This window comes from Myxococcales bacterium (genome assembly GCA_016717005.1).
Classification (GTDB): Bacteria; Myxococcota_A; Polyangia; order Haliangiales; family Haliangiaceae; genus UBA2376.
In genome coordinates, this window is record JADJUF010000028.1 from 1 (window position 1) to 57,671 (window position 57,671).

Consider the following 57,671-nt stretch of genomic DNA (forward strand, 5'->3'; position numbering starts at 1 on the left):
GGCGGCCAGCAAGCACCAGGAGTGTACGAGCTGCCACCAGCAGCACGAGGCGGCCAAGCCCACGGCGTGCACCAGCTGCCACCGCGAGCAGGTCGCGCACCCGCCGCCGAGCCGCGACGGCACCTGCGTCGGCTGCCACCCACCGCACGCGCGCGGCCTGACCGGCCTCGCGGTCGCGTGCTCGACCTGCCACGATCAGGTAGCGCGCCACGGCGGCGCCGAGTGCCGCGACTGCCACCAGCCCCACGCGGCCAAGCCGACGCTGGCGCCCGAGCTGTGCGCCCGCTGCCACGCCGACCAGGCCCGTACCACCGCCAGCACCGGCCACGCCGCCTGCCTGGGCTGTCACACCAGCGCCGCCCACCAGCCGGCCGCGCCGGTCGCGACCTGCGGCGCGTGCCACCGGACGATCACGACGACGGCCCGGCCGGGTCACAGCGCGTGCGCCAGCTGCCACACCGACGCGCGCCACGCGCCCGGCAAGCCGCCGCCGGCGTGCGCGACGTGCCACGAGGCCGAGCACGCGAGCGCGCCGAGCGGGCACCGCGACTGTCGCCAGTGCCACGATCAGCACACCGGCGCGCTGGTGCCCAAGGCGACGACGTGCGCGGGCTGCCACGCCACCCAGGCCGCGACCGGCCACGGCAAGCTCGGCCCCGCGACCTGCCAGAACTGCCACCGGCCCCACGGCCCCGACGGGGTCGTCCGGCCGCCGGCGTGCCAGACCTGCCACCGCGATCCGCTGCCCGGGCTGCACGCCTCGCGTGGCCACGACAAGTGCGCGAGCTGTCACTTCAGCGGCCACGACCTCGCGCCCCACGCCGAGCGCGCCAACTGCGTCACCTGCCACGCCGCCCAGGCGACCCACCAGCCCAAGGCCGCCACCTGCAACGGGTGTCACCCGTTCAGCGACGGCCGCGCCGGCACCCGCGCTACGATCGTCCCTGCTCCTTCCAGAAGGTGAGCTGGGTCGCCGGCGCCGGCTCGCACCCGAACTGGTCGGCGAGCTGGTTGTCGAAGCGGTCGGCCGAGGCGACGAACTGCGCGACGAACGCGGCCAGCTCGGCGCGATCGGCGAGCGCGAACACGTCGGAGATGTGCATCGTCAGGTGCAGGCGGATGACGTTGTCATCGAGATCGAACGCGAACGGCGCGTGCTCGGCCGAGAGCAGGTACCGGAACAGCTCGCCCAGCCGCTGCTTGCCCGGCTTGGCCAGCGGCGACGCGAGGCACAGGTGCTCGGAGCAGCAGCTCCAGATCTCGATCGGCGCGCTGCCGCTGTAGAACGACCAGTTGGCCGCGCCGTGGCGCGCGAGCACCGGATCGACCCCGGCGCCGGTGAGGGCGTCCTCGACGAACCCGACCAGCGGGTGCGGCTCGGGCGGGTCGAAGTACGTCGTCAGCTCGAGCCCCTCGAGATCGGAGCCGCAGTGATCGCAGTAGCGGCGCGCGCTCTCGAGCAGGACGTCGCAGGCCGGGCACATCACCCCGAACGGCGCGGTCTGGGTCAGGAAGCCGTCGACGAAGGCCTGGGCGTCGGCGCCGGGGATGCCGAACCCGACGTTGTCGGCCGCGCGCAGCTTGCAGGTCGTGACCGCGATGATCCGGCGCTGGTCGTCGAGCATCGGCCCGCCCGAGTTGCCGGGGTTGATCGCGGCGTCGGTCTGGACGAAGTGCTGACCGTCGAGGAGCTGGCGCGGGTTCGAGACCACGCCGTCGGTGATCGACAGCGGCAGGCCGACCGGGAAGCCGACGATGCTGATCGGCTGGTTGGGCTCGAGGTCGTCGGACGCCTGGATCGCGAGGATCTCGCCGGTCAGCGGCGCGGCCAGCTCGACGATCGCCAGGTCGCGCTGCGGGTGGACGCGGCGGACCGTGCCCAGCACGCGCCGGCGATCGCGCAGCTCGATCGCGACCTGGCGGTACGGCGCGACCACGTGGGAGTTGGTCACCAGGAGCGTGGGCGTGATCAGGAAGCCGGAGCCGGTGCCGCCGCCCGTGAACACCTGGAACACGCCGAGATCGGAGATGTTGGTCGCGGTCACGCGTCGGCCTCCTGGTCGCGGCCAGAGTCGTCGACGGTCTCGTCGCCGACCTCGCCGCCGTCGTCGTCGCCGCTGTCGTCGCTGTCGTCACTGTCGTCACTGTCGCTGGCGCGGTCGTCCTCGGCGCAGAAGCGATCGACCAGGCCCTTGACGTGATCCCAGAGCAGCGCGGCGGCCTCCCGCCACGGCTTGCCGTCGGCCCGGGCCAGCCCGTCGGTCAGCGCCGCCGCGACGTCGGCCGGCCACGCGTACCGGGCCAGCAGGTACGTGCAGCTCGAGATCAGCGCCAGCGCCGCCTCGAACGATCGACCCGAGGTCCGGAACTTATCGATCGTCTCGATGTAGTCGCCGTGGTCGAAGTAGTGGGCCAGCGTGGTCGGCAGGCCCTCCCGGTGCGGCGACAGCGCGTAGCGCGCGTGGCCGAGGTTGGCGCGCAGCTCGTCGGCCGTGATCGCCTTCATCTCCTTCACGCACCGCGCCAGGGCCGCCTCACGTCGGCTGGCCTCGGCCTGGCCGTCGTTCCAGGTGCTGGCGCTCTCGGTCAGCCGCGCCATCAGGTAGCCGCACATCGGCAGCACGAACTGCACGCGGAACAGGGCCAGGGCCGACACCTCGTTCAAGAAGAACGTCGAGCGCTTGCGCTGCGACTCCTTGAGCAGATCGTCGATCTCGTCCCAGTGGCGGCGCCACGCCAGGTCGGCCTGGGCCGCCTCGGCGTCGGTCAGCGGCTCGATCTCGGCCCGCTCGAGCGGCGCGGCCCCGAACTGCCCGACCAGCCAGTCGTCGCACCGATCGGCCTCGACCGGCATGCGCTGCAGCACCTCGAGCACCTTGGCCGGGTGCATGCGCGTGAGCTTGTCCCGGAACTCGAGGTACAGGTCGTCGCCGCGCAGGCGCGGCTGGTAGAGCTGGCCCGAGCCGCTGATCGCGGTCAGCACGTAGCGCAGGGCCGCGACCGGGCTGCCGTCCGCGGTCAGGCGCACCAGCGGCACCGAGATCGCCAGCTCGGCGCCGTCGATGCGCGCGGTCACCTGCGACGACCCCTGGACGAACGTGAACGGGGTCGTGGCCAGGTCGCCGATCGTGGCCGACGGGAACAGGTGCGCGAACACCCGGCCGATGGCCTCGACCACCTCGCCGTCGTCGGCGGAGGCCGTGGCGGCCTCGAGCAGATCGTAGTCGAGCTTGGTGGGGGGCGTGAGCCGCCGCACGGGTGGCGTGTACGCGAGCGACGAGATCGCCATGGGGATCGAGTCTGCGGGAGGGGGCCGGGCGCGTGCAACCGCCCACGGGCGCTGTCGGCGCCCGCGGTCCGCCGCCGCGCTCGATCGCAGGTCGAGCCGCGGTCGACGCGCGGGGCGATCAGCGCTCGACGACCGCGCCGCGCTCGGGCACCTGGATCGCGAGCCCGTGCCCCGCCAGCGCCGCCGCCAGCGCGGTCTGGCCCTCGGGCTCGCCGTGGACCAGGAACGTGGTCGTGGCCGCGCACCCGCGCGCGTAGGCCTCGAGGTCGTCGGTGTCGGCGTGGGCCGAGAACCCGTCGAGGGTGACGACCTGGGCGTGGAGCTCGCGGGCGACGCCCCAGATCTTCACCTGCGGGCGGCGCTCGACCAGGCGGCGCCCGAGCGTGTGCTGGGCCATGAACCCGATCGTGACGATCGTCGTGGTCGGGTCCTCGACCAGGTTGCGCAGGTGGTGCAGCACCCGGCCGCCCTCGCACATGCCCGACGCGGCGATGATCAGCGCCGGCCCGGTCACGTCGTTGATGGCCATCGAGGCCTCCCGGGTGCGGGTCATCGTCAGGTTCGGCACCGCGAACGGGTCGTCGCCGTCGAGCGCCGCCCGGGTCTCGGCGTCGAAGCACTCCGGGTGCAGGCGGAACACCGAGGTCACGTCGATCGCCAGCGGCGAGTCGATGAACACCGGCATGCCGATCGGATCGCCCGCGCGGCCGAGGCCGTGCAGGATCGCCAGGAGCTCCTGCGTGCGCCCGAGCGCGAACGCTGGCACCAGCACCTTGCCCCCGCTGGCGCGCGCGCGCGCGAGCACCGTCGCCAGCTCGGTCGCCATCGCGGCCATCGGGCCGTGGCGGCGCCCGCCGTAGGTGCTCTCCATCACGAGCGTGTCGATCGGCCGCGGTGGCACCGCTGGGTCGCGGATGATCGGCATGCCGGATCGACCGAGATCACCCGACACGACCAGGCGATGGCGGCGGCCGCGCTCGTCCACGTCGAGGACGACCTGGGCCGAGCCGAGGATGTGGCCGGCGTCGATGAACGTCACCTCGACGCCGGGCACCGGCGCGAACCGCTGGCCGTACGGGTGGCCGACCATGCGCCCCAGCGCGGTCACGACGGCGTCCTCGTCGTAGATCGGCTCGATCGGCGTCCACTCGGGATCCTCGCCGTAGCGACGGTTCAGGTAGTCGGCGTCGGCGACCTGGATGCGTGCGGCGTCGCGCAGCATGACGGCGCACAGGTCGCGGGTGGCGGGCGTGGTGTGGATCGCGCCGGCGAACCCGTCGCGGACCAGCACCGGCAGGCTGCCGCTGTGATCGACGTGGGCGTGGGTCAGGAGCGCGGCGTCGGCGGTCAGCGCCGCCCGGGGCAGCGTGCGGTTGCGCGCGCGGCTCTCGGCCCGCCGCCCCTGGAACATGCCGCAGTCGACCAGCACCGACCCGCCGGCGGTCTCGACCAGCAGCATCGAGCCGGTGACCTCGCGCGCGGCTCCGAGGAAGGTGAGGCGCATCTGGACCTCAGCGCTTGTCAGTTTTTCGGTCGAGCACCGGTCCACGCGCCCGGAGTCTCGCGTCGTGGGTGGGGGCCCTATCGGGGCTTGCCCCCGATGGGGGAGGGTTCGGCGACGAACCCTCTGGAACCCAGCGCCCGGTCCGGGGCAGGACCCCGAACTCGCCGAGGTGGGTGCGCAGCTCCGGCACGGTCTCGGTGGTCAGATCGCGGCCGACCTCCTCGATCGTGACGCCGCGCTGCCGCAGCGGCGCGGTGTGCTCGCGCAGGTGACCGAGGAAGCGCGGGCTCGCCACCAGCGCGACCCGCGCGCACGCGGCGTCGTCGACGAGCTGCGCGACCCGCGCCACCACCGTCGCGGCGAACCGGCGGTCGACCTCGACCAGGTGATCGTCGCGGTGATCGTCGATCGGATCGCCGTGGCGACCGACGCCGACGTTGGCGCGGGGGCGGGCATCGGTCCACAGCTCGCGCGGGCGCATGCGGCGCTCGGGGCTGACCAGGTCGGCGCGCTCGCGCAAGGTCGGGGCGGCTTCGTCCTGGGCCTCGCGCTTGTAGGTGAACAACCGCGCACGCGCGGCATCCGCGACGACGATGGCAAGGGCGAGCATGGGGGTCCTCCGCCGGCCCGCGAGGCTGGCGGCCCACGGGGGTGCGAGGCCCGTGCCACAGGTAGGTCCCGCGGCCGCGCTGCTGTTCGGTCCAACACTTGCTTTAGACTCGCGGCATGGAACCAAGCGTCGCGCGCGCGCGCCTGTTGTCCCAGCACGAGGGCCTCCGGGACCGCCTTGGGACCACGCTGGCGTTGGCCGAGCGATTCCGGGCTGGTACCGCACCTGAGAGCGAGGTCATCGCCGCGCTCGACGCGCTGCGCGACGCCTTCGAGGAGCACAACCAGTTCGAGGAGAGCCTGCTGGCGCCGATGCTGCGCGAGACCGACGCCTTCGGCGAGGTCCGGGTGGCGCGGATGGTGGGCGAGCACAGCGAGGAGCACCGCGTCTTCATGGTGTTCCTGGGCGGGCCCGTCGACGACGTGGTCCGTGGGCTGGCCGACTTCATCGAGGAGATCGCCGCGCACATGGAGGCCGAGGAGCGGACCTTCCTGCACCCCGCGGTGCTGCGCGACGACGTGGTCGCGATCGACCACAGCGGCGCGTGACCGCCGGGCCGGCAAGAACTGCGTGCCCGTCGCCCGGCGGCGCCGAATATTCGCGGTCGGCGTAGTAGAGTCGCGGCGCCATGACCTCGCCCGCTCGTCGTGCCGCGCTCGTCGCGGCCCTCACCTTCGCGCCAGCGTGCTCGCTGGTGACGGTCCAGCAGGATCCGTTCCCGGCGCTCGAGATCCGCGCCGATCGTCCCGAGGCGCCGCCGCCGCGGGTGGTGCTGACCGACTCGAACATCCAGATCATGGACAAGGTCCAGTTCGAGACCGGCTCGGACAAGCTCCTGCCGGTGTCGTTCCCGCTGCTCGATCAGGTCGCGCAGGTGATGCTCGAGAACCCGCAGATCGAGCTGATCGAGATCCAGGGCCACACCGACTCGACCGGCACCGCCGGGATCAACCGCAAGCTGTCGGCCGCGCGCGCCGAGTCGGTCAAGCGCTACCTGGTCGACAAGAAGATCGCCAAGGCGCGGATGACCACCAAGGGCTACGGCCCCGACGTGCCCATCTCCGACAACGGCACCGCCGAGGGTCGCGACGCGAATCGCCGCGTCGAGTTCAAGATCGTCAAGCAGGGTCCCAAGAAGACCTTGATCCAGGAGGACTGACCGCCATGCGCACGTCCCTCACGCTCACGCTCACGCTGGTCGCCGGCCTCGCCGCGTGCTCGCGCACCGGCACCGGCGCCGGCGTCCGCACCGACATCACCGCGCGCATGCAGTCGGTGCAGGCGCCGATCCAGCAGTGCTACGCCGACGCCCTGCAGCGCAACCGCAAGGTGCGCGGCATGATGGTGGTCACGTTCCGGGCCGCCCCCGACTCGGGCGCGTTCGAGCACCTGACGGTCGCGCGCGACGAGCCCGCCGACCAGACGCTCCGGCAGTGCGTGCTCGGCGAGATCGGCAAGCTCAAGCTGGCCACGCCGCAGCGGACCGGGCTCGACGTGTCGTACCCGATCAACTTCCAGCCGACCAAGTGATCGACAGCCACTGCCACCTCGACGTCGACGCCTTCGCCGACGATCGCGCGGTGGTGGTGGCCCGGGCGGTGGCGGCGGGCGTGCGCGGCATCCTGGTGCCGGCGATCCGCCCGCGCACCTGGGCGGCGCTGACCGCGCTGCCGGCGGCGCACCCCGACGCGCCGCTGGCGCTGGCGCTGGGCGTGCACCCGCAGGTCGTGCCCGACCTCGACGCCGACGAGCGCGCGACCGTCGACGGCCTCGTCGACGCGCTGGCCGCGGCCATGACCGAGCGGGTCGTGGCGATCGGCGAGTGCGGGCTCGACGGCGCGACCGGCGATCATCCGCGCCAGGAGCAGGTGCTGCGCGCCCACGTGCGGGCCGCGCGCGCGCTCGGCCTGCCGCTGGTGATCCACGTGCTGCGCGCCCACGACGCCGCGCCGCGGATCCTGCGCGAGGAGCGGGTCGGCGAGGTCGGCGGCGTCGTCCACAGCTTCTCGGGCTCGCCCGAGCTGGTCGCGATCTACGCCGACCTCGGCCTGGCGTGCTCGTTCGCGGGCGCGATCGCCCGGCCCGGCGCGCGTCGACCGGTCGCGGCGGCGCGGGCGGTGGCGGCGGCGGCGCTGCTGGTCGAGACCGACGCGCCCGACCAGGCGCCGGCGCCGGGCGGGGGCCGCAACGAGCCGGCGCGGCTGGTCGAGGTCATCGCCGGGGTCGCGCGGGCGCGCGGCGAGGCGCCCGGCGCGGTCGCCGCCGCCACCGCGGCCAACGCCCGACGGGTGTTCCCGCGGGCCGCGCGTTGGTGGTAGCCCTAGGCGATGGCCACCCACCGCCGGTTCGATCGTACCGCCCGCCTGCTCGGCGACGACGGCGTGGCCCGGCTCGGCGCCGCCACGGTGACGGTGTTCGGCGTCGGCGGCGTCGGCTCGTTCGCCGCCGAGGGGCTGATCCGCAGCGGGGTCGGGCGGGTGATCCTGGTCGACTTCGATCGCATCTGCGTGACCAACGTCAACCGCCAGGTCCACGCGCTCAAGGGCACGCTCGGCAAGTCCAAGGTCGCGGTCATGGCCGAGCGCTTGCGGCTGATCAACCCCGACGCGGTGATCGAGGCGCGGCCCGAGTTCTACAGCGCCGCGACCTCGGCCCGGCTGCTCGTGCCCGAGCCCGACGTCGTGATCGACGCGATCGACAACGTCACCGCCAAGATGCACCTGATCGCGACGTGCGTGCGCGAGCGCGTCCGCCTGGTGTCGGCGATGGGCGCCGCCGCCCGGCTCGATCCGACCGCGGTGCGCGTGGCCGATCTGGCCGACACGAAGATCTGCCCGTTCGCGCGCGACCTGCGCAAGACGCTGCGCAAGAAGCACGGCCTCGACTGCACCGTGCCGACCGGCGTGCTGGCGGTGTACTCCGAGGAGATGCCGCGCGCGCCGCGGGCGCTGGCCTACGACACCGCCGGGTTCGAGTGCGTGTGCCCAGGCGGCGACAACGGCCAGCACGACTGCGAGAAGCGCAACCGCGTCGACGGCTCGCTGGCGTTCGTGCCGGCGATGGTCGGCATGACCGCGGCCGCGACCGCGGTCCAGGTGCTCCTCGGCGAGCGCGCGGTGCGGTGGCCGAGCCGCGGCGCGGTCGACGCCGACGGCGATCGTGATAGGGTCCGCGCACCATGATCACCGCTGGCGACAAGTTCCCCTCCGTCACCATCAAGGAAGCCACCGCCGAGGGCCCCAAGGACGTCGATCCGGCCGCGCTGTTCGCCGGCAAGCACGTCGTCCTGTTCTCCCTCCCGGGCGCGTTCACCCCGACCTGCTCCAAGGAGCACCTGCCGGGCTACGTGGCCCGCTACGACGAGCTCCGCGCCAAGGGCGTCGATCTGATCGCGTGCCTGTCGGTCAACGACGCGTTCGTGATGCAGGCGTGGGCCGAGCAGCACGAGGCGCTCGGCAAGATCGTCATGCTGTCCGACGGCAACGCCGCGCTGACCAAGGCGCTCGGCATCGAGGTCGACCTGGCCGCGCCGCACATGGGCGTCCGCGCCCGCCGCGGCCTGTTCGACATCGTCGACGGCGTCGTCAAGTCGGTCGAGCTCGAGGCGGCCGGCAAGTTCGAGGTCTCGAGCGCCGGCGCCTGCCTGCTCAAGCTGTGACCGTCGCGAGGGTCGTTCGAGCCGTTCGAAGGATCCTCGCCCTCTCGCTGGTGGCGGTGGCGGCCTGTCGGGCCGCGCCGCCGCCGCCGGCCCGGCCGGGCCCCGCCGGTCTGGCCGCGTTCATCGGGCGGCTGGTCGGTCACGATCGCGCCGCCGTCACCGCGGCGGTCGCCGCGACCGCGCTCGATCCCGCGACCTGGGTGACGGTGGTGAGCGGCCCGTATCGCGATCACCACGCCGCCTACGCGCGCGCCTTTCCAGGCGCGACCGCGGGCCTGGTCGCGGCGCTGGTCGCCGGCGGCGCGGTCGCGGTGCGGCCCCACTACGCCGACGATCCCGGCCTGACCGCGGGCCTGCGGCGCGAGCGCCTGGCCGTGCCGGTCGGCCGACCCGGCTGGATCGTCACGGTCGGCGGGCGCGATCTGCCGGTGGTGTTCGTGTGGGCTGGCGCCCGCTGGCGGACCCTGGCCGGGATCGACGCGCTGACCCGGGACGTGATCGGCGCCGCCGATCACGACTGCGCGGTCGCGTACGCCGCGGCTCGGGCCGGCCGCTGCCTCGACGCCAGCGCCCCGGTGGCGGTCGCGGCGCTGACCGGGCGCGCCGACGAGCGCGCGATCGCGTGCCGGCGTTTGATCGCCCTGGCCGGCGCCGGCGCGTGCGAGGACCGTGGTAGCGTGGCGCCCGCCGCGACCCCATGAGTCCGCCGCTGTTCCATCGTCTGCTCGTCGCCAACCGCGGTGAGGTCGCCGTCCGCATCGCGCGGGCCTGCGACGCCCTCGGCATCACGCCGGTGTTCGCGGTGTCCGAGGCCGATCGGGCCGCGCCCTACACCCGCGAGCGCGAGGTGGTCGTGCTGGGGCCGGCCCGGGCCGCGGTCAGCTACCTCGACGTGCGCCGGGTGGTGCAGGCCGCGGTGCAGGCCCGGTGCTCGGCGCTGCACCCGGGCTGGGGCTTCCTGTCGGAGAACCCGCTGCTCGCGACCCTGTGCGCGCAGCACGGCGTGACCTTCATCGGCCCGCCGCCGCACGTGATGGCGTTGATGGGCGGCAAGAGCCCGGCCAAGCGCGCGATGCGCGCCGCCGGCCTCGCGGTCATCCCCGGCAGCGACGGGCCGCTGCCGTCGGCCGCGGCCGCGCGGGCGTGCGCCGACGAGGTCGGCTATCCGGTGCTGCTCAAGGCCGAGAGCGGCGGCGGCGGCCGCGGCATGCGCATCGCCCGCAGCGCCGACGAGGTCGAGGCCGCGTTCGCCGACGCCCAGGGCGAGGCCCGGGGCGCGTTCGGCGACGATCGGGTCTTCCTCGAGCGGCTGATCGAGGGCGGCCGCCACGTCGAGATCCAGGTCTTCGCTGATCGCTACGGCCACGCGATCCACGTCGGCGAGCGCGACTGCACCGTCCAGCGCAACCACCAGAAGCTGATCGAGGAGAGCCCGTCGCCGGTGCTGCCCGACGACGTCCGCGCCCAGACCCTGGCGACCGCGGTGGCCGCGACCCGGGCGATCGGCTACGTCGGCGCCGGCACGATCGAGATGCTGCTCGAGCGCGGGCTCGAGGGCCGGCCGGTGCTGCGGTTCATGGAGATGAACACGCGCCTGCAGGTCGAGCACTCGGTCAGCGAGCAGCGCGCCGGCCTCGATCTGGTCGTGCTCCAGCTCCAGACCGCGGCCGGGCACCCGCTGCCGCTGACCCAGGCCGACGTCCACCTCGACGGCCACGTCATCGAGTGCCGGATCAACGCCGAGGATCCCGACGCCGGGTTCCGGCCGGCCCCGGGCCAGATCGTCCGGTGGCGCGCGCCCGACCTGCAGGACGGCGCGATCCGCGTCGACACCCACGTCGAGCCCGGCTACGTCGTGCCGCCGCACTACGACAGCCTCCTGTGCAAGGTCATCGCCAAGGGCCGCGATCGCGCCGACGCGATCGCGCGCATGCAGCGCGCGCTCGGCGAGCTGGTGTGCGCGGGCGTGCCGACGACGGTGTCGGCGCACCAGCGCATCCTGGCGTCGGCCGCGTTCCGCGACCACCAGTACGACACCCGCACGATCCCCGGCCTATGACCTTCGTCCCGCTCGTCCCCATCGGCACCCCGCTGGCGCCCGCCGCCGACGATCACCGCGCCGCGCTGGCGGTGCTCGAGGATCGCCTGCGCGCGCGCCGGGCCGAGGTCGAGGGCGGCTGGGGGCCCAAGTACGTCGAGCGGGTCCACGCCAAGGGCAAGCTGACCGCGCGCGAGCGGGTCGCGCGGCTGATCGACGCCGGCACGACCGCGCGCGAGGTCGGCACGTTCGTCAACCACGGCGAGGTGTTCCCGGGCGATCAGCGGTCGCCGGCCGCCGGCGTCGTCACCGCGCTCGGGCGGGTGGCCGGGCGCTGGTGCATGATCATCGCCAACGACAACACCGTGGCCTCGGGCGCGTGGTGGCCGCGCACGCCCGAGAAGATCCAGCGGGCCCAGCAGATCGCGCTGCGCCTGCGGCTACCGACGATCTACCTGGTCGACTGCTCGGGCCTGTTCCTGCCCGAGCAGAGCAAGAGCTTCCCGGGCGCCCGCGGCGCCGGCCACATCTTCAAGATGAACAGCCTGCTGTCGGCCTCGGGCGTGCCCCAGCTCGCGGGCGTGTTCGGCGACTGCATCGCCGGCGGCGGCTACATGCCGATCATCAGCGACCGGGTCTACATGACCGAGCAGGCGTACATGGTCATCGCCGGCGCCGCGCTCATCAAGGGCGCCAAGAGCCAGAAGATCACCTCGCTCGACATCGGCGGCCCCGAGGTCCACGTCCACCAGTCCGGCTGCGCCGACGTCCGCGTGCCGGACGACGAGACGCTCCTGGCGTGCCTGCGGCGCGAGGTCGAGCGGCTGCCGTCGTCGGGCGCCGACTACTACCGGGCCGGGCTGGGCGCGATGGCGCCGCAGCACCGGGCCGAGGAGCTGGGCGCGCTCCTGCCGGTCGATCACCGCGAGGTCTACGACGCCCACCAGGTGCTCGCGCGCCTGGTCGATCAGTCGCTGTTCTGGGAGATCCTGCCCGACGTCGGCACCGAGATGATCTGCGGCGTCGCGCGCATCGGCGGGCTCTACGTCGGGCTGGTGATCAACCGCCAGGGCCTGGTCGAGGACCCCGATCGCCCGGGCAGCCAGCGCCCGGCCGGCATCCTGTACCGGGGCGGCATCGCCAAGATCAGCGCGTTCTCGCGCGCGTGCAACGACGACGGCATCCCGCTCATCTGGCTGCACGACATCTCGGGCTTCGACATCGGCCGCGAGGCCGAGGCCCAGGGCCTGCTCGCCTACGGCTCGAGCCTCATCTACACCAACTCGACCAACACCGTGCCGATGTTCTCGGTGCTGCTGCGCAAGGCCTCGGGCGCCGGCTACTACGCGATGGCCGGCATGCCCTACGACCCGGTCGTGCAGCTGTCGACGTGCCTGTCGCGGCTGTCGGTGATGGAGGGGCGGACGCTGGCCATCGCCGCCTACAACACCAAGCTCGACGACGACTTCCAGGTCGCCGTCGCCGATCCGGCCGAGCGCGCCAAGATCGAGGCCGGCATGCGCGAGGTCGAGGCCCGGATCGAGGCGGACATGGATCCGTTCGTCGCGGCCCGGCAGATGGACACCGACGAGATCGTCGAGGTCGGCGCGCTGCGCGGCTGGCTGGCCGACCTGGTCGAGATGAGCTACCAGGCGATCGGCTACCGCCGGGTCAAGAACCCGCGCATCTGGTCGATGCACGACCTGGCCGAGCTGTTCCGCGGAGGACACCGGTGACGCGGGCCAGCCACGAGCGCGTCGACGGCGACCACCTCGCGCTGGTGGCCGACGGCCTCGGGCTGTGGACGCCGTGGGTCGCGGTCGGGCAGGTGGTCGAGCCCGGGCAGGTCATCGGCGTGGTCGAGGTCCTGGGCGTGCGCGCGCAGGTCACCAGCGGCGGCACCCGGGCCGGGCGCGCGCTCGCGGTCACCGGCAGCCGCCACCACCGCGCGCCGATCGATCACGGCGCGGTGCTGGTCGTGCTCGATCCCGCGATCGATCTGGCCGCGACCAGCGGCGCGCCCGCGGCGGCGGCCGCCACCACCGGCGGGCTGACGTTCGTCGCGCCGTCGAGCGGCCGGTTCTACCGCCGGGCGGGCCCCGGCAAGCCCGCGTTCGTCGCGGTCGGCGACGTGATCCGCACCGGCCAGACCGTGTGCCTGCTCGAGGTGATGAAGACCTTCCACCGCGTCACCTACGGCGGCCCCGGGTTGCCGCCGGCGGCGCGGGTCCTGGCGATCGCCATCGCCGACGACGCCGACGTCAGCCCCGGTGACGTCATCCTGGACCTCGAGCCGATCGACCTGGAGGCGCAGCCATGACCTTGCGGTACCAGCTGGTAGTGAAGGGCGGCACGCTGTGCACGCCGGGCGGGCCGATCGTGGCCGATCTCGGCATCCGCGAGGGCCGCATCGCGGCGATCGGTGACCTCGGCAGCGACGCCGCGGCCGGCGAGATCATCGACGCCCGCGGCCTGCACGTGCTGCCGGGCGTGATCGACGCGCAGGTCCACTTCCGCGAGCCCGGCGCGCCGCACAAGGAGGACCTGGCCAGCGGCACCGCCGCCGCGGTCCTGGGCGGCGTGACCGCGGTGCTCGAGATGCCCAACACCGATCCGCCGACCACGACCGTCGAGGCGATGGCCGACAAGGTCGCGCGCCTGCGCGGGCGCGCCCGCTGCGACGTCGGGTTCTTCATCGGCGCGACCCCCGACAACGCCAGCCAGCTCGGCGAGCTCGAGAGCCTGCCCGGGTGCGTCGGCGTCAAGGTGTTCATGGGCAGCTCGACCGGGTCGCTGCTGGTCGCCGACGACGAGGCCCTGGCCCGGGTGTTCGCCAGCGGCTCGCGTCGGATCGCGGTCCACGCCGAGGACGAGGCCCGGCTGATCGAGCGCAAGCCGATCGCGGTCGCGGCCGCGGATCCCGCGGCCCACCCCGAGTGGCGCGACGCCGAGACCGCGCTGGCCGCGACCTGGCGCGCGGTCGCGATGGCCCGGCGCTTCGGCCGGCGCGTCCACGTGCTGCACGTGACCACCGCCGAGGAGTGCGAGCTCCTGGCCAGCGCCAAGGACATCGCGACGTTCGAGATCCCGCCGCAGCACCTGACCCTGGTCGCGCCCGACTGCTACCGCGCGCTCGGCACGCGCGCGCAGATGAACCCGCCGATCCGCGACGCCCACCACCAGGCCGCGCTGTGGGCGGCGGTGACCTCGGGCGCGTGCGATCTGCTGGCCACCGACCACGCGCCGCACACGCTCGACGAGAAGGCCCGCACCTACCCCGCGAGCCCCAGCGGCATGCCGGGCGTGCAGACGTTCCTGCCGATCATGCTCGATCACGTCGCCGCCGGGCGCCTGACGCTGGCGCGGCTGATCGATCTCACCAGCGCCGGCCCCGCCCGGGTCTGGGGCCTGGCCGCCAAGGGCCGCCTGGCGGTCGGCTTCGACGGCGATCTGACGCTGGTCGATCTGGCCGCGCGCCGCACGATCCGCAACGCCGACATGGCGTCCGTGTGCGGCTGGACCCCGTTCGACGGGCGCGAGGTCACCGGCTGGCCGATGGCGACGATCGTCCGCGGCCACCTGGTCATGCGCGACGGCGCGCTGGTCGGCGAGGCCGTGGGCCGGCCGATGCGCTTCGTCGAGACGCTCGCCGCCGTCGCGCCGCCCTGACCCGACGGCGGCGCCGCGGTCCGCCGGCATCGGGCCCCCGATCGGCCGCGACGCTGCGCCCGGCCGGCGCGATCATGATGCGGGTCGCGGGTCGCGCGGCGCGCGCGTGACGCGCGGCGAGCGTCGACGGGCCGAGGCGGCGCCGGGCTTGTCGCGCCGGCGCGCGCGTGCGAGCCTGGTGGGGATGCGTCGCCTCGCCGTCCTCGCCGCGCTCGCCCTGGCCGCCGGGTGCGGCAAGCGCGAGTCGACGCCGGCCCCACCCGCGCCGGGCGCGGCGCGCGACGCGGCGATGGCGCCCGACGGCAGCGCACCGTACGCGGCCGAGGGCAAGCGCCCCGTCAACCCGCGGCGGGCCACGGCGCCGCCGACGATGGCGACCGCGGCCCTCGCGGTCGGGGCCAAGGCCCCGGCGGTGTCGCTGGCCGCGACCACCGGCACGTTCGAGCTCGGGCCGACGCTGGCCGCGAAGGAGCGCGTGCTGCTGGTGTTCTACCGCGGCGACTGGTGACCGTACTGCCGCACGCAGCTCGGTGAGCTGCAACGCGCCGTGCCGGACCTCGAGGCCCGCGGCATCGCCCTGGTGGCGGTGTCTGTGGACGCGCTCGCCGCGAGCACGAAGCTGGCGACCCACCTCGGGCTGACGTTCCCGCTGGCGTCCGATCCGGCGCACACGGCCGTCGACGCGTTCGGCGTGTTCGACGCCGAGAACGAGATCGCCTGGCCGGCGATGTTCGCGATCGATCCCGACGGCACGATCGCCTGGCGCTGGCTCGGCGACGACTACAAGATCCGGATCGCGACCGCCGACGTGGTCGCGGCGCTCGCCGCGCTGCCTGCGACCCGGTGATCGCCGCGCCCGCCCGGCGATGAGACCGCTTGACGACGGCGGCGGCGGCCCGCACCCTGCGGGCGTGGACCTCGGCACCCTCGGCTGGGACGACGCCTGGCAGGCGACCGTGCCGCCCATCGACGGCGGCACCGTCGCGCGGGTCGCGGTCGCGCACCGCGGCGCGGTCGAGGTGCTCGACGGGCACGGCCAGTACTGGGCCGAGCCGACCGGCAAGATGTTCCACAGCGCCGGCGACGCCCGCGGCCTGCCGATCGTCGGCGACTGGGTGGTCGTCAGCGACGCCGAGCGCGCCCGCGCCGACGGCTCGCGCGCGGTGCTGCGCGCGATCCTGCCGCGCCGCACGTGCCTGGTGCGTAAGGCTGTGGGTAAGGCCGATCGGCCGCAGCCGCTGGTCGCCAACGTCGACGTCGCGTTCGTGCTGACCTCGGCCAACCTCGATCTCAACCCGCGCCGGCTCGAGCGCTACCTGGTCGCGATCCGCACCGGCGGCGCGACCCCCGTGATCGTCCTGTCGAAGATCGATCTGATCGCCGATCTGGCCCCGGCGCTGGCGATCGCCGCGGCCGCCGCCGACGGCGCGACCGTGCTGGTGCTGTCGGCGACCCGAGGCGACGGCGTCGACGAGCTCGCGGCCCTGTGTCGCCCCGGCCGCACGGTCGCGTTCCTCGGCAGTTCGGGGGTCGGCAAGACCACGCTGGTCAACCGCCTGAGCGGGGTCGATCGCGCGACCGCGCCGGTGCGGGCCGGCGACGATCGTGGCCAGCACACCACGACCCGGCGCGAGCTGATCATCACCGCCGACCACGGCGTCATCGTCGACACGCCCGGCATGCGCGAGCTGGCGCTGTTCGAGGACCCGGCCGAGACCGCGTTCGACGACGTGGTCGCGATCGCCGCCGGCTGTCGCTTCGCCGACTGCCGGCACCGGGCCGAGCCCGGGTGCGCGGTCGCGGCCGCGGTCGCGGCCGGCGCGCTCGACGGCGCGCGGGTCGCCGGCTACCAGAAGCTCGCCGACGAGCAGGCGGCCCGCGAACGCCGCAACCCCAGCCGCAAGCGCCGCTGATCAGCCGGGCGCGGCGCCGCCGGCCAGCAGCGCCTCGAGCCCGGCCTCGTCGACCACCGGCACGCCGTGCTTGGTCGCGGCCTCGAGCTTGGCCTTGCCGGTGTCGGCGCCGGCGACCAGGTAGCTGGTCTTCTTGGTGACCGAGCCGCCGATCTTGCCGCCGGCGGCGACGATCCGGGCCTCGAACTGCCCGCGCGGCGCCGACAGCGTGCCGGTCACGCACAGGGTCTTGCCGGTGAGCGGGCCCTCGACCACCGCCGCCACGGGCTCGAGCGGATCGACCCCGCGCGCGACCAGCTTGGCGAGCACGACGCGCGCGTGCGGGTCGCGGACGAACTCGTCGACCGCGCGGGCGATGACCTCGCCCACGCCCTCGATCGCGGTCAGGTCCTCGATCAGCTCCGCGGACGTGCGCGCGTCGGCCGCGGCGACCAGCGCCGACACCCGCTGGTACCGTCCCGCGATCGCCTTGGCCACGACCCCGCCGACGTGGCGGACGCCGAGCGCGGTCAGGAGCCGGGTCGCGGTGGCGTCGGCCTTGGCCTTGGCCAGCGCCGCCACCAGGTTGGTCGCGCTCTGCTCGCCGAAGCGATCGAGCTTGATCAGCTGCGGCACGGTCAGGTCGAACAGGTCGGCGACGTCGGCCACCAGCCCGCGGTCGAGGAGCTGCGCCACCAGCTTCTCGCCGAGCCCGTCGATGTTGAGCTGGCCGCGGCCGGCGAAGAACTCGATCGCCGCCTGGCGCTGGGCCGGGCACTGCAGGCGGTTGGGGCACACCAGCACGACCTTGTCGTCCTCGCGGGTCAAGGCCGTGCCGCACTCGGGGCACGCGGTCGGCGCGGTCCAGCGCGGCCGATCGCTGCGCTCGGTCACGCCCAGCACCTGCGGGATGATCTCGCCGGCCTTCTCGATCAGCACGCGGTCGCCGTCGCCGATGTCGAGCCGCGCCACCTGATCCCAGTTGTGCAGCGACACCCGGGCCACGGTCGTGCCCGAGACGTCGACCGGCACCAGGATCGCGACGGGCGTGACCGCGCCGGTGCGGCCGATGTTGATCTCGAGCTCGGCGACCGTCGTCGTCACCTGCCGGGCCGGGTACTTGTAGGCGATGGCCCAGCGCGGGAACTTCGACGTGACGCCCAGCTGGCCGCGCTGATCGAAGCTGTCGACCTTGATGACCAGCCCGTCGATCTCGTACGGCAGCTCGTCGCGCCGGGCCTGCCACGCCGTCACCGCCGCGAGCAGCTCGTCCCAGTCGTCGGCGTGCTGGTTCTCGCGCGAGGTCGGGATGCCGAGCGCGGCGATCCGCGCCAGCGACGCCAGGTGGCCGCTCGCGACGCGCTCGCCGTCGACGACCTCGTACAGGATCGCGTGCATCGGCCGGGCCGCGACCTCGCGCGGGTCGAGCAGCTTGATCGAGCCGGCCGCGAGGTTGCGCGGGTTCTTCCACGGCTCCTCGCCCGCCGCGACCCGGGCGGCGTTGAGGCGCGTGAACACGTCCTTGGCCATGTAGATCTCGCCGCGCACGACCACGTCGATCGGCTCGCGCAGGCGCACGGGGATCGCGCGGATGGTCCGGACGTTGGCGGTGACGTCCTCGCCGATCGTGCCGTCGCCGCGGGTCGCCGCCAGGGTCAGATCGCCGGCGACGTAGGTCAGCTCGATGCCGAAGCCGTCGATCTTGGGCTCGATCGAGAACCGCGGCGCCTCGCCGCCGAGGCCCTTGACGACGCGGTCGTAGAAGGCGCGCAGGTCGTCGGCGTCGTAGGTGTTGTCGAGCGACAGCATCGGCACCGGCCGCACCACCTTGGTGAAGCCCGACAGCGGCACGTGCCCGACCCGCTGGCTCGGCGACCACGGCACGACCCAGGCCGGGTGGTCGCGCTCGACCGCGCGCAGCTGCGCGGCCAACCGGTCGTACTCACCGTCGGCGATCGTCGGCGCCGCCAGCTCGTAGTAGCGGCGATCGTGCTCGGTCAGCGCGGTGGCCAACGCCAGGTACTCGTCGTGGGTCATGGCGCCGGGCAGTGTACGGCGGCCCCGGCCCCGCTACTGACGCGGCCAAACCGAAACAGCCGCCGCCGCTGGATGATCCGGGGCGTCCCAGGTGGGGGGCCCGGCGCGCGGACACACTTCAGACCACGATCGACCACCGCGCCCGGCTGAACGCTCCGGGCCGTCTTCAGGTGGGCCCCCGGCGCACGCCGCCCGAGCAGGTGACCGCGGAGCCACACGACTCCTAGGAGTCGTCGCGGTCCGAGCGCCGCGCGGCGACGTGGTCGCCGGTGTCGGCGTCGTCGTCGTCGCCGGGCACCGGGGCGGCGTCGAGCGGGGCCGGCTCGTCGTGGCCGCGCAGCTCGTCGGCGTGCCAGCGCGGGTGGCCGCCGGTGGGCGCGTCGCTGGCGTCCTCCTCGTGCGCGATCAGCTCGGCGGCGTCGAACGGCTCGTCCTGGACCGCCGGCGGCGGGCTCCAGCTTGGCTGCGGCGCGTCGGCGGCGCTGCCATCGGCGGTCCGGTTCAGGTAGCGCGGGCGCGACTTGCCGTCGGTGAACGCGTCGAGCGACAGGTCGTGGTAGTCGACCTCGTTGTGCGATCCCTCGATCTCCTGGATCTCGAGGATGTCGACCTCGGCGGTGCCGGCCTCGGCCGGGCGCACCGACCCGTCCGCGAGCCGGGCCGGGATCGGGCTGGTCAGCAGGATCGGCCCGTCGAGATCCTCGACCGTCGCGCTCATGAGCGCCGGGTCGAGCTTCTTGCCGACCAGGCAGCCGGCCTTGACCGTGACCTGGAACGCGCGCTCGCCGAAGTACGCGTCGATGGACTCCTTGATGTACCAGAAGACGTCCTGCAGCTCCCTGGCCGGCGCCGGCGATGGCCTTCCACTCGGGCAGGGGGCCGTACTCGACCACCGGCGCGAAGAAGAACTCGCGTGAGCTCTTGAACAGGAGCGTGAACTCCTCGATCTCGATGTGGGGCTGGAGGCCGGCCGCCTCCATCCACCCGACGCAGGTCTCGATCGACGGGTACGACGCGAGGTGGGTGTCGAGGCGATCGAGCGCCTCATGGCGGTCGTGCTTGACCAGCACCTCGCGGTAGATGTCGTGGAACTCGGCCCAGGTGCCTTCGAGCGGGATCGTGCAGCGGACCTCGCCGCCGATCTTGGTCACGCGCGCGAAGTCGGCCATGGCGACCGCCGCGTTGGGCATCTCATTGAGGCCCAGGTTGCACAGCACGAGGTCGTAGACGTCGTCGGCGAACGACAGCCGCGGCAGCGGGCTCTCGGTGCGGAAGTACACGCCCTTCTTGCCCAGCGGCCCGAGGTCCGCGACCTTCTTGCGGGCGACGTCGAGCATCGCGCTCGACGCGTCGATCGCGATGATGCGCGCCGACTCGCCCTTGCGGCGCATCACCTCGACCAGCGGGTAGCCCGTGCCGCAGGAGATGTCGAGGATCTGGCCGCGCTCGGGCAGCGTCAGGTCCCGCAGCAGCATCTTGCCGAACCGCGCCCCCCATACGGGCGCGATCTGGTCATCGTAGATGCGCGCCAGCTTTTCCTGCTTGAGGCTGCGTTTCTCGACCGCCACGGTTGACGTCAGATCTTGGCCTGACCACCTGACGGTTGCAAGCATCATCGCCGTCCGGGACGCGGGATCCCGGGCGTGACGCACCGCGCCTACTTGGGGTCGACGTACAGCGCCTGGCCGGTCTGCGTGAACTCGGCGGCCTTCTCGGCCAGCCCCGCGGCCAGGGCCGCCTCCTCGGCCAGCCCGTGGCTGGCGGCGTAGTCGCGGACGTCCTGGGTGATCTTCATCGAGCAGAACTTGGGGCCGCACATGGAGCAGAAGTGCGCACCCTTGGCCGCCGGCGCCGGCAGGGTCTCGTCGTGGAAGTCCTGGGCGGTGTCAGGGTCGAGCGACAGGTGGAACTGGTCCTGCCAGCGGAACTCGAACCGCGCCTTGGACAAGGCGTCGTCGCGGCGCTGGGCGCCGGGGTGACCCTTGGCCAGGTCGGCGGCGTGGGCGGCGATCTTGTAGGCGATCACGCCGTCCTTGACGTCCTTCTTGTTGGGCAGGCCCAGGTGCTCCTTGGGCGTCACGTAGCAGAGCATCGCGGTGCCGAACCAGCCGATCATCGCCGCGCCGATCGCGCTGGTGATGTGGTCGTAGCCCGGCGCGACGTCGGTCACGAGCGGCCCGAGCGTGTAGAACGGCGCCTCCTGGCAGATCTTCATCTGCAGGTCGACGTTCTCCTTGATCTTGTGCATCGGCACGTGGCCGGGGCCCTCGATCATCACCTGGATGTCGTGCTTCCACGCGATCTTGGTCAGCTCGCCGAGCGTGTCGAGCTCGGCCAGCTGCGCGCGGTCGTTGGCGTCGGCGATCGAGCCGGGCCGCAGGCCGTCGCCGAGCGAGAACGCGACGTCGTACTTCTTCATCACCGCGCAGATGCGCTCGAACTCGGTGTAGAGGAAGTTCTCCTTGTGGTGCGTCAGGCACCACTTGGCCATGATCGAGCCGCCGCGCGAGACGATGCCGGTCGTGCGGTTGGCGGTCCACGGGATGTAGGGCAGGCGCACGCCGGCGTGGATCGTGAAGTAGTCGACGCCTTGCTCGGCCTGCTCGATCAAGGTCTCGAGGAACAGCTCGATCGTCAGGTCCTCGGCCTTGCCGTTGACCTTCTCGAGGCACTGGTAGATGGGCACCGTGCCGATCGGCACCGGCGAGTTGCGGACGATCCACTCGCGGGTCTCGTGGATGTTGTCGCCGGTCGACAGGTCCATGACCGTGTCGGCGCCCCACTTGGTCGACCAGCGCAGCTTGTCGACCTCCTCGCCGATCGACGAGCTGACCGCCGAGTTGCCGATGTTCGCGTTGATCTTGGTGAGGAACTTCGAGCCGATGATCATCGGCTCGCTCTCGGGGTGGTTGATGTTGGCGGGGATGATGGCGCGGCCGCGGGCGACCTCGCTGCGCACGAACTCGGGGCCGGTGGTCGCGTCGAGGCCCTCGCGGATCGCGATGAACCGCATCTCGGGCGTGATCATCCCCTGCCGCGCGTAGTGCATCTGGGTCCGGTTGCCGTCGTCCCCGGCGGCGATGCGCGCGTCGATCCAGGCCTTGCGCAGCTTGGGCAGGCCCTGGTGCAGGTCGTGGCCGGTCGGGCCCGAGGTGTCGTAGACGTCGAACGGGGCCTCGCCGCCGCTCAGGTGGACCCGCCGGACCGGCACCGCGACCTCGCCGGCGTCGACGTAGATCTTCTCGGACGCCGGGAAGCCGTCGATCGGGGCCAGGTCGCCGACCGGGTCGGTCGCCTGGGGCAGCGAGGTGCGCTTGCCGTTGCCGTTGCCGTTGCCGTTGGTGCCGTTGCCGTTGGTCGCGCTCATGGTCGCTTCCTTCCCCCGATGGCCGCGCACGCGCGGGTCGGGCAAGTTCGAGGGGTCGCACGCGCACGCCGCGTGCCTCTCAGCCGGATGGCTCCCCCAGCGTTGGGTGTGTGGGTGAAGGCGGACCCTATCGCAGCGGCGGCGGATTGCAACCCGGGGGCGGTCGCGGTCGCCTTACTCGGGCGGCTGAGTTGGGCGAGGCGGGCGAGGCCATCGGATGTCGGCCGTCGCGCTGACCCGTCCGCCGGACTCCGAGACCTCGAGTCGGAAATCTGCGTACGACGCCAGAATCGACCGAGGCTCCGCCGCAGCGATGTCCTGGCCGTCGTACGCGATCACTGGGACCGCCCAGCCCGACGCGACCACCAATCCAATGAACGCTCGTAGTGCCTCGACCCACTTGAACGAGTCCGGCCCCGAAAGCACGACACCGAGGTCGCCAATCACCACACGTCCGAGCGGTGGCGCACCAGGCGCAGCGACCACTTTCGCGAATCGCTCCACCAGTGTCCGCAGTCCGCGAGATGCTCCCGGTTCAGTCGGAAGATAGGCCACTCCGTCGGCCGCGTTGCTCCAACCGCCAGTGGGCTGCCCGATCGGATCGAGCTGCACGAGCCATTCGCGCGTGTCCTTGCCTATCGGGCCCAAGTCGATGGCGCTCGCACGTACGGTGTCAGAGCGGTACCCCGTGATGAATACAAACGCTGCAGCGATCGGGCTGCGGGCTTCGGAGCCCGGGTCCACGTCTAGCCAGTCCACGATGGGCATCGCGGGGCTCGCTCCGAACACCCATCCGTGTTGCCGCAGCACCTCGCGGACATGTGTCGCAAGCCAGGATCCACCTAGCGGGAATGCCTTCGGCCCAAGCACTCCAACCAGATCGAGTTCGTGTCGCCCGGTCGCCGACGGGCCGAAGCGGTGCTTCTTGACCTCGATCCAGCGACCGCGCTCGCGCGACTCGACGCCGACCTGCAGCACGGTGTCGGCGGCGAAGACCCACGGCGAAGGCGCGTCGCTCGAGATCTCCTCGCAGAACACCAGGCCGATGCCGTGCTTGGCGGCGAACTTCATCGCGGCGTCGACGTGGAGGCGGTCGGACGACGAGCCGATGCCGTAGCCTTCGATGAGCGAGTCGACCAGGAACACGACCGGCTTGCCACCGGCGGCGGCAACCGCGCCCTGTAAGGACTCCAGGCTCGCCACCAGATCCGGCTGGTCGGGATCGAGATCGAGCATGAGGCCGACGTAGACGCGCGGTCCGTCTGGGGACGTCGCGCACGCCGGCAGCATGGCGACACGCTCGGCCGGCAACGATGGCCGCGCTGACTGGAGCTGCGCGATGTACTCGGTCGGCAGGATCTCCACGCAGCCGACGGCGACATCGCCGCCGAGCGCGCGCGCCAGCTCGAGCGCGACCTGGATGCCCACCAGCGTCTTGCCAGCGCCGCTGCCCCCGCGCACGACCACGGTTGCCGACCAAGCGTCGCCGAGTCGCCGGACCAGGCGCCAGCCGCCGCCCAGCAGCACGTCGAGCCCGAGGTCACCCGTCGGCACGGTGCGGATCATGTCCGTCACGCCACGTCCTTCAGGGCGAACGTCGCCCGGACGTCGTCTCGGGCATGGTTGGCAGACCGCGCGCGCTTGATCCCCTTGCGCTCGGCGACGAGCAGCTCCACGTAGCTGCTCGCCATCTTGGTGAGTTCACGCTGGCCCCGCTCGGTGAGCGCACCAGGTTGAGCGAGCAGCCGGTGTGCGAGGTCGAGCGCGTCGCCGAAGTTTCCGGCCCGCGCGAAGCAGGCCACGCCCGACGTCCCGATGAGGCTTCGTGCGTCACGATCGGCCGAGGTCAACGCGAGCGCCAAGGACTGGTAGCTCCGTGCGGCATCGCGATAGAGATCCTTGGCGCGGCCGAGGTCTCCCGCGATCTCGGCGCGCTCGGCCTCGAACGCACACTCCTCGCCGTGCTGCTTCCGCGGGTCCAGCCAGACGCTCACGGATACTCCTCCACGAAGATCTCGACAGGGGCTTTGCGAAAATTGGTGACGATGGCAAACCCGCGCTCGTGACCGCCGTGCTCTTCGAGTTGCTTGAGCTTGACCCTCGTCCTCGCAGCGGTCGACTGCGACCCATCGCCGATTCCGCTGAGCTCCAAGCGTTCCGGCGGGACTTCGTCGCCCGCGTCCACCGGCCGAACCCAGTAGTCACATCCCTCGTCCGTGGTCGAGCGGTGAACGACGACGCGACCGAGGACCTGGTGGGCGGCGGCGATCCCGACGGCCTCGCCGCCGTGCTCGGCCGTGCGCTTCGGATCGGCCAGCCATTCTCGCTCGTTCGGCTCGATCGGCGTTCGAACGATCATGGCGTCCAGACGCTCGTCGGCTCGGCGGACAAGGGCCGGATCCTCGAGTCGGCGCCCGTGCCGGCGCTCGAGCATCACCGAGGCAGCGGCCGTGAGCCCGTCCATCACCCGACGCGCCACCCACGGGTGGTCGCGCAGCGTCCGCAGATCGAGCACCAGCGTCACGGACCGGACTGTAGCAGAGGGCGCGGTCCATCACGTACGCTCGGCCATGGCCTATGACGAGCGCCTCGCGGCGCGGGTGCGCGCGCTGCTGGCGAAGGGCGGGCACGAGGTGGTCGAGAAGACGATGTTCGGCGGGCTGTGTTTCATGGTCGGCGGCCACATGTGCTGCGGGCTCGCCAAGGAGGCGCTGATGCTGCGGGTCGGCAAGGACGCCTACCCCGACGTCCTCGACCTGCGCCACGCCCGGCCGATGACCTTCACCGGCCGGCCGCTCGCGGGCTACGTCTACGTCGACCCGGCCGGCTACAAGACCGACGCGGCGCTGGCCCGCTGGCTCGAGCGCGGCACCGACTTCGTGGCGACCCTGCCGCTGCGCGTGGCGCGCAAGCCGAGCCGGACCGTGGCCGCGAAGCGCCCGCGCTCGGCGGCGCAGGCGACCGCGACGAGGCGCCCGCGCCCGGTGGCGCCCCGGCGCCGCTAGTTGATCGTGTAGTTGAGCGTGTACGCGCCGGTCGTCGCGAGGAAGCCGTCGACGACCAGCCAGTAGAGGCCCGGGCCCGAGCCGGTCGCGCCGGTGAACGACGACAGGCGGATCGGCGTCACCGAGCCGCACGGCGCGAGGCCGTCGTCGTTGCAGGTCACGTCGGCGGCGACGCCGGCCTTGCGCAGGTAGATCACCGAGTCCCAGCTGGTCGGCGTCGTGCACGTGCTGGCCGCGACCGTGGGCACGATCGCGGGGCACGACAGGAAGTAGTAGGCCTGCTCGCCGGCGGTCGAGCTCGACGAGCAGCTCGGCGCCCAGGTGTTGGGCGCGCCGACGGTGGTGCCGGTGACCGTGCCCGTGCCGGTGCTGATCGCGGTGCCGGTGCGGCCGCCGCGGGTGAACGTCAAGGTCAGCGCGCCGGTGGTCTGGAACGAGCTGTACTGATCGGCGACGAGGCAGTACTGGCCGGCGGCGAGCGCCAGCGCGCCCTGGCTCTGGAGCACCGAGCAGCTGTCGTCGAAGCAGCTCTGCAGCGCGCCGAGCGCGGTGCAGCTGCCGGCGAAGACGCGCAGGTCGGTGTCGAAGCTCGAGCCGAACGTGTCGACGTAGACCACCTCGGCCGCCGGCAGCGTGAACGTGTAGAACACGTCGCGGCCGCCGGTCGAGCCGCAGAAGCTGCCGCTGAAGTCCTGATCGTTGCGGGCCGCGGTCAGGTCGACAGTGAACACGCCACCGCCGGAGATGTTGATCGCGCCGCTGGGGCCGTCGTTGGTCGGGCAGATCGCGTCGCTGCCGTTGCAGTCCTGGTCGATGCCGTCGCCGCAGATCTCGGCGGTCGGGCTGCCGGCGGTGGCGCTGCACTGGACGCCGTTGCCGGCGGCGTTGCAGACGTTGGCGCCGGTGCGGGCGCACGCGCCGACGCCGACCGAGCAGCTGACGCCGACCGGGAAGCCGTTGTCGACGCCGCCCTGGCAGTCGTCGTCGAGGCCGTTGCAGAGCTCGACCGTCGAGCCGGTCGCGTCGTTGCACACCGCGACGCCGCCGGCGCCGCACACCAGCACGCCCTCGGCGCAGGCGTCGGTGTCCGGGCCGTCGCACGCCGCGCCCAGGTTGAAGCCCTCGTCGACGCGGGTGTCGCAGTCGTCGTCGAAGCTGTTGCACAGCTCGACCGAGTCGCCGGTCAGGTCCGAGCAGGTGGTGCCGCCGGTCGCGGCGCACACGATCATGCCCTCGGTGCACAGGTCGGGGTCGGCGCCGTCGCACGCGGTGCCGAGCGAGAAGCCCTCGTCGGTCATGCCGTCGCAGTCGTCGTCGGCGCCGTTGCAGGTCTCGGCCGTGGGCCCCCCGGCGCTGGCGCTGCAGGTGGTGCCGGCGCCGGTCGCGTCGCAGACGATCATGCCGGTGCGGACGCAGCCGCCGGTGCCCGCGGTGCAGGTCTGGCCCAGGGTCGGGAAGGTCTCGTCGACCGCGAGGTTGCAGTTGTCGTCGACGCCGTTGCAGACCTCGGCGGTCGGGACGCACGCGTCGGGGCCGGGCGTGGCGTCGGTCGCGTCGACGGCGGCGTCGGTGGCGTCCGGGGCGGGCTCGGCATCGGTCGCCGCGTCGACCTCGGCCGCGTCGACGGCGGCGTCGGGCGGCGTCGCCACTTCGGACGACGCGCACGCGCCGAGAGTGAGGGCGAGCACGCCGCTCAGGGCGACGACGAAACGCTGCATCGACGCATCCTATCATCGTCGGCCCGACCGCTGGCAAACAGAGGCGGCGCGGCTGTGCTACGACTCACGACTCACGACGACGGAGGTCCTCGATGTCTCAGGAAAACCCTGCCCCGAACCGCCTGCCGGTCGCCGGCCAGTCCGCACCCCTGGGCCTGTCGGCCGAGGAGCTCGAGGACGGCATCCGCCGCCTCAAGGCCGAGCGCAACGCGGTCATCCTCGCGCACTACTACCAGGAGTCGGACCTGCAAGATCTGGCCGACTTCGTCGGTGACTCGCTGCAGCTGTCCCAGGCGGCGGCCGCGACCCAGGCCGACGTGATCGCGTTCTGCGGCGTCCACTTCATGGCCGAGACCGCGAAGATCCTGAACCCCGACAAGATCGTCGTGGTGCCCGATCTCGAGGCCGGCTGCTCGCTGGCCGACGGCTGCCCGGCGCCGGCGTTCGCGCACTGGCTCGAGAAGTACCCGGGCCACACCGTGGTCAGCTACATCAACTGCTCGGCCGAGGTGAAGGCGCTGTCCGACGTGATCTGCACGTCGTCGAACGCGGTCAAGATCGTCAAGGCGCTCGGCGACGTGCCGATCGTGTTCGCGCCGGACAAGCACCTGGGCGCGTTCGTGCAGAAGCAGGCCGACCGCCCCGACCTGGTGCTGTGGCAGGGCACCTGCATCGTCCACGAGACCTTCTCCGAGCGGCGGCTGCTCGGGCTGATGGCGGCGCACCCCGACGCCGACGTGATCGCCCACCCCGAGTGCCACGCCGGCATCCTGCGCCACGCCCACCACGTGGCCTCGACCTCGGGCCTGATCGCCTACGCCAAGAAGTCGCCCAAGACCACGTTCATCGTCGCGACCGAGGCCGGCATCCTGCACAAGATGGCCGCCGAGGCGCCCGGCAAGGTGCTGATCCCGGCGCCGCCCGAGGACGAGAGCTGCGCGTGCAACGTGTGCCCGCACATGCGGCGCAACACGCTCGAGAAGCTGTACCTGGCGCTGCGCGATCTGCAGCCGCAGGTCGACGTGCCCGAGCCGGTGCGGGTGCGCGCGCTCGCGCCGATCCAGCGCATGCTCGAGATGAGCGCGTGAGCCCGCGGCGCCGGGGCCTCGTGGCGCTGGCGCTGGCGGCGGCCGCCTGCGGCGGGAAGCGCACGCCGCCGCCGGCCCCGACCGCGGGCGACGCGGCGACGGCGGTGGTCGTCGCCGCCGCTGACGCCGCTGCGGTCGACGCGGCCGACGGCGTCCGGATCCCGGACGAGAGCCGCGAGCTGGTGCTGGTGGTGGTGCCGGACTGGGACGCGACGTCGGCGACCGTGAGCCACTGGCGGCGCGCGGCCGGCGGCTCCTGGCAGGCGGTGCGGGCGCCGTGGCCGGCGGTGATCGGCCACACCGGGATCGCCTGGGGCCAGGGCCTGCACGGCGACGGCGCGCCGGCCGGCCGGGCCGGGCCGATCAAGCGCGAGGGCGACGGCCGCTCCCCGGCCGGCATCTTCGCGCTCGGGCCGACCTACGGCCGCGCGCCGACGGCGCCGGCCGGCGCCCGGGTCAAGTACACCGCGGTCACCGACCGCTGGCGCTGCGTCGACGACGCCGCCTCGACGCACTACAACCGCGTCCTCGACGAGGACACCGTCACCAAGGACTGGGCGTCGGCCGAGGACCTGCGCCGGCGCGATCACCTCTACGACTGGGTGGTCGACGTGCGCCACAACCCGGCGGCCGTGCCCGGCGGCGGCAGCTGCATCTTCTTGCACGTCTGGCGCGGCCCCACCGACGGCACCGTCGGCTGCACCGCGATGGCGGCGCCGGTGCTGGCCGAGCTGATCGCCGGGCTCGATCCCGCGGCCCGGCCGGTGCTGGTGCAGCTGCCCGCGGCCGAGCGCGCCGCGCTGGCCGAGGCCTGGGGCCTACCGCCCGGGCGGTGACCGACGGGCAGCTCAAGGCGCGGTGTCGTGCCGATACTGTACATTGGTTCAGTGTCGGCGCCACGGATCTGCTGCCTCGACCTCGACACCTTCTTCGTGTCCGTGGAGCGGCTGCTCGATCCGTCGCTGGTCGGCCAGCCGGTGGTGGTCGGCGCCAGCCCGGGCCAGCGCGGCGTGGTCACTGCGTGCAGCTACGAGGTGCGCGCGCTCGGCGTGCGGTCCGGGATGGCCATCGCCGAGGCGGTGCGCCTGGCCCCCGACGCGATCTACCTGCCCACCCGGCACGGCGTCTATGCGCCCTACGCCGGGCGGGTCCGCGAGGTGCTGGCGCTGCACACGCCGAGCGTCCAGACCGCGAGCATCGACGAGTTCTATCTCGACTTCACCGGCTGCGAGCGCCTGTACCACCGCGCCGGTGACGTCGACGGCGACGCCACGATCGAGCGCACGCTGCGCGAGATCTGCGCGCGGATCAAGCGCGAGGTCGGGCTGCCGGCGAGCGTCGGCATCGGCGTGACCCGGGCGATCGCCAAGATCGCCAGCGGCGTCGCCAAGCCGGCCGGCGTGCGGCTGGTGCGCGCCGGCGCCGAGCGCGGGTTCCTGGCGCCGCTGCCGGTGCGCAAGTTCCCGGGCATCGGGCCGGTGACCGAGGAGCGGCTGCGGCGCGCCGGCGTCGCCACGCTCGGCGAGCTGGTCGCGCTGCCGCCCGGCCCGACCCGCGCGCGCTTCGGCGGGCTCGTCGATCTGATCGCGGCCGAGCTCGCCGGGGAGGTCGGGGCGTGGATCGGGCGCGACCGGCCGGCCTTCCTCGAGCACGATCCCGAGGGCGCGACCGGCGGCAGCATCTCGAACGAGCGCACGTTCGCGCACGACGTCGGCGATCGCGGCGCGGTCGAGCGCCAGCTCCTGGCGTTGGTCGAGCGGGTGTGCTGGCGTGCGCGCGGCCGCGGCGTCCGCGCGCGCACGGTCACGCTGCGCCTGCGCTGGGCCGACTTCGTCACGGTCACCCGGGGGCGCACGCTGCCGGCCACCAACCACGACCCCGACGTCTGGGCCTGCGTGCGCGCGCTGGCCGCCGCCGCGCAGGCCGAGCGACCGGGCGCGCGCGTCCGGCTGGTCGGGGTCAAGCTGTCGGGCCTGGTGGTCGCGACCCAGCTCGAGCTGCCGCTCGACGCGCCGGCCCGGGCGCCGGTCGACGACGCCGTCGACGGCGTCCGCGATCGCTTCGGCTTCGACGCCATCCGCCTGGGCGCGGTCGACGGCCGCCAGCGCTGGCTCGAGGCCGAGCCGCGGCCGCGGCCGGGCGCCGGGCGGGACGAGGTCAGCTCGTCGGGCCGACCGCGGCGCCGGTGAGCCACTGCTCGATCAGCCAGTCGTCGGCGGGGCCGGCGGCGGTGACCAGCGGCGACACGAAGTAGCCCTTGGGCTGCGACGCGGCGATCGCCGGCGACGTGGCGAGCGGCTCGTCGGTCACGACCGCGTCGCCGATGTAGCTGGCGTGGACGAAGCGGACGTCGGCGCCGCGCACGACGACCAGGCCGACGTGGTTGGCCAGGCCGATGACATAGACGCCGTCGCCGAGCGCGGCGATGCGCGTCGCCAGCTCGGCCGGCGGGATGCTCAGGAACCGGTGGACCTCGCCGCGCCCGCCGACCAGGCTCTGCTGGATCCGCAGCGCCGCCGCCTGACCGAGCTTGAAGCGATCGTGCAGGCGGAACCCGGCGCCGCCCAGCACCGCGCCGACGAAGTAGCTGCACGAGATGGTCTGGTCGGGCGCGAACGGCCGGGTCGCGGTGCTGTCGCGGCCCATGCCCCACGGCATGCCGAGCCAGGTCGGCGCCAGGTCGCGCGTGATCGCCGCCACCAGCGCCGCGCTCGCGCGATCGCGGATCTCGGCGCGCGCCGCCGCCGTCGTCGCCGCCGCCCACTCGGCCGCCAGCGTCGCGCGCGTCGCCGCCAGCTCCGCCACCGCGCGATCCCACGCCGCGCCCGGGTCGCGCGCGTCCGCGGCGATCGCCGGAGGCGGCCGGCGGGACGCTGATGGCTGCGATCGCGCCGGCTCGGAGCGTCCGCAGGCGAGGGCCAGGATCAGCACGGCGAGGGCAGGGCGCATGCATCGCCAACGCGCCGGTCGCGGAGACTATTGCGGGGCCCGGATCCGGAACCGGAACCGGATCCGGAACCGGAACCGGAACTGGAACCGGAACCGGAGCCGGAACCCGATCCCGGATCCCGATCCCGACCCCGATCACACCATCACACCGCCTTCATCCCGACGCCGGTCGCCTCGACCGCGGCGGCGATCGCCAGGAGCGCGTCCTCGCTGCCGGCGGCGCCGACGAACATGATCGACAGCGGCCGGCCGCGGTCGTCGACGCCGCTGGGCACGGCGATCGCGGGCAGGTCGCACAGGTTCGCGAGCGGCGTGTAGAGGCCGAGGGCGCGCAGGAGCATCAGGTCCTGGCCGCCGGCGAGCAGCGCGCGCGACAGCGCCGGCGGCGGGATCGCGGTGGTCGGCATCGCCAGGATCGGGGTGCGCTCGAGCGCGCGCGCGGTGGCGTCGACCAGCGCGCGCCGCTGCGCGACCAGGCGCGCGACGTCGGCGGGCGCGAACGCGCGGCCGAGCGCGACGTTCATGCGGCCGGCCGGCGACAGCGGCCGCGCGGCGTCGCTGCTGCCGGCCAGCTCGACCGCGCCGATCAGCCCGCCGAGGAACGTCGCGCAGCCGGCGCCCGCCACGTCGACCTCGACGACCTCGACGTCGAGCGCCGCCAGCGCCCGCGCGAACGCGCGCTGGATCGAGCGACACGCGCGCGCCGGCCCGAGCTGGCGGATCACCCCGATCCGCGCCGGCGCCGCGGCCGCGACCGCGCGCACGTCCTGGGCGGCCATGACCTGCCACAGCCGGGCGCAGTCAGCGACCGTGCGCGCCAGCGGGCCGGGCACGTCGAGGGTCGCGACCGCGCTGCGGTAGCCGTCGGCGAGCCACGCGGTGCGCCCGGGCTTGAGCCCGACCAGCCCGCAGAACGCCGCCGGGATGCGCACGCTGCCGAGGCCATCGGAGCCGAGGCCGTAGCGGGCCTGGCCCGACGCGATCGCGACCGCGGTGCCGGTCGACGAGCCGCCGGGGAAGTAGCCGCGCGCGCGCGGGTTGCGCGGCATCGGCCACGGCATCAGCGCGCCGACGCCGTCCATGCCTAGCTCGGTCAGCTTGGTCTTGCCGATCACCCGGCCGCCGCCGGCGCGGATGCGCGCGACGATCGTGGCGTCGGCGTCGGCCCGCGGCGCGCCCGCCAGCACGCCGCTCGAGGTCGTCAGGCCGGCCAGATCGATCGCGTCCTTCACCACCACCGCCGCGTCGGCCAGCGGCCCGGGCGCGGTCGCCGGCCAGTCGAGCTCGCACACCAGCGGCGAGGTGTCGTCGTCGGCCAGCCCCGGCTCGGGCGCGCGCCCGGCCATGCGCTCGACCGCCAGCGCCGGCACCGCGGTCCGGGCTAGCAGCGTCAGCGCGCGGCCGGGCGCGCGGCGGCGCAAGAACCGCTCGGACAGCGCGAGGAACCCTGCGTCGGCGACGGGCATCTCGCCAGTATCGTCCGCCTGGCCGCGGCCGTCACGCGGCCCGCGCCCCGGGCGAACCCCGGTTGCCGGACCGGCACCGATTGGCGTCGCCGCGCCCGCGCCGGGTATGTTCCCGCGCCATGGCCGAACCCGTGCTCCCGTCCCACGCCCGCGTCGTCGTCATCGGCGGCGGCATCATCGGCTGCTCGGTCGCGTACCACCTGGCCCACGCCGGCTGGAAGGACGTGGTCGTGCTCGAGCGCGATCGCCTGACCTCGGGCACGACCTGGCACGCGGCCGGGCTGATGGTCACGTTCGGCTCGACGTCCGAGACCTCGACCGAGCTGCGCAAGTACACCCGCGATCTGTACGCGCGCCTGCCGGCCGAGACCGGCCAGGCCACCGGGCTCAAGCAGTGCGGCTTCATCGAGGTCGCGGCCGATCGCGACCGGCTCGAGGAGTACCGCCGGGTCTCGGCGCACAACCGGTACCTGGGCATCGACGTCCAGGAGATCTCGCCGCGCGAGGTCGCCGACCTGTTCCCGATCGCGCGCACCGACGACCTGCTCGCCGGGTTCTACGTCAAGGACGACGGCCGGGTCGATCCGGTCGACGTGACGATGGCGCTGGCCAAGGGCGCGCGTCAGGCCGGCGCGACGATCGTCGAGGGCGTGGCCGCCACCGGCGTGACCCGGCGCGGCGGCGCGGTCACCGGCGTCACCACCGCCCACGGCACGATCACCTGCGAGTACGTCGTCAACTGCGCCGGCATGTGGGCGCGCCAGCTCGGCGAGGCGAGCGGCGTCGTCATCCCCAACACCCCGGCCGAGCACTACTACCTGATCACCGAGCCGGTGCCGGCATCTCGGCCGAGCTGGCCGGTGCTCGAGGACCCGGGCTCGTACGGCTACTTCCGCGAGGAGGTCGGCGGCCTGATGATCGGCCTGTTCGAGCCGGTGTGCGCGCCGTGGCAGGTCGAGGGCATCCCCGCCGACTTCTCGTTCGGCTCGCTGCCGCCCGACTGGGAGCGCATGGGCCCGTACCTCGAGAAGGCCATGGCCCGGGTGCCGGTCAGCCTCAAGACCGGCATCAAGAAGTTCTTCTGCGGCCCCGAGTCGTTCACGCCCGACCTGCGCCCGTGCGTCGGCGAGGCGCCCGAGCTGCGCGGCTACTTCGTCGCCGCCGGGCTCAACTCGATCGGCATCCTGACCGGCGGCGGCCTCGGCCGGGTCCTCGCCCACTGGATCATGACCGGCCGGCCCGACGTCGACGTCACCGGCATGCACGTCGATCGCCTGCAGCCGTACCAGTCCAACCCCGAGTACCGACGCGTGCGCACGGTCGAGTCGCTCGGCATGGTCTACCAGTGCCACTACCCGACGCGATCGATGCAGACCGCGCGCGGCGCCAAGCGCTCGGCGCTGCACGATCGCCTCGCGGCCCGCGGCGCCTACTTCCGCGACGTCAGCGGCTGGGAGGGCGCCGACTGGTACGCGCCGGCCGGCGTCGAGCCGGTGTCGGAGCTGACCTGGGGCAAGCCGAGCTGGTTCCCGTACTGGGCCGAGGAGCACCACGCCGCGCGCGCGGGCGTGATCGTCATGGACATGTCGTTCATGTCGAAGTTCGAGGTCGCCGGCCGCGACGCCGGGCGGGTGCTCGACTGGATCTCCGCCAACAAGGTCGACGGCGCCGCCGGCGTCATCACGTACACGCAGTGGCTCAACGAGGGCGGCACGCTCGAGGCCGACCTCACCGTCACCAAGCTGGCCGACGATCGCTTCCTCGTGGTCGCGTCCGACACGGTGCCCCGCCACGTCCAGGCGTGGCTCGCGCGCCACACGCCGGCCGACGCCCACTGCCACGTCACCGACGTGACCTCGGGCTACTGCCAGCTCAACGTCCAGGGGCCGCGCTCGCGCGAGCTCCTGGCCGCGGTGACCTCGTGCGATCTCGGCAACGCCGCGTTCCCGTTCCGGACCGCGCGCGAGATCGACGTCGGCTTCGCCCGGGTCCTGTGCGTGCGCATCACCTACCTGGGCGAGCTCGGCTACGAGCTCTACATCCCGACCGAGCAGGCGGTGCACGTCTACGAGCGCCTCGTCGCCGCCGGCGCGCCGCTGGGCCTGCGCCACGCCGGGCTCAAGGCGCTGGCGTCGCTGCGGCTCGAGAAGGCCTACCGCGACTACGGCCACGACATCGACAACACCGACGCGGTGCTCGAGGTCGGGCTGGGCTTCGCGGTCGATCTGAAGAAGCCGGGCGGCTTCCTCGGCAAGGACGCGGTCGTCGCGCACAAGGCCGCCGGGCCGCTGCGCAAGCGGCTGGTGCAGCTGCGCGTGCTCGATCCCGAGCCGCTCTTGTTCCACGCCGAGGTGATCTGGCGCGACGACCGCGCGGTCGGCTACGTGCGCGCCGGCTCGTACGGCCACACGCTCGGCGGTGCGGTCGGCCTGGCGATGGTCGACGCCGGCGGCGCGCCGGTCGACGCCGCGTACCTCGCCAGCGGCGCCTGGACCGTCGAGATCGCCGGCGCCCGCTACCCGATCGCGGTGTCGCTCCGGCCGATGTACGACCCCGACAACGCCCGCGTGAAGGCCTGAGCCGGCGAGCCCCGGCGCGCTCAGCTCGCGACCCGGTTGCGGCCGGCTTCCTTGGCTACGTACAGCGCGCGATCGGCGGCGCCGACCAGCTCGTCGGCGGTGGCGATGCCGTCGGCCAGGGCGGCGGCGCCGATCGAGATCGTCACCGCCATCGGCTCGCCGCCCTCGACCTCGACCCGCAGCTCCTCGACCCGGCGGCGCAGGCGCTCGGCCAGGGGCAGCGCGTGATCGAGCGCGGTGGCGCGCAGGATCACGACGAACTCCTCGCCGCCGAACCGCGCGACCACGTCCTCGTTGCGGATCGCGCGCGCCAGCGTCGTGGCGACCGCGGTCAGGACCGTGTCGCCGACCAGGTGGCCGCGCTCGTCGTTGACGCTCTTGAAGTGGTCGACGTCGATCATCAGCAGCGCCAGCTGGGTGCCGTGGCGGTGCGCGAACCGCAGCTCGGCGTCGAGGCGCTCGTCGAAGTAGCGCTTGTTGTACAGCTGCGTCAGCGGGTCGCGCAGCGCCGACAGCACCACCCGCTCCTGGAACGAGTCGTCGAGCGCGTCGTGGTAGGTGAACTTCAGGATCGACGAGCGGCCGACGTGGAGCTTGTCGCCGTCCTCGAGCTTGACCGTCCCGCTGACCCGGACGCCGTTGACGAACGTGCCGTTGCGGCTGCCGAGGTCCTCGAGCCAGATCGCGCCCTCGGACGCGCGGATCCGGGCGTGGTGCCGCGACACGCCGTCGTCGTCGAGGCACAGCTCGGCGCGCAGGCTGCGGCCGATCCGGATCTCGCGGCCCTCGAGCCGGATCAGCGTCCCGACCCGGGGCCCGGCCAGCACCACCAGCGACGCGCGATCGCGGACCGTCGTGCTCGGGCTCGGCACCTCGGTCTCGTGCGTGACGTTGGTGTCGCTGTCCCAGTCGGTCAAGCGCTGGCGACTGTAGGGAGCCCGGCGCCGGCGGTCAATGACGTCGCACCGGAGCGGCTAGGAGGACCACTGAGGGATCGCCGAGCTCCCGGATCCAGCCGACCGCCGCGGCCCGACCGCCGGGGCCGCGGGCCACGGCCCGGGCCGGTCCGGCGAAGCGGGCGACCACGCGCCCGTCGAGCACGACCTCGCGGCCGCGGATCGTCGAGGGCGGCGTCGCCCGCGCGCGCGCGACCAGCCCCGGCACCGACAGCGCTACCGCGCCGCCGTCGTCGCTCGCGACCAGCGTGGCCCCGTCGAGGGCGAGCGCCCGCAGCGGCCCGTCGGCGATCACCGCGCACTGCAGCAGCGCGCCGTCGGCGCGTCGGCGCAGGCACACCGCGCCGGTGGCGTCGGCGATCGCCAGGTGCCCGCCGGCGATCGCGAGCGCGGTCACGTCGGCGCCGTGGGGCCAGGTCGCGACCACGCGCCCGGTCGCGAGGTCGAGCCCGCGCACCTGGCGATCGGCCCCGCCGACCCAGGCCACGCCGTCGGCGACCGCCAGCGCGGGCAGGTCGCGCTCGGCGGGCCCCAGATCGTGGCGGGCCCGGACCGCGCCGGTGACCGGATCGCGCACGACCAGCGCGAACCGCAGCTCGAGCTCGATCGTGCACAGCGCGTCGTCGCCGTACGCGACCGCGTAGCCCAGCGTGCCGCGCCCGACCACCCGCGCCCCGGCCACCGCGGCGGCGCCGCAGCCGGCCAGCGCGATCGCGACCGTCAGGGCGAGGCCGGCCCGCCGATCCATGTCGCCAGCTCGACCAGCACCTGGGCGGCCGGGCCGAGGCCCGCGGCCAGGGCGGCGGCCTCGGCGCCCAGCTCCCGCGCGCGGCGCGTGGCCGCGGCGGCGTGCTCGGTCAGCTCGCCGTCGTCGCGATCGTCGGCGTGCTGGAACGCGATGCCGATCGCCATGCCGTAGCGGGCCAGCGCCGCGCGGCTGGCGTCGGGCGCGCCGGCGGCGATCGCGCCGAGCTCGGCCGCGGCCGCGAACAGCGCGCCGGTCTTCTTGGCGTGGAGGTCCTCGATCGTCGCCAGGTCGGTGCTCGGGCTGCTCGCCCAGCGTCAGGTCGATCGCCTGGCCGGCCAGGAGCTCGGCCGCGCCGGCCCGGGCCGCCAGGGTCGCCACCGCCGCGGCCGCGCGCGGGCCCAGCTCGGCCAGGCAGCCGAACGCCAGCGTCAGCAGGCCGTCGCCGGCGAGGATCGCGATGGCCTCGCCGAACGCGATGTGCACGGTCGCGCGGCCCCGGCGCTCGTCGTCGTCGTCCATCGCCGGCAGGTCGTCGTGGACCAGCGTGTACGCGTGCAGCAGCTCGATCGCGATCGCCGCCGGCAGCGCGCTCGAGTCGTCGCCGCCGCACGCGGCCGCGGCCGCCAGCACCAGCGCCGGGCGCAGCCGCTTGCCGGGGCCGGTGGCGGCGTAGTGCATCGCCGCGCGCAGCCGGCCGGGGTCGACGGCGGGCACGATCAGCCGGTGCTCCAGCTCGGTGTCGACCCGGGCCCGCGCCGCGTCGAGGAACTCGCGCAGGCGCTCGGGCGCCGCCCGGGGGTCGAGGGTCACGGGGCTGGACATGGTGGACGCTGATCTTGTAGCAGCTCCCGCACGGTTGCCACGAGCGTCCGGCCATCGATCGGCTTGGACAGGAACGCCACCGCGCCGGCGTCGAGCCCGGCCGCGCGGTCGACGTCGGACGACCGCCCCGACACGAACACCACCGGGATCGCCTGCCAGTCGGGGTTGCGCTTGAGCGCGCGGCACAGCTCGAAGCCGTCGATCCACGACATGTTCACGTCGAGCAGGATCAGATCGGGACGATCGATCTGCAGCGCCGCCACCAGCCGCAGCCCGCTCTCGGCGACGCACACGTCGTACCCGGCCCGGCGGAGCGCGTCGGCCAGGTACTCGCGGGCCGCGCGATCGTCGTCGACCACCGCGATGCGGTGGGGGCAGGGGTCGGTCATGGCTCGTCGGTGACGGCCTCGTCGAGCGGGACCGACTGCGAGCCGCCGGCGACCAGCAGCTCGACCCGCTGCTCGGCGCCATCGAGCAGCTCGTGGCCGCGGCGCGCGAGCGAGATGCCCTCCTCGTAGGCGGTCAGCGAGTCCTCGAGGGACAGCTGGCCGGCCTCGAGGTGCTCGACCACCTTGCGCAGGCGGGCCAGCACGGCGTCGAAGCCATCGTCGGGAGCGCGCTCGGGCGACATCGGGCTCGAGTGTACCCCGGTCCCCGTCGCCGGGGATCGGATCCGGTTCTCGCCGCGAAAACGATTGACCTACCGTCGCGCGCCAGGCAAACCAGGGGGCATGCCCGGATCTGCCTCGCGGACCACCAAGGGTGCGCCCGCCGCGCGCCCGCGCGTGACCCTCCCGGTCGCGCCCGCGCCCGAGGAGCCCGGCAAGCGCGACGTCCGGCAGCTGATGACCGACTGGCACGCGTACCTGACCGGCAAGCGCCTCAACACCACCGCCCAGCGCGAGGCGATCGTCGAGCAGTTCTTCCGCGCGCCCGAGCACATCTCGATCGAGGAGCTGCTCGCGCGGGTCCGCCGGCGCCACCCCAAGGTCGGGTACGCCACCGTCTATCGCACGCTCAAGCTGCTCGTCGACGGTGGCCTGGCCAGCGAGCGCCAGTTCGGCGACGGCCAGGCCCGCTACGAGGTGGCCGGCCACCACCACGACCACCTGATCTGCGCCAAGTGCGGCCTCATCCTCGAGTTCGAGGACGCCGAGATCGAGCGGCTGCAGGAGCGGATCGCCCAGCGGCTGGGCGGGTTCGCGGTCGTGCGCCACCGCCACGAGCTCTACGCCCTGTGCCCGCGCGAGCGCGGCATCGACGATCGCTGCCCGGGCCTGCGCCCGTGAGCGCCCGCGCTGCGTGGCTCGCGCTCGGCGCGCTGGCGCTGGCCGCGTGCGGCGGCGATCCGTCCGGCGACGGCGACGCCGGCGTCGACGCGGCGACCGACGGGCCCGCCTGCGATCCCGATCGGGCCCGCACCGCGGCGCCGACCGTGGTGATCGGCCCGGCGGCGCTCGAGGACAGCGTCGTCGCGCTGATCGACGGCGCCGCCGGCTCGATCGACGTGCAGATGTACTCGTTCACGCTGACCCGCATCGCCGATCGGCTGATCGCCGCCGATCGCCGCGGCGTGCCGGTGCGGGTGTTGCTCGACGGCGGTCAGCCCGAGAACGCGTCGATCCGCACCCGCTTGACCGGCGGCGGCGTCGAGGTCCGGAACGCGCCGGCCGCCTTCATCAACGCCCACGCCAAGTACCTCGTCGTCGACGGCGCGCGCGCGTTCATCGAGTCGGGCAACTTCACCGTGGCGGGCATGAGCGATCAGCGCAACTACGCGGTCGACGATCGCGACCCCGTCGACGTCGCCGATCTCGCCACGATCTTCGCGGCCGACTGGGGTGGCACGACCGCGACCCTGACCTGCACCCGGCTGGTGGTCACGCCCGGCGACTCGCGGCTGCGCATCCAGACGCTGATCGCCAGCGCGACCACCTCGCTCGATCTGGCGCTGTACTACCTGTCGGACTCGGCCATCCGCGCCGCGCTCTTGACCGCGCACAACCGCGGCGTCGCGGTCCGGGTGCTGCTGGCCGCGACCTCGGAGATCGCCGAGAACGCCGCGATCGCCACCACGCTGAGCCAGGCCGGCATCCCCGTGCGCACGCTCGCCAACCCGACGATGCACGCCAAGGTCATCATCGCCGACAACGCCGCCGCGCTGATCGGCTCGAACAACATGTCGATCACGTCGATGCGCGACAACCGCGAGGTCGGCGTGATCGTGCGCGAGCCGTCGGCGGTGACGCCGACCCGCACCCAGTTCGCCGCCGACTGGGCCGCCGCCACGCCCTGGTGATCCTCGGTGTCGGTATCGGAACCGGAGCCGGTGTCGGAACCGGTATCGGAACCGGAGCCGGTGTCGGAACCGGTATCGGAACTGGAGCCGGTGTCGGAACCGGTATCGGAACCGGAGCCGGTGTCGGAACCGGTATCGGAACTGGAGCCGGTGTCGGAACCGGTATCGGAACCGGAGCCGGAACCGGAGCCGGAACCGGAGCCGGAACCGGAGCCGGAACCGGAGCCGGAACCGGAACCGGAACCGGAACCGGAACCGGAGCCGGAACCGGAGCTGGCGCTGGAGCCGGACCCGTTCAGGTCGGCGTCGGCGTCGGGCCCAGGGCCTTGGTCCGGAGCCGCTCGAACTCGGCGCGCTCGCTGCGCGGCAGCACCCGGATGATGCACCGGCCCGGCGCGCTGGGCAGCTCGCCGATGAGGTAGAGCCGGTTGTTCTGCCACGCGACCCACGGGCCGTGCTCTTCCGACGGCGCGCCGAAGTTGGTGCGCAGCCACTGCGCGAGCACGTCGTCGTGACAGCCGCGCACCTGCAGCTGGATCTCGATGACCGGCGCGTCGGGCTGGTCGCCGAGGAAGTATAGGTCGACCTGGGCCGGCCGGCCCGCCACGGTCAGCTCGGGCTGCAGGTAGCACCAGGTGCCCTTGCGGCCGTCGGGCAGCTCGGTCGGGTCGCAGCGCCCGCCGGCGTCCTTGAGCTTGGTGCGGTCGACCCGGTAGGGGCCGATGCCGCTGTAGCCGTGCTTGCCGCTGTCACAGCCGCCGGCGGCGCCGGCGCCCGTGATGACGGCGCCGACCAGCGCGACTACGCCGACACGCACTGGAGCATCAGGGTGGTCACGTTGTCGGTACCGCCGGCCCGGTTGGCGGCGTCGACCAGCTCGGCGACCGCGCGCTCGAGCGACTTCGCGTTGGTCGAGATCTGGTTGATGCCCTCGTCGGGCACCATGCCCGAGAGCCCGTCGGAGCACAGCAGGAACATGTCCCCGCTCTTGATCTGGTGCGCGCGGATGTCGACCTGGACGGTCTCGCGCATGCCCAGGGCCCGCGTGATGACGTTCTTGTGAGGGAAGTTCCGCTCCTCCTCCTCGGTCATGTCGGGCTTGGCTTCCTTGTAGTCCTCGAGCAGCGAGTGATCGCGGGTGAGCTGGGCGATGCCGCCCTCACGGACCCGGTACACGCGCGAGTCACCGACGTGGCCGATGTACGCCTTGTCGCCGGCGACCAGGCACGACACGATCGTGGTGCCCATGCCCTTGTAGCGAATGTCGCGGCACGAGGTCTCGAAGATCCGCAGGTTGGCCAGCTTGATGGCGCAGACCAGGCGGTTCTCGATGTACGACAGCGACCGGTCCATCTTGTAGGGCCAGGTGACGTCCTCGTCCTCGCGGGTGCGCTGGTAGAACTCGCCGATGGTCTCGGCGGCCATCTTGGAGGCGACCTCCCCGGAGGCGTGTCCACCCATCCCGTCGGCGACGATGAACAGCTGCTCGTCCTCGATGAGCGAGAAGTAGTCCTCGTTGTGGGTGCGCTTCATCCCCACGTCGGTCTTGGCGGCGTAGCGGATCTTCATGGCGTGGACCAGACCGGTCGGTCCTGGCAGGCACGGGAGTTGATTCCCACGGCGAAAGGATAGGTTGCACTGCAAAGGCCCGTCAACTGATGCGGCCCGAATCGCCATGGTCACGACGAGATCGGTCGGGGTGCCGCCTGCACGGGCCGTAGGCGCATGCGCGCCCGGGCGGTGCGGTAGCATGCCGGCGTGTTTGCCGAGATCGTGACCATCGGCGACGAGCTCACCCGGGGCGAGATCGTCGACACCAACTCGTCGTGGTTGGCGGGCCGGCTGTGGGACCAGGGGGTGATCGTGCGGTGGATGACGAGCTGCCGGGACGACCTCGACGACATGCGCCGCGCCCTGACCGACGCGGTCGGCCGGGCCGACGTCGTGCTGGTGTCCGGGGGCCTGGGGCCGACCGAGGACGATCTCACCGTCGACGTGGTCGCTGGGCTCCTCGGCGTCGAGCCCGCCGTCGATCCCCCGGCCCGGGCCCGGCTCGAGCAGTGGATGGCCGCGCGGGCCCGGCCGATCAGCGCGATCAACCTGCGCCAGGTGCGCGTGCCGAGCGGCGCGCGGATCCATCCCAACCCGGTCGGGTTCGCCCCGGGCTTCGAGGTCGCGCTGGGCGGCGTGCCGGTGGTGTGCATGCCCGGCGTCCCGCGCGAGCTGCACGGGATCTTCGACGGCTCGGTCGCGGGCGGGCTCGCCGCGCGCCAGGCGGCCGCGCCCGACCAGGTCGCGCTGGCCCGGCGGATCTTTCGAGTGTTCGGCCGGGCCGAGTCGCAGCTGTCCGAAGCGCTGCGCGGCCTGCTCGACGGCGCGCCCGGCGCCTCGCTCCATTATCAGGTGCGCTTCCCCGAGACGTTGGTCAAGCTGGTGGTCGCCGATCGCGACGGCGCGCGGGCCGCCGCGACCCTGGCCGCGCTCGAGGACGGCCTGCGGGCGCGGATCGGCCGCTGGATCTACGGGGTCGGCGAGGCCGCGCTGCCGGCGGTGGTCGCGGCCGCGCTCACCGCGGGCGGCCGGACGGTCGCGGTCGCCGAGTCGTGCACCGGCGGCATGCTCGGCCAGCTGCTCACCGACGGCGCCGGCGCGTCGGCGTTCTTCCTCGGCGGCGCGATCGTCTACGCCAACGCCGAGAAGGTGCGGGCGCTGGGCGTGCCGGCCGCGGTGCTGGCCGAGCACGGCGCGGTCAGCGAGGCGTGCGTGCGGGCGATGGCGACCGGCGTGTGCGCAGCGACCGGCGCCGATCTCGGCGTCGCGGTCTCGGGCATCGCGGGCCCCGACGGAGGCACGCCCGACAAGCCCGTCGGCACGGTGTGGCTGGCGGTGGCCGATCGCGGCGAGGAGCGGACGATGACCTTTCACTGGCCCGGGAGTCGTGAGCAGGTGCGGACGCTGGCGGCCTGGTGGGCGCTGGCGATGCTGCGCGACGCGTGCGAGGTGGCGGCGTGACCGCGGCGTCGCTGAAGCTGTTCGTCGGCGTGCCGGTCGCGCCGGCCGTGGCGCACGCGCTCGCCGGCGCCGCCGAGACCCTGGCCCGACGGGCGCGGACCTCGGGCGTGGCGCTGACCTGGGTGCCGCCGGCGCACTACCACGTGACGCTCGCGTTCCTCGGCGCGGCCCGGCCCGAGGTCGTCACCGCGGTGCGGGCGCAGCTCGCGACGGTCGCGGCCGCCGGGCGCAGCTTCCGCTTCCGGGCGGGGCGGCTCGGGGCGTTCCCGTCGGTCGAGCGCGCGACGGTGCTCTGGGCCGGCGTCGAGGACGCGTCGGGCGAGCTCGCGCGCCTGGCCGACGCGGTCGCCGCCGCGATGACCGAGCTGGGGTTCGAGCGCGACCGCCGCGCCTTCCACCCGCACGTCACGGTGGCCCGGCTGCGCGATCCCAGCGCCATCGCCGACCTCATCTTGCCCCTATCTGAACAGGTGTTCGGTGAGACACGGTGCGATGCCGTGACATTGTTTGAATCCGTAGTAACTTCAAATGGTTCCGAGTACCGATCGATCGCCCGAACGGCGCTCGGAACGCCAAAAACGGCGCCCGAACGTCAGAGCGAGCCCGTACAAACGGGTCCATTCGATGCGTCACATGGCTCGGACGACGGCTGGGATCGCACGCCGTGATCTCGCCCTGATCCCGTCCTAGCGCCGGCGCGATGGAGTAGCCCCATGGCCCAGAAAGACTCGTCCACGACCGATCGCGCCGCCGTCTCGTCCTCCGCCGGCGCCGCGGGCTCCGGCCCCGTCAACACGATCCGCGAGCGCGATCCCGCGCGCGACAAGGCGATCGACCTCGCGCTCGGCGCGATCGAGAAGCAGTTCGGCAAGGGCGCGATCATGCGCCTCGGCAAGGATTCGATCGAGCGCGAGGTCCAGGTCGTCCCGACCGGCTCGCTCGGCCTCGACATCGCGCTCGGCATCGGCGGCCTGCCGCGCGGCCGCATCGTCGAGATCTACGGCCCGGAGTCGAGCGGCAAGACGACGCTGTGTCTGCACGTCGTGGCCGAGGCGCAGAAGCGCGGCGGCGTGTGCGCGTTCATCGACGCCGAGCACGCGCTCGACGTCGGCTACGCCAAGAAGCTGGGCGTGCGCACCGAGGAGCTCCTGGTCTCGCAGCCCGACTTCGGCGAGCAGGCGCTCGAGATCGCCGACATGCTGGTGCGGTCGAACGCGGTCGACGTCGTCGTGATCGACTCGGTCGCGGCGCTGACGCCCAAGGCCGAGATCGAGGGCGAGATGGGCGACGCCCACGTCGGCCTGCAGGCGCGCCTGATGAGCCAGGCGCTGCGCAAGCTGACCGGCGCGATCTCGAAGTCGCGCTGCACCGTCATCTTCATCAACCAGATCCGCATGAAGATCGGCGTCATGTTCGGCAGCCCCGAGACCACCACGGGCGGCAACGCGCTCAAGTTCTACGCCTCGATCCGCCTCGACATCCGCCGCGTCGGCGCCCTCAAGAAGGACGAGGAGGTGATCGGCAACCGCACGCGCGTGAAAGTGGTGAAGAACAAGATGGCGCCGCCGTTCCGGGAGGTCGAGTTCGACATCCTCTACGGCACCGGCATCTCGAAGGAGGGCGATCTGCTCGACCTCGCGGCCGAGGCCAGCGTCGTCGACAAGAGCGGCGCCTGGTTCTCGTTCGCGGGCGAGCGCATCGGCCAGGGCCGCGAGAACGCCAAGCAGTTCTTGCTCGATCACCCCGAGGTGTCGTCGGCGATCGAGGCCAAGCTGCTGGCGCACTTCAACGTGCGGCGGATCGGCATCGAGGAGGCCGCGCCCGCGGTCGAGGCAACCGACGCGGCCGGTGACAAGTCCAAGGGGACGACGCGCGCGGTGCCGGTGGCTCCTCCCTCCAACGGCAAGCGCCCGAACGCGTGATCCTTTGAGGGTTTTTCGAAAAAACCCTCCCCCGGCATGCGCCGGGGCCCCCACCCGAAACGGCCCAGATCCTGACGCGCGCGGTGGTGCTCGTACTACCGCTGAGGGTCTTTCGAAAAGACCCAGGCAGGTGCAGGGGCGCGCGGCGCTCGCGGCCAGCACATGACCATGGTGGTACCTCGATGCGCCGGGGCCCCCACCCGAAACGACCCAGAACCTGACGCGCGCGGTGGTGCTCGTACGGCCGCTGAGGGTCTTTCGAAAAGACCCAGGCAGGTGCAGGGGCGCGCGGCGCTCGCGGCCAGCACATGACCACGGTGGTACCTCGATGCGCCGGGGCCCCCACCCGAAACGACCCAGAACCTGACGCGCGCGGTGGTGCTCGTACGGCCGCTGAGGGTCTTTCGAAAAGACCCAGGCAGGTGCAGGGGCGCGCGGCGCTCGCGGCCAGCACATGACCACGGTGGTACCTCGATGCGCCGGGGCCCCCACCCGAAACGACCCAGAACCTGACGCGCGCGGTGGTGCTCGTAACCCACCGCGGGCGTCGGGAACGACGACCGGCTTGATCCTGGCGCGCATGGTGGTGCTCGTAACCCACAGTGGGCGTCGGGAACGACGAACGGCTTGATCCTGACGCGCGCGGTGGTGCTCGTACCCCACCGCTCGCGACGGGAACACCCAGATCCTGACGCGCGCGGTGGCGCTCGTAACCCACCGCTCGCGACGGGAACGACGAACGGCCCAGATCCTGACGCGCGCGGTGGTGCTCGTACTACCGCTGGCGTCGCGAACGGCTTGAACCTGACGCGCGCGGTGGTGCTCGTAACCCACCGCTGGCGTCGCGAACGGCTTGAACCTGACGCGCGCGGTGGTGCTCGCAACCCACCGCCGGCGTCGGGAACACCCAGATGCTGACGCGCGGTGGTGCTCCACCGCGGACTTCGGGAACGACGAACGGCTTGATCCTGACGCGCGGAGGTGCTCGTTACCCGCCGCCGGCGACGCGTTGATCCTGACGCGCGCGGTGGTGCGCGAAACCCTGAGAGGGGTTTTTCGCAAAGACCATCCCCGAACACGCGCCGGCGGCCCCGTTGGGCGCTAGCTCGGCGGCCGGACGCGATGCTCCTGGCGGAAGCTGGTCGAGCGCGGGGCTGGGCGGGTTGGCCTCACTTGTCAGCGACGGGCGCGTGATGCGCTGGGGTAGCAATGAGGGCAGGTCGGGGCGTCGCGCGCGACGGGCACCCACCTGGTTCCAGGTGGTTGAGGTGACGACTCGGTGACGCGACGGGTGTCCCGAACGGTGTCGCAGGGGGGGTAAGGCCACGGGATCACAGCGACAACGTCGCAGTGATCTCTGCGACGAGAGTGCGACCCGGATCTTGCGTTCGCCAGCGCAATAGGCGATTACTCCCGCGACTACAACCGGGTAACGAGCCCCGTTTGGGTTCACTAAGCAACTAGAGGGAGGCTACGTAATGCTGCGCTACCGAACGCAAGGAATTCTTGCGGCAGGGCTTGGACTGCTGATCACGGGTTGCTTCAGTGACCCCGACCTCAACACCGGCCTCCGGCCCGAGGGGCCGCCTCAGGTCCTGGCCGTGTTCGCCGGCGACGACAACACGGGCGAGGACCTGCCTGCGTTCTGCCGGTACGACGCGGCGGGCGTGCTCGATCCCAAGGCCCCCGCCTTCGTGCAGGGCTTCACGATGTGTCCCGACACCAAGACCGAGTTCGACATGATCGGCGCGGCCGAGCTCGAGCCGCTGGCCTGGAACATCCGCGCGGTGTTCGACGAGCTGCTCAACGGCGACGCCGTCGAGACGCTCGCGTGCGACGAAGCGGCTGACACCTGCGACGGCCACATCGACACGACCCAGCCGTTCGACATCACGTGCGGCGGCGTCGACATCATCTACGACGGGTACTACTACCCGAACGGCAACAAGGAGTCGAACCCGGTCGGTCCGGCCCTGGTGGTCGCCCCGTGCCGCGGCCAGTTCCCGGACCCGTCGCGGTGCAACCCGGAGGGCGCGCCGCCGCTGCTCTCGTTGGCCCCGAGCGACACCGACTGCACGATCACGATCAAGCCCGGCATCGTCAAGGACAAGCAGGGCGAGAGCGTCCCGACCGGCATGAACGAGAACGTCTTCACGATCCACGTGAAGCAGCTCGACGTGATCGAGACCGACCCGGTCGACGCCGAGGCCGTCGCGGACCGCGCCATCCTCGCGCCCGACGACGTGGTCACCCTGGTGTTCAACACGTACCTCGACGACACCTCGGTCAGCGCGACCGAGGTCACGCTGACCGACCTCGACACCAACACCTCCGTCGCGGCCGACGTCACCGTCGCCGATGACATCATCGAGATCGCCGGCGCGGCGGCCCTCCCGGCCGGCAACTACGCGGTCAAGATCACCACCGGCGCAACCATTGACGACATCGCCGGCGGCACCCGGACCTTCGACGAGGTCCAGGTCCGCTTCGTCGTCCAGTGAAAGAGGAGACCAGACCATGAAGCGCATTGGAATTTCCTTCGCTGTGGCGGTCGGCTTCTTCGCCGGCGCCACCACGGTGTCCATCCCCGACGCCGCCGCGCAGAGCAGCACCACCGGTGCTGTCCGCGGTCGGATCGTCGACAAGAAGACCAAGGACCCGGTCATCGGCGCGACCGTGTCGGTCACCGGCCCGGCCCTCCAGGGCCAGCAGTCGGAGATCACGGACGAGAACGGCTCGTTCAACATCGCCAACCTGCCGCCCGGCACCTACATCCTCACCGTGTTCTACGGTGAGGCGCAGTTCAACCGGCCCAACGTCCTCATCGAGGTCGGCAAGCAGGCCTTCGTCAGCGTGCCGATCGACACCGCGATCACGGCCGCCGGCGAGATCATCGAGCTGGTCGGCCGCGCGCCGATCGTCGATCAGGGCTCGACCAAGATCGGCTCGACGATCACCGACGACTACACCCGCAACGTCCCGACCGGCCGCACCTTTGGCGCCGTGCTCGGCACCGCCGCCGGCACCCAGGGCGACCAGTACGGCGTGTCGTTCTCGGGCGCGACCTCGGTCGAGTCGAGCTACGTCGTCGAGGGCATCAACACCACCGACACCGCGTTCGGCGGTCAGTCGACCAACCTCCCCAACGAGTTCGTCGAGGAGACCGAGGTCATCGCCGGCGGTTACTCGGCCGAGTTCGGTCGTTCGACCGGCGGCGTGATCAACGTCGTGACCAAGCAGGGCAGCAACAAGTTCAAGGGCTCGATCTTCGCGTACTACACGCCGGGCAGCCTGATCTCCGACGCCGACTCGATCCTGTCGCAGGCCTCGGCCATCGGCAGCGAGACCAACGTCAACTACGCGGCCGAGATGGGCTTCGAGGTCGGCGGGCCGATCATCAAGGACAAGCTCTGGTTCCACGTCGGGTACAACCCGTCGTTCCGCAAGGACACGCTGGACCGGATCATCTCGAGCCGCGTCGACAAGATCGACGAGGACGGCGCCGGCATCGGCACCGACCAGTTCGACTCGTGCGAGACCGACACCAACATGAACGGTGTCCTCGACGCGAACGAGGCGATCGCGGGCGACTGCATCGCTGACATGACCCCCGAGAACAAGGACTTCTTCGCCCAGGAGGAGATCTCGCGCTCCGCGCGCGCCCGCTTCCGCCAGACCCACTTCTTCACCGCGAAGATCAACGGCGCGGTGTCCGAGAACCACCAGTTCCAGATCTCGGGCTTCGGCAACCCGACCTCGTTCGACCGCACCTTCGCCCGCATCACCGGGTCGCCCGAGGCGATGCTGTTCACCGACAAGAACGGCGCCTACGACATCGCGGCGAAGTGGTCGTCGAAGTTCAACAACGGCAAGACCCAGCTCGACGTCGTCGGCGGCTACCACGTCGGCTACGACACCCAGGATCCGCTGTTCCCGGGTGGTGAGGGCGCCGCGGCGCTGCGCGACAACAACACCCGCTCGCTCGGCGCGTTCGCCCAGCAGGAGGGCGCCCAGTACGCCGCTGGCTGCACCGACGTCGCCGACGGCGGCACGATGGATGCCTACCCGGGCATCCGCAACTGCCCGGTCGTGAACTACACCTGGAACGGCCTCGGCTTCCTCGAGACCCGCGAGAACAAGCGGACCTCGCTGACGGCCGCGGTGACCCAGCGCGCCAACCTGCTCGGCCAGCACTCGTTCAAGCTCGGCGGCGACGTCGAGTTCACGACCTACGACTCGAACCGTCGGTACACCGGCGGCGCGTTCTGGGAGCTGCGTCCGAGCAGTAACCCGGCGACCCAGCGCTGGCGCCGGCGCGCCCAGCTCAACCTCGCCGAGGGCATGACCGGCGACGTGCCGTGCTTCGACGAGAGCACCTGTACCCTGAACGAGGGCGGCTACCAGGCCGACACCACGAACCGCAACATCGGCCTGTACCTCCAGGACTCGTGGACGATCCGCCCGAACATCACGATCAACGCCGGCGTCCGCTGGGAGAAGCAGACGGGCTACGTCGCCGACAGCCTGGTCGGCTCGGCCTCGCCCGAGGGCGAGATCACGCCGGAGTCCGCCTACGACCTCGCCAACATGATCGCGCCGCGCGTCGGCGTCATCTGGGATCCGACGGCCGAGGGCCGCTCGAAGATCATGGCCCACTGGGGTCGGTTCTACGAGTCGGTGCCGATGGACATCAACGTCCGCGCCTTCGGTGGTGAGATCACCGACTTCTCGACCACGAACTGCCCGACGCTCAACGGCCGCAACGACGTGACCCAGGCCGAGCTCGACGCCTGCGACGCGTACCGCCCGGGCAACTCCCAGCTCGGCGACGGCGCCGAGTACGTGGCGCCCTCGATGGAGGGCCAGTACACCGACGAGCTCATCCTCGGCGCCGAGTACGAGCTGATGGCCGACTTCAAGATGGGCCTCAACTTCGTCTCGCGCAACATGCCGCGGATCATCGAGGACATGTCGACCGACGGCGGTGGTCACTACATCATCGCCAACCCCGGCGAGGACTTCAGCGGTGACGCCACCAGCCTCCGCGACCAGGCCACGGCCGTCATGGCGGAGAACCCGGCCCTGGCCTCGCTGCTCGAGGCCCGCGCCGACGTGCTCGACAAGATCTCGACCTTCGACAAGCCGATCCGCGACTACCAGGCGGTCCAGATCACCGCGCAGCAGAACTTCTCGAAGCGCGCGATGCTCCTGGCCTCGTACACCTACTCGCGCAGCGTCGGTAACTACCCGGGTCTGTTCTCGACCGAGACCGGCCAGCTCGACCCGAACCTGACCTCGCTGTACGACCTCCCCGAGCTGATGTCGAACCGCTACGGCGCGATGGGCCTGGACCGTCCGCACAACATCAAGGTCGACGGCTTCTACCAGTTCGACTTCAAGGCGGCCGGCGTGCTCACGACCGGCGCGAGCCTCCGCGGCATCTCGGGCATCCCGCACAACACCCTGATCGGTCACCCGGTCTACGGTGCCGACGAGAGCTACCTGCTGCCGCGTGGTACGGCCGACCGCTCGCCGTTCACCACCCTCGCCGACATCAAGGTGACCTACGGCCGCCGGATCAACAAGACCCAGTCGGTCGAGGTGTTCGCGGACATCTTCAACCTGTTCAACACCCAGGATGAGACCGACACCGACGAGCGCTACTCGAACAGCTTCGCCGATCCGATCGTCGGTGGCGACCTGTCGGATCTGCCGCACGCCAAGCAGAACCCGCTCGCCACGGCGACCCCGGGCCGCAGCCCGATCAAGAACCGCAACTTCGGGAACACGGCCGCGCTCCAGGCCCCGCGGTCCTTCCGCTTCGGTCTGCGCTACACGTTCTAATTAGGAGGGGCTTTCGAAAAGCCCCTCCCCCGGCATTCGCCGGGGCCCCCACCCGAAACGGCCCGGAGCCTCCATGGAGGTCCGGGCCGTTTGCACGTCCGGAGGCGGGCGGGGGACTGGGAGACGGTGCCCGCGCGGGCGGGGCGGTTGCGGTTGCGGGACCGGGATCGGAGTCGGGGTTGGAGTCGGGATCCGGGGCGGGATCGGGAGCGGAGTCGGGGGCGGGATCCGGGATCGGGATCGGGGACGGAGCGGGGAGGGGATCGGGGACGGGATCGGGGACGGGATCGGGGACCGGGATCGGGATCCGGATCGGGGACGGGATCGGGGACCGGCTCCGGCTCCGGTTCCGGCTCCGGTTCCGGCTCCGGCTCCGGTTCCGGCTCCGGTTCCGGCTCCGGCTCCGGCTCCGGCTCCGGATCGGGTTCCGGTTCCGGATCCGGCTCGGGTTCCGGTTCCGGATCCGGATCGGGTTCCGGCTCCGGCTCCGGATCGGGTTCCGGCTCCGGCTCCGGCTCGGGTTCTCCGCGCTAGGCCGTCTGGAACGGCGACAGCTCGGCGGGGTCGTGGGCCGAGATGATGGTGACGTCGGCGTGGGCGGCCTTGAGGCGGCGGAGCGCGGCCTGGGAGGCGTGGCGGGCGCGACCGTCGACCTGGATGATCGACTGGAAGGCGCGGAGGCCGAACGGGGCGCGGCCGGTGGTGAGCTCGTCGTGGTGGAAGTAGGCGTCGCCGGCGTGGACCAGCCAGCCGTCGCCGGTGCCGACCACGATCGCCGAGTGGCCGCGGGTGTGCCCGTGCATCGGCAGGAGCGCGATGTCGGCGTCGAGGCCGGGCAGCTTGCGCGCGGCCGGCAGGTCGCGCCAGGTGTCGCCGGTCTCCGCGACCGGGCTCCAGCGCGGCTGGTGGGCCCACTGGTGCGGCAGGTAGCGCTTGCGCTCGGCCCGGGTGGCCCGGGCGGTGGCGGCGTCGAGCTCGCGCTGGTGCAGGTGCACGGTCGCCCGCGGGAAGTCGACCAGGCCGCCGGCGTGATCGAGATCGAGGTGGGTGACGACCACGTGGCGGACGTCGGCGGCGGTGAAGCCCAGCCGCGGGAGCTGCTCGACCGCGGTCTCGGCCAGGCTCAAGGTCGGCCCGGTCAGCCGGCGGAAGTACCCCGGCAGGAGTGACGGATCGCGGCACTCCGACGTGCCCCAGCCGGTGTCGACGAGCACGAGCCCGTCGCGCGGGGTCTCGACCACGAGGCAGTGGCAGACCATGAGCCCGCGGCGCAGCCCGGTGCCGGACCCGATCGCGCCGCCGGCGAGAGGACACATCGTGCCGCAGTTGAGGTGGTGGACGCGCATGCCGGCAGCATGCCCGAGCCGCGCGAGCGTCGGGCCCGAGGGCGACCGCGAACCGCGCGTCCGATGGAGCCGGAACCGGAGCCGGAGTCGGAACCGGAGCCGGAACCGGAACCGGAGCCGGAGCCGGAGTCGGAACCGGAGCCGGAACCGGAACCGGAGTCGGAGTCGGAACCGGAGCCGGAGCCGGAACCGGAGTCGGAACCGGAGCCGGACCCGGACCCGGAACCGGAGCCGGACCCGGAGTCGGAACCGGAGTCCCCGGACTCAGCGGCGCCGGTGGCTCGTCGGCGCGGGCGGCGGCGGGAGCACCAGCGGTGCGCGGCGGGCCAGGTCGGCGGACAGCGCCTGGCGCTGCTGGAGGCTCTCGACGATCGCGCGGGTCCGCTCGAGATCGCGCAGCTGCCGGCGGAGATCTTGATCGGACCGGCGCAGCTCCTCGGCCTGCGCGCGCATGCGCTCGAGCTGGGGATAGCGCGGCCGAGTCGAGCGTCCCAGCAAGCCGATCGCCGCCAGCGACGTGACCACGACGCCGAGCCACAGCACGATCTTCGCCGTGGCGATGGCCATCACGCTGGTGCGCCGGGCGGCGTGCCGGGCGATCGCGCCGGCGCGCGCGGCCTCACCGGCGACGCCGTGGACGCGCGCGCGGCCGGGGCAGCGGAGCCATGCGTCGATCGTACGCGCGGCGCTGCGGCTTGCAACCCAGATCCTGCTCAGGGCTTGCCGGTCGTGCGCGCCATCTCGGGCGCGGCCTGGCCCCGGGCCGCGAACGACCCGTTCTCCTGGTAGTGCTTGCGCTGCAGGCGATTGAGGAAGACGCGCGAGCGCCAGCCGAGGTAGCCGCGGGCGAAGGTCGAGACCTGGCGCGGGTCGGTGTACGGGTTCTTGAGGCCGCCCACGGACACCAGCGCCAGCACCTGCTCGGCCACCGAGACCGGGCAGCCCTCGAGCCGCATGTGCGAGTCGTTGCGGGTGGCGGCCGTCTTGGCGGTGGTGGTCGCGAGCTTGGCGAAGATGTCGTCGTGGTGGGCGTGGTGCGGATCGAGCGTGCTGCGGTCCTGGTACTTCGAGCGGATCTGCACCAGCTTGCCTTGGAGCTGCCCCGACCACTCGGCGCAGTCGCCGATGAAGATCACCTTCTCGCCGGGGCCCGCGGCGATCGGCCCGTCGTACTTGCCGAACACGACGTGCATGCGCGGCATCTTGGCGTCGGTCTCGGCGTCGTAGACGCGCAGGATCTCGATCGCCTCCTCGATCGCGCCGGGGCAACCGCCCCAGCAGTAGTCCGAGTGCTCGGGCTCGGGCGGCGGCCCGGCGTAGGCGGTGATGCTGGTGCCCTCGAAGTACTTCTCGACCCGGATCAGGCCGACCTTGAAGCCGGCGGCCTTGGCCCGGGCCTCCTCGAAGGTGACGTCGCCGGTGATCTTGATCTTGGCCAGGTCGGTGGTGCCGAAACCGTTGTCCTCGGCCAGGCGGACGTGGTCGATCGAGCGCGGATCGAGGCCGATGATCGCCGCGCACACCGCGTCGAACGCGACCTGGCTGTTGCCCATGATGATCAGGCCCAGGTCGAACGGCGTCGGCGTCAGCATCCGACCCTCGCCGGCGGTGATCGCGTCGATCGCGATGAACTGCGGCTGGATGATGTACTGCAGGTCGGCGATCTTCTCGTTGAGCTTGTGGTCGTGGTCGATCAGCCGGTGGCGATCGTCCTGGATGCCGATGTAGTTCTTCATCGAGAACGTCACCGTCGTCCACGGGTGCGCCTTGAACTTGGGCATGTTCACGAAGAAGTCGGCGCGGGCCACCGGCTCGGGCGTGAACAGGTAGTCGCGCAGCCGGGTCGGGTGCGACAGCGGGATCTCGACCTGCTGGGTCTCCTCGAAGCAGTAGCGCTTGACCTCGCCGACCCGGGCGATCGCGTCGTCCCAGCCCGACTGCTCGAACGCCAGCCGGGTCGGCACGGTGATGCCGCAGCGCTCGCCGACGGCGAGCTCCTCCATCGAGCCGGCGCCGACGTCGCGCAGGGCCTTGAGCATGGCCTCGCCGCACTCCGGCCGCGTGAACGCGTACGGGAACATCTCGCCGGCCGCGACCAGGTTGGGCTTGACCAGGGTCCGCCCGAACGGCCGCAGGGTCAGCTCCTCGAGCCCCTCGCGGTAGATGCGGCGGAGCTGCTCGACGTCGTAGTCCTTGCAGGCGCGGATGATGACGCGCGGCTCGGCGGGGATGCGCATGGGCGCGAGTGTAGCGCCGGTTCATCGACCGCGGGTCAATAGGCGTCCACGAGTTCGCCGTCGTCGGCCCAGGCGCTGCCGTGGGCGCCGAGGTCGTCGAGCGCGGCGACCAGCGCCTGGTAGTACGGGTGGCCGCCCAGGGTCGCCGAGTCGCCGACGATCAGCAGGAACCGGCGGGCCCGGGTCAGCGCGACGTTCATGCGCCGGGTGTCGGCCAGGAAGCCGATCTCGCCGTCGGCGTTCGAGCGCACGGTGTCGAGCACGATCGCCTCCTTCTCGCGGCCCTGGAAGCCGTCGACGGTGGCGATCTCCAGGCCGGCGGCGCGCTCAGCCGCGAGCAGCGCGCGCAGGCGCCGGACCTGGGCGTCGTAGGCCGCGATCACCGCGACGTCGGCGGCGGCCAGGCCGCGCCCGAGCAGGCGGCGCACCTCGGCCGCGACCCGGTCGGCCTGCTCGGGGTTCCACGTCGACGGGTCGCGCCGATCGGCGTCGCGCTCGTCGGGCCCGCCCTTGCGATCGGTCCAGTCCTTGCCGGCGGTGTCGAGCAGCCACAGCGCGGAGCCGCGCGCGGGGTCGTCGGTGACGCCGAGGTCGGCGAGCGTGTGCGCGACCACCGCCGGCGCGGCCACCAGCGCGCCGCCGTACTTCGACGCCGAGGGGAACGCCATGATGTCGGCGTGCATGCGGTGCTGCTGCACCAGCATCGGCGCGCCCGCGGCGGCGGCGAGGCGCTCGAACAGCGTCGTGCCCAGCCCGGCGCGGGCGGCGTCGACGTCGACCACGGTCGGCGGCAGCTGGTGGGGATCGCCGGCCAGGATCGCGCGCGCGCCGCGGGCCAGCGCCACCAGGGCCAGCGGGTCGGGCGCCTGGGTCGCCTCGTCGATGATCACCAGCGGGAAGGTGCGGTCGCCGAGCGCGTGGTGATCGGCGCCGGCGCAGGTCGCGAGCAGCACCGGCGTGGTCGCGAGCAGGTAGGTCTCGGTCTCGGCCAGCGCCGCGCGGGCGTCGCGCTCGAGCCCGCGCACCTCGGCCCAGCGGGCGCGCGCGTCGGCGCCGTGGCTCGCCAGCGCGGCGCGGCGCTCGGTGTGGGCGCGGTCGCTCAGCTCGCGCGCCAGCCGGGCGCCGTCGGAGCGGGCGACCAGCGCGTCGAGGCTGCGGGCCTCGAGCGCCGGCGCGATCCGGGCCGGGTGGCCCAGCCGGACCACCGCGACGCCGGCGTCGACCAGGCGCTCGCCGACGTTGTCGACCGCGGTGTTCGACGGCGCGGTCACGAGCACCTGCTCGCCGGCCGCGACCGCCTGGCGGATGATCTCGACCAGCGTCCGGGTCTTGCCGGTGCCGGGCGGGCCGTGGATCAGGGCCACGTCGTCGGCGCGCAGCGCCCGGTCGATCGCGGCGCGCTGGGCTGGATCGAGGTCGGCGTCGTGGGCCGTCCACGGGTGGATCCGCTGGGCCGTGGCCGGCTGCTCGCCGAGGAGCACGGCCAGCATCCGGCGCAGCGGCGCGGTCGGCTTGGCGGCGCGGGCCCGGACGATCGCGCGGTCGCCGCGGTCGAACGTCGACTCGGGCGCCTCGACGTCGAGGTTGCACCCGGCCTCGAGCACGAGGTCGGGCAGGTCGCCGGTGACGACCACGATCAGCTCGCCGCGCTCGGGCCGCGCGATCACCCCGCGCACGGCCTCGGGCTCGGTCGGGGTCTGGCGCCACAGCACGATCGGATCGCCGGGCGCGAGGCGGATGTCGCCGAGGTCGACGTGGCGCGGGGGCTGCAACCACGCCCGGGTCCGGCCGCCCGCGGCCGGGCGGACGTCGGTGACCGTCAGGTTCGCCAGGGCGATCCCGCGGGCGACGCGGGTGGTGAGCGTGGTGCCCTCGCGCTCGGCCCGGTGGCGCGCCCGCGCCGCGGCCCGCTCGGCGCGCCACAGCTCGGCCAGCCGGACCAACCAGGCGTCGACGGCGTCGTCCACGGCCCCGAGCGTAGCGCAGCCCGCGGCGACTTTTTTCGGCCGGGACCGTCACGTTTCGGACCGCGCCGTCGTCCCGGGGGCAGGAGGTGTCAGCGCGCCCCCGCGGGGCGTGCCCGTCGGGGGGGGCGGAGGCCCGCCCCTGCAATCCGCCGCTTGCCATCGCGTCCGTTATAACGGATACTGCCCGGCACCATGCCGATCTTCGAGGACAACTCCCGGTCCATCGGGCGCACGCCGCTCGTCCGGATCAACCGCATCACCGCCGGCGCCGCCGCCACCGTCCTCGCGAAGATCGAGGGCCGAAACCCCGCATATTCGGTGAAGTGTCGCATCGGCGCGGCCATGGTCTGGGACGCCGAGGCCGCGGGTCGGCTCGGCCCGGGCAAGGTCATCGCCGAGGCCACCAGCGGCAACACCGGCATCGCGCTGGCGTTCGCGGCGGCGTCGCGCGGCATCCCGTGCGTGCTGACCATGCCCGACACGATGAGCCTGGAGCGGCGCAAGGTCCTGGCCGCGCTCGGCGTCAAGCTGGTGCTCACGCCGGGCGCCCAGGGCATGAAGGGCGCGATCGCCCGGGCCGAGGAGCTGGCCGCGGCCGAGCCCGACACCTACGTGCTCATGCGGCAGTTCGAGAACCCGGCCAACCCGGCGATCCACGCGCAGACCACCGGCCCCGAGATCTGGGACGACACCGACGGCAAGGTCGACGTGCTCGTGGCCGGCGTCGGCACCGGCGGCACGATCACCGGCGTGTCGCGGTTCTTCGAGCAGACCAAGGGCCAGCCGCTGCACTCGGTCGCGGTCGAGCCGACGCACTCGCCGGTCATCAGCCAGACCCGCGCTGGCGAGGAGGTGAAGCCCGGGCCGCACAAGATCCAGGGCATCGGCGCCGGGTTCGTGCCGAAGAACCTCGACCTGGCGCTGGTCGACGAGGTCGCCCAGGTGACCAACGACGAGGCGATCGCGATGGCCCGTCGGCTCGCGAAGGAGGAGGGCATCCTGGTCGGCATCTCGTGCGGCGCGGCGATGACCGTGGCCGACCGCCTGGCGCGCGAGCCGCGCTTCGCCGGCCAGACCATCGTCGTGATCCTCCCTGACACCGCCGAGCGCTACTTCACCGGCGTGCTGTTCGAGGGCATGTTCGACGAGGTCGTCAACCAGACCGCGATCTGACGCGCGGCCGGGCGCCCGCGGCCTCGACGGCCCCGCCGCGCCGCGCCGCGCTTGGACCGCGCCGCGGCCTCGCGAGCCGCCGCGGCGCTGAGCCTCAGCGGCCCGGGCGCGCGACCGCGTCGGGCAGATCGGGCGTCGCGATCCGCGGCCGCGCGATCGCGGCGCCGACGGCGGACAGCGCGATCGGGAACGGCAGCACGAACCCCGTGGCGAGCGCGCCGATCAGGATGACCATGCGCTCGGAGCTCATCACGATCGTCGCCAGGATCGTCGTGGCCGCGAGCGCCAGCCAGCTCATCGCGATCTGGCCGACGGTCGCGTCCGGCACCAGCCGGATCGTGACGGCGCCGCCGACCACGAGCGCGGCCAGGCCCCCGAGGATCGTGAACGACTCGGTCCCGACCCCCGGCGCGGCGGAGCAGGGCGATGGTCACCATCGCCGCGGCGACGACCGCGAGCTGCACGAACCCGGCCGC

Annotated in this window: 53 protein-coding genes (1 of these 53 running past the window's edge); 29 read left to right on the forward strand and 24 right to left on the reverse strand. The window is 72.9% G+C overall.

Annotation, left to right across the window (positions count from 1 at the left end):
• Positions 1–964 (forward strand): hypothetical protein (locus IPL61_22430; GenBank protein ID MBK9033989.1); only part of this gene is annotated, 964 nt, incomplete at its 5' end.
• On the opposite strand, the gene IPL61_22435 is transcribed toward IPL61_22430, so the two are convergent.
• The 4 genes from IPL61_22435 to IPL61_22450 all read right to left on the reverse strand — a co-directional run bounded on the left by IPL61_22435 (position 933) and on the right by IPL61_22450 (position 5,403).
• Complete coding sequence (locus IPL61_22435; protein MBK9033990.1) at positions 933–2,045, reverse strand: trypsin-like peptidase domain-containing protein; 1,113 nt, start codon at positions 2,043–2,045, stop codon at positions 933–935. The genes IPL61_22430 and IPL61_22435 overlap by 32 nt on opposite strands.
• Positions 2,042–3,289 carry a hypothetical protein gene (locus tag IPL61_22440; protein MBK9033991.1) on the reverse strand — a complete coding sequence of 416 codons (1,248 nt, stop codon included), beginning with the start codon at positions 3,287–3,289 and terminating at the stop codon, positions 2,042–2,044. Before IPL61_22440 ends, IPL61_22435 begins: the two co-directional genes overlap by 4 nt.
• 118 nt (positions 3,290–3,407) lie before the next feature.
• Entirely contained in the window at positions 3,408–4,793 is a 1,386-nt protein-coding gene (locus tag IPL61_22445) for an MBL fold metallo-hydrolase (GenBank protein MBK9033992.1), read from the reverse strand.
• Positions 4,794–4,800: 7 nt separating this feature from the next.
• Positions 4,801–5,403, reverse strand: coding sequence for a host attachment protein (locus tag IPL61_22450; GenBank protein ID MBK9033993.1), 603 nt, complete (start codon positions 5,401–5,403; stop codon positions 4,801–4,803).
• Positions 5,404–5,519: 116 nt separating this feature from the next.
• On the opposite strand from IPL61_22450, the gene IPL61_22455 reads away from it, so the two are divergent.
• The 14 genes from IPL61_22455 (at position 5,520) to rsgA (ending at position 16,681) form a co-directional block, all read left to right on the forward strand.
• Complete coding sequence (locus IPL61_22455; GenBank protein MBK9033994.1) at positions 5,520–5,951, forward strand: hemerythrin domain-containing protein; 432 nt, start codon at positions 5,520–5,522, stop codon at positions 5,949–5,951.
• 80 nt (positions 5,952–6,031) lie between these two features.
• The gene (locus IPL61_22460) at positions 6,032–6,562 is read left to right on the forward strand and encodes an OmpA family protein (protein MBK9033995.1); all 531 of its coding nucleotides are present in this window, start codon (positions 6,032–6,034) and stop codon (positions 6,560–6,562) included.
• A 5-nt stretch (positions 6,563–6,567) separates the two neighbouring features.
• Positions 6,568–6,933, forward strand: a complete 366-nt coding sequence (locus IPL61_22465) for an AgmX/PglI C-terminal domain-containing protein (protein ID MBK9033996.1) — start codon at positions 6,568–6,570, stop codon at positions 6,931–6,933.
• Positions 6,930–7,721 (forward strand): TatD family hydrolase, encoded by a 792-nt coding sequence (locus IPL61_22470; protein ID MBK9033997.1) that lies wholly within the window; start codon positions 6,930–6,932, stop codon positions 7,719–7,721. Before IPL61_22465 ends, IPL61_22470 begins: the two co-directional genes overlap by 4 nt.
• A gap of 9 nt (positions 7,722–7,730) precedes the next feature.
• A complete protein-coding gene (locus IPL61_22475) occupies positions 7,731–8,585 on the forward strand; it encodes a tRNA threonylcarbamoyladenosine dehydratase (protein MBK9033998.1) in 855 nt (284 codons plus the stop codon).
• Positions 8,582–9,061 carry a peroxiredoxin gene (locus IPL61_22480; GenBank protein ID MBK9033999.1) on the forward strand — a complete coding sequence of 160 codons (480 nt, stop codon included), beginning with the start codon at positions 8,582–8,584 and terminating at the stop codon, positions 9,059–9,061. The genes IPL61_22475 and IPL61_22480 overlap by 4 nt, the downstream gene beginning before the upstream one ends.
• 50 nt (positions 9,062–9,111) lie before the next feature.
• Positions 9,112–9,762: a hypothetical protein gene (locus IPL61_22485; GenBank protein ID MBK9034000.1), complete on the forward strand. Its 651-nt coding sequence runs from the start codon at positions 9,112–9,114 to the stop codon at positions 9,760–9,762.
• Positions 9,759–11,120: an ATP-grasp domain-containing protein gene (locus tag IPL61_22490; protein MBK9034001.1), complete on the forward strand. Its 1,362-nt coding sequence runs from the start codon at positions 9,759–9,761 to the stop codon at positions 11,118–11,120. Before IPL61_22485 ends, IPL61_22490 begins: the two co-directional genes overlap by 4 nt.
• On the forward strand, positions 11,117–12,835 hold the full coding sequence (locus IPL61_22495; GenBank protein ID MBK9034002.1) for a propionyl-CoA carboxylase: 1,719 nt from the start codon (positions 11,117–11,119) through the stop codon (positions 12,833–12,835). Before IPL61_22490 ends, IPL61_22495 begins: the two co-directional genes overlap by 4 nt.
• Positions 12,832–13,419, forward strand: coding sequence for a hypothetical protein (locus IPL61_22500; protein ID MBK9034003.1), 588 nt, complete (start codon positions 12,832–12,834; stop codon positions 13,417–13,419). Before IPL61_22495 ends, IPL61_22500 begins: the two co-directional genes overlap by 4 nt.
• Positions 13,416–14,768, forward strand: a complete 1,353-nt coding sequence (locus IPL61_22505; GenBank protein ID MBK9034004.1) for a dihydroorotase — start codon at positions 13,416–13,418, stop codon at positions 14,766–14,768. Before IPL61_22500 ends, IPL61_22505 begins: the two co-directional genes overlap by 4 nt.
• Positions 14,769–14,952: 184 nt before the next feature.
• A complete protein-coding gene (locus tag IPL61_22510; protein ID MBK9034005.1) occupies positions 14,953–15,276 on the forward strand; it encodes a hypothetical protein in 324 nt (107 codons plus the stop codon).
• Positions 15,277–15,315: 39 nt separating this feature from the next.
• A complete protein-coding gene (locus IPL61_22515) occupies positions 15,316–15,615 on the forward strand; it encodes a peroxiredoxin family protein (GenBank protein ID MBK9034006.1) in 300 nt (99 codons plus the stop codon).
• 64 nt (positions 15,616–15,679) lie between these two features.
• Positions 15,680–16,681 carry a ribosome small subunit-dependent GTPase A gene (rsgA, locus tag IPL61_22520; protein ID MBK9034007.1) on the forward strand — a complete coding sequence of 334 codons (1,002 nt, stop codon included), beginning with the start codon at positions 15,680–15,682 and terminating at the stop codon, positions 16,679–16,681.
• Here the strand turns inward: rsgA and ligA are convergent, their stop codons facing one another.
• From ligA to IPL61_22550, 6 genes are all read right to left on the reverse strand, one after another.
• Positions 16,682–18,697 (reverse strand): NAD-dependent DNA ligase LigA, encoded by a 2,016-nt coding sequence (ligA, locus tag IPL61_22525; protein ID MBK9034008.1) that lies wholly within the window; start codon positions 18,695–18,697, stop codon positions 16,682–16,684. It abuts the gene before it with no gap.
• Positions 18,694–20,265, reverse strand: coding sequence for a methyltransferase domain-containing protein (locus IPL61_22530; GenBank protein MBK9034009.1), 1,572 nt, complete (start codon positions 20,263–20,265; stop codon positions 18,694–18,696). Before IPL61_22530 ends, ligA begins: the two co-directional genes overlap by 4 nt.
• 89 nt (positions 20,266–20,354) lie before the next feature.
• Positions 20,355–22,064, reverse strand: a complete 1,710-nt coding sequence (gene thiC, locus IPL61_22535) for a phosphomethylpyrimidine synthase ThiC (GenBank protein ID MBK9034010.1) — start codon at positions 22,062–22,064, stop codon at positions 20,355–20,357.
• Positions 22,065–22,238: 174 nt separating this feature from the next.
• Positions 22,239–23,630 carry a hypothetical protein gene (locus IPL61_22540; protein MBK9034011.1) on the reverse strand — a complete coding sequence of 464 codons (1,392 nt, stop codon included), beginning with the start codon at positions 23,628–23,630 and terminating at the stop codon, positions 22,239–22,241.
• 5 nt (positions 23,631–23,635) lie between these two features.
• Positions 23,636–24,058: a hypothetical protein gene (locus tag IPL61_22545; GenBank protein ID MBK9034012.1), complete on the reverse strand. Its 423-nt coding sequence runs from the start codon at positions 24,056–24,058 to the stop codon at positions 23,636–23,638.
• On the reverse strand, positions 24,055–24,588 hold the full coding sequence (locus IPL61_22550; protein MBK9034013.1) for a hypothetical protein: 534 nt from the start codon (positions 24,586–24,588) through the stop codon (positions 24,055–24,057). Before IPL61_22550 ends, IPL61_22545 begins: the two co-directional genes overlap by 4 nt.
• Before the next feature lie 46 nt (positions 24,589–24,634).
• Between IPL61_22550 and IPL61_22555 the strand changes: the two genes are divergently transcribed.
• Positions 24,635–25,069: a TfoX/Sxy family protein gene (locus IPL61_22555; GenBank protein MBK9034014.1), complete on the forward strand. Its 435-nt coding sequence runs from the start codon at positions 24,635–24,637 to the stop codon at positions 25,067–25,069.
• On the opposite strand, the gene IPL61_22560 is transcribed toward IPL61_22555, so the two are convergent.
• Positions 25,066–26,787, reverse strand: a complete 1,722-nt coding sequence (locus IPL61_22560) for a hypothetical protein (protein MBK9034015.1) — start codon at positions 26,785–26,787, stop codon at positions 25,066–25,068. The two genes, IPL61_22555 and IPL61_22560, sit on opposite strands and share 4 nt — an antisense overlap.
• 92 nt (positions 26,788–26,879) lie before the next feature.
• Here IPL61_22560 and nadA point away from each other — a divergent pair, with 92 nt between their 5' ends.
• The 3 genes from nadA to IPL61_22575 are packed head-to-tail and all read left to right on the forward strand — an operon-like array spanning position 26,880 to position 30,064.
• A complete protein-coding gene (nadA, locus tag IPL61_22565; protein ID MBK9034016.1) occupies positions 26,880–27,875 on the forward strand; it encodes a quinolinate synthase NadA in 996 nt (331 codons plus the stop codon).
• A complete protein-coding gene (locus IPL61_22570) occupies positions 27,872–28,711 on the forward strand; it encodes a hypothetical protein (protein MBK9034017.1) in 840 nt (279 codons plus the stop codon). The genes nadA and IPL61_22570 overlap by 4 nt, the downstream gene beginning before the upstream one ends.
• 51 nt (positions 28,712–28,762) lie before the next feature.
• Complete coding sequence (locus IPL61_22575) at positions 28,763–30,064, forward strand: DNA polymerase IV (protein ID MBK9034018.1); 1,302 nt, start codon at positions 28,763–28,765, stop codon at positions 30,062–30,064.
• On the opposite strand, the gene IPL61_22580 is transcribed toward IPL61_22575, so the two are convergent.
• On the reverse strand, positions 30,033–30,680 hold the full coding sequence (locus IPL61_22580; GenBank protein MBK9034019.1) for a hypothetical protein: 648 nt from the start codon (positions 30,678–30,680) through the stop codon (positions 30,033–30,035). The genes IPL61_22575 and IPL61_22580 overlap by 32 nt on opposite strands.
• Positions 30,681–30,967: 287 nt before the next feature.
• Positions 30,968–32,290: an amidase gene (locus IPL61_22585; protein MBK9034020.1), complete on the reverse strand. Its 1,323-nt coding sequence runs from the start codon at positions 32,288–32,290 to the stop codon at positions 30,968–30,970.
• Between the two features lie 119 nt (positions 32,291–32,409).
• Here IPL61_22585 and IPL61_22590 point away from each other — a divergent pair, with 119 nt between their 5' ends.
• A complete protein-coding gene (locus tag IPL61_22590; protein MBK9034021.1) occupies positions 32,410–34,869 on the forward strand; it encodes a GcvT family protein in 2,460 nt (819 codons plus the stop codon).
• A gap of 20 nt (positions 34,870–34,889) precedes the next feature.
• Here IPL61_22590 and IPL61_22595 read toward each other — a convergent pair whose 3' ends face one another.
• The 4 genes from IPL61_22595 to xseB are packed head-to-tail and all read right to left on the reverse strand — an operon-like array spanning position 34,890 to position 38,026.
• Entirely contained in the window at positions 34,890–35,786 is an 897-nt protein-coding gene (locus tag IPL61_22595; GenBank protein ID MBK9034022.1) for a diguanylate cyclase, read from the reverse strand.
• A gap of 34 nt (positions 35,787–35,820) precedes the next feature.
• Positions 35,821–37,383 carry a polyprenyl synthetase family protein gene (locus IPL61_22600; GenBank protein MBK9034023.1) on the reverse strand — a complete coding sequence of 521 codons (1,563 nt, stop codon included), beginning with the start codon at positions 37,381–37,383 and terminating at the stop codon, positions 35,821–35,823.
• Positions 37,380–37,784: a response regulator gene (locus IPL61_22605; GenBank protein ID MBK9034024.1), complete on the reverse strand. Its 405-nt coding sequence runs from the start codon at positions 37,782–37,784 to the stop codon at positions 37,380–37,382. The genes IPL61_22600 and IPL61_22605 overlap by 4 nt, the downstream gene beginning before the upstream one ends.
• Positions 37,781–38,026, reverse strand: a complete 246-nt coding sequence (xseB, locus tag IPL61_22610) for an exodeoxyribonuclease VII small subunit (protein ID MBK9034025.1) — start codon at positions 38,024–38,026, stop codon at positions 37,781–37,783. Before xseB ends, IPL61_22605 begins: the two co-directional genes overlap by 4 nt.
• Before the next feature lie 214 nt (positions 38,027–38,240).
• Here xseB and IPL61_22615 point away from each other — a divergent pair, with 214 nt between their 5' ends.
• Both IPL61_22615 and IPL61_22620 read left to right on the forward strand, forming a co-directional pair.
• Positions 38,241–38,684 (forward strand): transcriptional repressor, encoded by a 444-nt coding sequence (locus IPL61_22615; GenBank protein MBK9034026.1) that lies wholly within the window; start codon positions 38,241–38,243, stop codon positions 38,682–38,684.
• Positions 38,681–39,694 (forward strand): phosphatidylserine/phosphatidylglycerophosphate/cardiolipin synthase family protein, encoded by a 1,014-nt coding sequence (locus IPL61_22620; protein MBK9034027.1) that lies wholly within the window; start codon positions 38,681–38,683, stop codon positions 39,692–39,694. The genes IPL61_22615 and IPL61_22620 overlap by 4 nt, the downstream gene beginning before the upstream one ends.
• Positions 39,695–39,989: 295 nt before the next feature.
• Here the strand turns inward: IPL61_22620 and IPL61_22625 are convergent, their stop codons facing one another.
• A complete protein-coding gene (locus IPL61_22625) occupies positions 39,990–40,511 on the reverse strand; it encodes a hypothetical protein (protein MBK9034028.1) in 522 nt (173 codons plus the stop codon).
• On the reverse strand, positions 40,496–41,263 hold the full coding sequence (locus IPL61_22630; protein MBK9034029.1) for a Stp1/IreP family PP2C-type Ser/Thr phosphatase: 768 nt from the start codon (positions 41,261–41,263) through the stop codon (positions 40,496–40,498). Before IPL61_22630 ends, IPL61_22625 begins: the two co-directional genes overlap by 16 nt.
• A 189-nt stretch (positions 41,264–41,452) precedes the next feature.
• Here IPL61_22630 and IPL61_22635 point away from each other — a divergent pair, with 189 nt between their 5' ends.
• From IPL61_22635 to IPL61_22655, 5 genes are all read left to right on the forward strand, one after another.
• The gene (locus IPL61_22635; protein ID MBK9034030.1) at positions 41,453–42,706 is read left to right on the forward strand and encodes a CinA family nicotinamide mononucleotide deamidase-related protein; all 1,254 of its coding nucleotides are present in this window, start codon (positions 41,453–41,455) and stop codon (positions 42,704–42,706) included.
• Positions 42,703–43,374: an RNA 2',3'-cyclic phosphodiesterase gene (gene thpR / locus IPL61_22640; protein MBK9034031.1), complete on the forward strand. Its 672-nt coding sequence runs from the start codon at positions 42,703–42,705 to the stop codon at positions 43,372–43,374. Before IPL61_22635 ends, thpR begins: the two co-directional genes overlap by 4 nt.
• A 45-nt stretch (positions 43,375–43,419) precedes the next feature.
• The gene (recA, locus tag IPL61_22645) at positions 43,420–44,628 is read left to right on the forward strand and encodes a recombinase RecA (protein ID MBK9034032.1); all 1,209 of its coding nucleotides are present in this window, start codon (positions 43,420–43,422) and stop codon (positions 44,626–44,628) included.
• Between the two features lie 1,478 nt (positions 44,629–46,106).
• Positions 46,107–47,129, forward strand: a complete 1,023-nt coding sequence (locus IPL61_22650; GenBank protein ID MBK9034033.1) for an Ig-like domain-containing protein — start codon at positions 46,107–46,109, stop codon at positions 47,127–47,129.
• Positions 47,130–47,145: 16 nt separating this feature from the next.
• Complete coding sequence (locus tag IPL61_22655; protein ID MBK9034034.1) at positions 47,146–50,472, forward strand: TonB-dependent receptor; 3,327 nt, start codon at positions 47,146–47,148, stop codon at positions 50,470–50,472.
• A gap of 530 nt (positions 50,473–51,002) precedes the next feature.
• On the opposite strand, the gene IPL61_22660 is transcribed toward IPL61_22655, so the two are convergent.
• The 4 genes from IPL61_22660 to IPL61_22675 all read right to left on the reverse strand — a co-directional run bounded on the left by IPL61_22660 (position 51,003) and on the right by IPL61_22675 (position 56,022).
• Positions 51,003–51,818 carry an MBL fold metallo-hydrolase gene (locus IPL61_22660; GenBank protein MBK9034035.1) on the reverse strand — a complete coding sequence of 272 codons (816 nt, stop codon included), beginning with the start codon at positions 51,816–51,818 and terminating at the stop codon, positions 51,003–51,005.
• 264 nt (positions 51,819–52,082) lie between these two features.
• Complete coding sequence (locus IPL61_22665) at positions 52,083–52,385, reverse strand: hypothetical protein (GenBank protein ID MBK9034036.1); 303 nt, start codon at positions 52,383–52,385, stop codon at positions 52,083–52,085.
• Between the two features lie 146 nt (positions 52,386–52,531).
• Positions 52,532–54,055 (reverse strand): DUF362 domain-containing protein, encoded by a 1,524-nt coding sequence (locus tag IPL61_22670; protein ID MBK9034037.1) that lies wholly within the window; start codon positions 54,053–54,055, stop codon positions 52,532–52,534.
• Positions 54,056–54,090: 35 nt separating this feature from the next.
• Complete coding sequence (locus IPL61_22675) at positions 54,091–56,022, reverse strand: AAA family ATPase (GenBank protein ID MBK9034038.1); 1,932 nt, start codon at positions 56,020–56,022, stop codon at positions 54,091–54,093.
• A gap of 192 nt (positions 56,023–56,214) precedes the next feature.
• Here IPL61_22675 and cysK point away from each other — a divergent pair, with 192 nt between their 5' ends.
• Entirely contained in the window at positions 56,215–57,195 is a 981-nt protein-coding gene (cysK, locus tag IPL61_22680) for a cysteine synthase A (protein ID MBK9034039.1), read from the forward strand.
• Between the two features lie 94 nt (positions 57,196–57,289).
• Here cysK and IPL61_22685 read toward each other — a convergent pair whose 3' ends face one another.
• Positions 57,290–57,523 carry a hypothetical protein gene (locus IPL61_22685; protein MBK9034040.1) on the reverse strand — a complete coding sequence of 78 codons (234 nt, stop codon included), beginning with the start codon at positions 57,521–57,523 and terminating at the stop codon, positions 57,290–57,292.
• A gap of 98 nt (positions 57,524–57,621) precedes the next feature.
• Here IPL61_22685 and IPL61_22690 point away from each other — a divergent pair, with 98 nt between their 5' ends.
• A protein-coding gene (locus tag IPL61_22690) for a hypothetical protein (GenBank protein ID MBK9034041.1) crosses the window boundary here: on the forward strand, positions 57,622–57,671 show its start. 406 nt of this gene lie beyond the right edge of the window; only the first 50 of its 456 coding nucleotides appear in the window; its start codon is at positions 57,622–57,624; its stop codon lies off the right edge, out of view.

Bases quoted from the DNA above. Each gene is read 5' to 3' on its own strand.
- IPL61_22670 (MBK9034037.1), bottom strand. From the start codon at position 54,055: ATGCGCATCCCCGCCGAGCCGCGCGTCATCATCCGCGCCTGCAAGGAC.
- IPL61_22445 (MBK9033992.1), bottom strand. From the start codon at position 4,793: ATGCGCCTCACCTTCCTCGGAGCCGCGCGCGAGGTCACCGGCTCGATG.
- IPL61_22495 (MBK9034002.1), top strand. From the start codon at position 11,117: ATGACCTTCGTCCCGCTCGTCCCCATCGGCACCCCGCTGGCGCCCGCC.
- IPL61_22440 (MBK9033991.1), bottom strand. From the start codon at position 3,289: ATGGCGATCTCGTCGCTCGCGTACACGCCACCCGTGCGGCGGCTCACG.
- IPL61_22650 (MBK9034033.1), top strand. From the start codon at position 46,107: ATGCTGCGCTACCGAACGCAAGGAATTCTTGCGGCAGGGCTTGGACTG.
- IPL61_22655 (MBK9034034.1), top strand. From the start codon at position 47,146: ATGAAGCGCATTGGAATTTCCTTCGCTGTGGCGGTCGGCTTCTTCGCC.
- IPL61_22590 (MBK9034021.1), top strand. From the start codon at position 32,410: ATGGCCGAACCCGTGCTCCCGTCCCACGCCCGCGTCGTCGTCATCGGC.
- IPL61_22585 (MBK9034020.1), bottom strand. From the start codon at position 32,290: ATGCCCGTCGCCGACGCAGGGTTCCTCGCGCTGTCCGAGCGGTTCTTG.
- nadA (MBK9034016.1), top strand. From the start codon at position 26,880: ATGTCTCAGGAAAACCCTGCCCCGAACCGCCTGCCGGTCGCCGGCCAG.
- IPL61_22490 (MBK9034001.1), top strand. From the start codon at position 9,759: ATGAGTCCGCCGCTGTTCCATCGTCTGCTCGTCGCCAACCGCGGTGAG.
- ligA (MBK9034008.1), bottom strand. From the start codon at position 18,697: ATGACCCACGACGAGTACCTGGCGTTGGCCACCGCGCTGACCGAGCAC.
- IPL61_22465 (MBK9033996.1), top strand. From the start codon at position 6,568: ATGCGCACGTCCCTCACGCTCACGCTCACGCTGGTCGCCGGCCTCGCC.
- cysK (MBK9034039.1), top strand. From the start codon at position 56,215: ATGCCGATCTTCGAGGACAACTCCCGGTCCATCGGGCGCACGCCGCTC.
- IPL61_22615 (MBK9034026.1), top strand. From the start codon at position 38,241: ATGACCGACTGGCACGCGTACCTGACCGGCAAGCGCCTCAACACCACC.
- IPL61_22660 (MBK9034035.1), bottom strand. From the start codon at position 51,818: ATGCGCGTCCACCACCTCAACTGCGGCACGATGTGTCCTCTCGCCGGC.
- IPL61_22460 (MBK9033995.1), top strand. From the start codon at position 6,032: ATGACCTCGCCCGCTCGTCGTGCCGCGCTCGTCGCGGCCCTCACCTTC.
- IPL61_22480 (MBK9033999.1), top strand. From the start codon at position 8,582: ATGATCACCGCTGGCGACAAGTTCCCCTCCGTCACCATCAAGGAAGCC.
- IPL61_22505 (MBK9034004.1), top strand. From the start codon at position 13,416: ATGACCTTGCGGTACCAGCTGGTAGTGAAGGGCGGCACGCTGTGCACG.
- IPL61_22555 (MBK9034014.1), top strand. From the start codon at position 24,635: ATGGCCTATGACGAGCGCCTCGCGGCGCGGGTGCGCGCGCTGCTGGCG.
- IPL61_22540 (MBK9034011.1), bottom strand. From the start codon at position 23,630: ATGATCCGCACCGTGCCGACGGGTGACCTCGGGCTCGACGTGCTGCTG.
- IPL61_22475 (MBK9033998.1), top strand. From the start codon at position 7,731: ATGGCCACCCACCGCCGGTTCGATCGTACCGCCCGCCTGCTCGGCGAC.
- xseB (MBK9034025.1), bottom strand. From the start codon at position 38,026: ATGTCGCCCGAGCGCGCTCCCGACGATGGCTTCGACGCCGTGCTGGCC.
- thiC (MBK9034010.1), bottom strand. From the start codon at position 22,064: ATGAGCGCGACCAACGGCAACGGCACCAACGGCAACGGCAACGGCAAC.
- IPL61_22605 (MBK9034024.1), bottom strand. From the start codon at position 37,784: ATGACCGACCCCTGCCCCCACCGCATCGCGGTGGTCGACGACGATCGC.
- IPL61_22510 (MBK9034005.1), top strand. From the start codon at position 14,953: ATGCGTCGCCTCGCCGTCCTCGCCGCGCTCGCCCTGGCCGCCGGGTGC.
- IPL61_22630 (MBK9034029.1), bottom strand. From the start codon at position 41,263: ATGAAGATCCGCTACGCCGCCAAGACCGACGTGGGGATGAAGCGCACC.
- IPL61_22560 (MBK9034015.1), bottom strand. From the start codon at position 26,787: ATGCAGCGTTTCGTCGTCGCCCTGAGCGGCGTGCTCGCCCTCACTCTC.
- IPL61_22455 (MBK9033994.1), top strand. From the start codon at position 5,520: ATGGAACCAAGCGTCGCGCGCGCGCGCCTGTTGTCCCAGCACGAGGGC.
- IPL61_22665 (MBK9034036.1), bottom strand. From the start codon at position 52,385: ATGGCCATCGCCACGGCGAAGATCGTGCTGTGGCTCGGCGTCGTGGTC.
- recA (MBK9034032.1), top strand. From the start codon at position 43,420: ATGGCCCAGAAAGACTCGTCCACGACCGATCGCGCCGCCGTCTCGTCC.
- IPL61_22450 (MBK9033993.1), bottom strand. From the start codon at position 5,403: ATGCTCGCCCTTGCCATCGTCGTCGCGGATGCCGCGCGTGCGCGGTTG.